General features: G+C 56.4%; 49 protein-coding genes (1 of these 49 running past the window's edge). 15 read left to right on the top strand and 34 right to left on the bottom strand.

All coding sequences use genetic code 11. The annotated features are described in order from the left end of the window. Nucleotides 1–965 carry the 5' portion of a xylose isomerase gene (gene xylA, locus VGH19_05715; GenBank protein ID HEY1170850.1) on the bottom strand. It extends 346 nt beyond the left edge of the window, so only the first 965 of its 1,311 coding nucleotides appear in the window; it begins with the start codon at nt 963–965; its stop codon lies off the left edge, out of view. Between the two features lie 192 nt (nt 966–1,157). Between xylA and VGH19_05710 the strand changes: the two genes are divergently transcribed. Further along, on the top strand, nt 1,158–1,601 hold the full coding sequence (locus VGH19_05710; GenBank protein ID HEY1170849.1) for a hypothetical protein: 444 nt from the start codon (nt 1,158–1,160) through the stop codon (nt 1,599–1,601). Between the two features lie 8 nt (nt 1,602–1,609). Here the strand turns inward: VGH19_05710 and VGH19_05705 are convergent, their stop codons facing one another. The 4 genes from VGH19_05705 to VGH19_05690 all read right to left on the bottom strand — a co-directional run bounded on the left by VGH19_05705 (nt 1,610) and on the right by VGH19_05690 (nt 6,352). Further along, on the bottom strand, nt 1,610–2,587 hold the full coding sequence (locus VGH19_05705; GenBank protein ID HEY1170848.1) for an ATP-binding cassette domain-containing protein: 978 nt from the start codon (nt 2,585–2,587) through the stop codon (nt 1,610–1,612). 96 nt (nt 2,588–2,683) lie between these two features. After that, on the bottom strand, nt 2,684–4,066 hold the full coding sequence (dnaA, locus tag VGH19_05700; GenBank protein HEY1170847.1) for a chromosomal replication initiator protein DnaA: 1,383 nt from the start codon (nt 4,064–4,066) through the stop codon (nt 2,684–2,686). A 444-nt stretch (nt 4,067–4,510) separates the two neighbouring features. Beyond that, complete coding sequence (glnA, locus tag VGH19_05695) at nt 4,511–5,923, bottom strand: type I glutamate--ammonia ligase (protein ID HEY1170846.1); 1,413 nt, start codon at nt 5,921–5,923, stop codon at nt 4,511–4,513. A gap of 90 nt (nt 5,924–6,013) precedes the next feature. Then, entirely contained in the window at nt 6,014–6,352 is a 339-nt protein-coding gene (locus VGH19_05690) for a P-II family nitrogen regulator (protein ID HEY1170845.1), read from the bottom strand. Between the two features lie 173 nt (nt 6,353–6,525). On the opposite strand from VGH19_05690, the gene VGH19_05685 reads away from it, so the two are divergent. Continuing rightward, nucleotides 6,526–7,641, top strand: coding sequence for a quinone-dependent dihydroorotate dehydrogenase (locus VGH19_05685; GenBank protein HEY1170844.1), 1,116 nt, complete (start codon nt 6,526–6,528; stop codon nt 7,639–7,641). Between the two features lie 57 nt (nt 7,642–7,698). On the opposite strand, the gene VGH19_05680 is transcribed toward VGH19_05685, so the two are convergent. Next, nucleotides 7,699–8,712, bottom strand: coding sequence for a hypothetical protein (locus VGH19_05680; protein ID HEY1170843.1), 1,014 nt, complete (start codon nt 8,710–8,712; stop codon nt 7,699–7,701). An 18-nt stretch (nt 8,713–8,730) separates the two neighbouring features. Beyond that, entirely contained in the window at nt 8,731–12,120 is a 3,390-nt protein-coding gene (locus VGH19_05675; protein HEY1170842.1) for an Ig-like domain-containing protein, read from the bottom strand. 415 nt (nt 12,121–12,535) lie between these two features. Between VGH19_05675 and VGH19_05670 the strand changes: the two genes are divergently transcribed. Next, the gene (locus VGH19_05670; GenBank protein HEY1170841.1) at nt 12,536–13,840 is read left to right on the top strand and encodes a sulfatase-like hydrolase/transferase; all 1,305 of its coding nucleotides are present in this window, start codon (nt 12,536–12,538) and stop codon (nt 13,838–13,840) included. A gap of 4 nt (nt 13,841–13,844) precedes the next feature. Here the strand turns inward: VGH19_05670 and lepB are convergent, their stop codons facing one another. After that, entirely contained in the window at nt 13,845–14,369 is a 525-nt protein-coding gene (gene lepB, locus VGH19_05665; protein HEY1170840.1) for a signal peptidase I, read from the bottom strand. Nucleotides 14,370–14,664: 295 nt separating this feature from the next. On the opposite strand from lepB, the gene VGH19_05660 reads away from it, so the two are divergent. After that, nucleotides 14,665–16,203, top strand: a complete 1,539-nt coding sequence (locus VGH19_05660; protein ID HEY1170839.1) for an MFS transporter — start codon at nt 14,665–14,667, stop codon at nt 16,201–16,203. Nucleotides 16,204–16,296: 93 nt separating this feature from the next. On the opposite strand, the gene VGH19_05655 is transcribed toward VGH19_05660, so the two are convergent. The 3 genes from VGH19_05655 to prmC form a co-directional block, all read right to left on the bottom strand. Then, the gene (locus VGH19_05655) at nt 16,297–16,791 is read right to left on the bottom strand and encodes a hypothetical protein (protein ID HEY1170838.1); all 495 of its coding nucleotides are present in this window, start codon (nt 16,789–16,791) and stop codon (nt 16,297–16,299) included. A gap of 247 nt (nt 16,792–17,038) precedes the next feature. Continuing rightward, on the bottom strand, nt 17,039–18,298 hold the full coding sequence (gene murA, locus VGH19_05650) for a UDP-N-acetylglucosamine 1-carboxyvinyltransferase (GenBank protein ID HEY1170837.1): 1,260 nt from the start codon (nt 18,296–18,298) through the stop codon (nt 17,039–17,041). Between the two features lie 58 nt (nt 18,299–18,356). After that, the gene (gene prmC / locus VGH19_05645; protein ID HEY1170836.1) at nt 18,357–19,217 is read right to left on the bottom strand and encodes a peptide chain release factor N(5)-glutamine methyltransferase; all 861 of its coding nucleotides are present in this window, start codon (nt 19,215–19,217) and stop codon (nt 18,357–18,359) included. 156 nt (nt 19,218–19,373) lie between these two features. Between prmC and VGH19_05640 the strand changes: the two genes are divergently transcribed. After that, nucleotides 19,374–20,687 carry a hemolysin family protein gene (locus tag VGH19_05640; GenBank protein HEY1170835.1) on the top strand — a complete coding sequence of 438 codons (1,314 nt, stop codon included), beginning with the start codon at nt 19,374–19,376 and terminating at the stop codon, nt 20,685–20,687. A 300-nt stretch (nt 20,688–20,987) separates the two neighbouring features. On the opposite strand, the gene rsmB is transcribed toward VGH19_05640, so the two are convergent. Next, complete coding sequence (gene rsmB, locus VGH19_05635) at nt 20,988–22,277, bottom strand: 16S rRNA (cytosine(967)-C(5))-methyltransferase RsmB (GenBank protein ID HEY1170834.1); 1,290 nt, start codon at nt 22,275–22,277, stop codon at nt 20,988–20,990. Nucleotides 22,278–22,321: 44 nt separating this feature from the next. On the opposite strand from rsmB, the gene VGH19_05630 reads away from it, so the two are divergent. Then, on the top strand, nt 22,322–24,154 hold the full coding sequence (locus VGH19_05630; protein HEY1170833.1) for a GreA/GreB family elongation factor: 1,833 nt from the start codon (nt 22,322–22,324) through the stop codon (nt 24,152–24,154). 94 nt (nt 24,155–24,248) lie between these two features. On the opposite strand, the gene VGH19_05625 is transcribed toward VGH19_05630, so the two are convergent. Together VGH19_05625 and VGH19_05620 are read right to left on the bottom strand one after the other, a co-directional pair. Then, nucleotides 24,249–24,635 carry a hypothetical protein gene (locus VGH19_05625; protein ID HEY1170832.1) on the bottom strand — a complete coding sequence of 129 codons (387 nt, stop codon included), beginning with the start codon at nt 24,633–24,635 and terminating at the stop codon, nt 24,249–24,251. A gap of 8 nt (nt 24,636–24,643) precedes the next feature. Next, nucleotides 24,644–25,570: a type II secretion system protein gene (locus tag VGH19_05620; protein HEY1170831.1), complete on the bottom strand. Its 927-nt coding sequence runs from the start codon at nt 25,568–25,570 to the stop codon at nt 24,644–24,646. 262 nt (nt 25,571–25,832) lie between these two features. Between VGH19_05620 and VGH19_05615 the strand changes: the two genes are divergently transcribed. The 7 genes from VGH19_05615 to VGH19_05585 all read left to right on the top strand — a co-directional run bounded on the left by VGH19_05615 (nt 25,833) and on the right by VGH19_05585 (nt 35,719). Beyond that, nucleotides 25,833–26,402: a sigma-70 family RNA polymerase sigma factor gene (locus VGH19_05615; GenBank protein ID HEY1170830.1), complete on the top strand. Its 570-nt coding sequence runs from the start codon at nt 25,833–25,835 to the stop codon at nt 26,400–26,402. Next, nucleotides 26,399–27,841: a FecR domain-containing protein gene (locus VGH19_05610; GenBank protein ID HEY1170829.1), complete on the top strand. Its 1,443-nt coding sequence runs from the start codon at nt 26,399–26,401 to the stop codon at nt 27,839–27,841. The genes VGH19_05615 and VGH19_05610 overlap by 4 nt, the downstream gene beginning before the upstream one ends. A gap of 120 nt (nt 27,842–27,961) precedes the next feature. Continuing rightward, on the top strand, nt 27,962–31,234 hold the full coding sequence (locus VGH19_05605; GenBank protein HEY1170828.1) for a DUF1553 domain-containing protein: 3,273 nt from the start codon (nt 27,962–27,964) through the stop codon (nt 31,232–31,234). Nucleotides 31,235–31,236: 2 nt separating this feature from the next. Next, nucleotides 31,237–32,682: a DUF1501 domain-containing protein gene (locus VGH19_05600; protein HEY1170827.1), complete on the top strand. Its 1,446-nt coding sequence runs from the start codon at nt 31,237–31,239 to the stop codon at nt 32,680–32,682. A gap of 179 nt (nt 32,683–32,861) precedes the next feature. Continuing rightward, nucleotides 32,862–33,200 (top strand): four-helix bundle copper-binding protein, encoded by a 339-nt coding sequence (locus VGH19_05595; GenBank protein ID HEY1170826.1) that lies wholly within the window; start codon nt 32,862–32,864, stop codon nt 33,198–33,200. Between the two features lie 84 nt (nt 33,201–33,284). Then, complete coding sequence (locus VGH19_05590) at nt 33,285–34,280, top strand: alpha/beta fold hydrolase (GenBank protein HEY1170825.1); 996 nt, start codon at nt 33,285–33,287, stop codon at nt 34,278–34,280. A gap of 71 nt (nt 34,281–34,351) precedes the next feature. After that, nucleotides 34,352–35,719 carry a universal stress protein gene (locus tag VGH19_05585; GenBank protein ID HEY1170824.1) on the top strand — a complete coding sequence of 456 codons (1,368 nt, stop codon included), beginning with the start codon at nt 34,352–34,354 and terminating at the stop codon, nt 35,717–35,719. Nucleotides 35,720–36,068: 349 nt separating this feature from the next. Here VGH19_05585 and phoU read toward each other — a convergent pair whose 3' ends face one another. The 16 genes from phoU to VGH19_05505 form a co-directional block, all read right to left on the bottom strand. Beyond that, entirely contained in the window at nt 36,069–36,767 is a 699-nt protein-coding gene (gene phoU / locus VGH19_05580) for a phosphate signaling complex protein PhoU (protein ID HEY1170823.1), read from the bottom strand. Between the two features lie 44 nt (nt 36,768–36,811). Further along, nucleotides 36,812–37,642: a phosphate ABC transporter ATP-binding protein PstB gene (gene pstB, locus VGH19_05575; protein ID HEY1170822.1), complete on the bottom strand. Its 831-nt coding sequence runs from the start codon at nt 37,640–37,642 to the stop codon at nt 36,812–36,814. Nucleotides 37,643–37,652: 10 nt separating this feature from the next. Continuing rightward, nucleotides 37,653–38,636: a phosphate ABC transporter permease PstA gene (gene pstA / locus VGH19_05570; GenBank protein HEY1170821.1), complete on the bottom strand. Its 984-nt coding sequence runs from the start codon at nt 38,634–38,636 to the stop codon at nt 37,653–37,655. 3 nt (nt 38,637–38,639) lie between these two features. After that, nucleotides 38,640–39,818, bottom strand: coding sequence for a phosphate ABC transporter permease subunit PstC (gene pstC / locus VGH19_05565; protein HEY1170820.1), 1,179 nt, complete (start codon nt 39,816–39,818; stop codon nt 38,640–38,642). 105 nt (nt 39,819–39,923) lie between these two features. Beyond that, on the bottom strand, nt 39,924–40,766 hold the full coding sequence (locus VGH19_05560; GenBank protein HEY1170819.1) for a phosphate ABC transporter substrate-binding protein: 843 nt from the start codon (nt 40,764–40,766) through the stop codon (nt 39,924–39,926). Nucleotides 40,767–40,803: 37 nt separating this feature from the next. Beyond that, on the bottom strand, nt 40,804–42,123 hold the full coding sequence (locus tag VGH19_05555) for a putative porin (GenBank protein ID HEY1170818.1): 1,320 nt from the start codon (nt 42,121–42,123) through the stop codon (nt 40,804–40,806). 75 nt (nt 42,124–42,198) lie between these two features. Beyond that, nucleotides 42,199–42,444, bottom strand: coding sequence for a hypothetical protein (locus tag VGH19_05550; protein ID HEY1170817.1), 246 nt, complete (start codon nt 42,442–42,444; stop codon nt 42,199–42,201). Between the two features lie 192 nt (nt 42,445–42,636). Beyond that, on the bottom strand, nt 42,637–44,067 hold the full coding sequence (locus VGH19_05545; protein ID HEY1170816.1) for a TolC family protein: 1,431 nt from the start codon (nt 44,065–44,067) through the stop codon (nt 42,637–42,639). After that, nucleotides 44,064–45,242, bottom strand: coding sequence for an efflux RND transporter periplasmic adaptor subunit (locus VGH19_05540; protein ID HEY1170815.1), 1,179 nt, complete (start codon nt 45,240–45,242; stop codon nt 44,064–44,066). Before VGH19_05540 ends, VGH19_05545 begins: the two co-directional genes overlap by 4 nt. 46 nt (nt 45,243–45,288) lie before the next feature. After that, on the bottom strand, nt 45,289–48,459 hold the full coding sequence (locus VGH19_05535) for an efflux RND transporter permease subunit (protein ID HEY1170814.1): 3,171 nt from the start codon (nt 48,457–48,459) through the stop codon (nt 45,289–45,291). 107 nt (nt 48,460–48,566) lie between these two features. Beyond that, a complete protein-coding gene (locus tag VGH19_05530) occupies nt 48,567–49,973 on the bottom strand; it encodes a heavy metal sensor histidine kinase (GenBank protein HEY1170813.1) in 1,407 nt (468 codons plus the stop codon). Next, on the bottom strand, nt 49,970–50,656 hold the full coding sequence (locus VGH19_05525; protein ID HEY1170812.1) for a response regulator transcription factor: 687 nt from the start codon (nt 50,654–50,656) through the stop codon (nt 49,970–49,972). The genes VGH19_05530 and VGH19_05525 overlap by 4 nt, the downstream gene beginning before the upstream one ends. 120 nt (nt 50,657–50,776) lie before the next feature. Beyond that, on the bottom strand, nt 50,777–51,199 hold the full coding sequence (locus tag VGH19_05520; GenBank protein HEY1170811.1) for an ATP-binding protein: 423 nt from the start codon (nt 51,197–51,199) through the stop codon (nt 50,777–50,779). Nucleotides 51,200–51,219: 20 nt separating this feature from the next. Then, nucleotides 51,220–51,564 (bottom strand): STAS domain-containing protein, encoded by a 345-nt coding sequence (locus VGH19_05515; GenBank protein ID HEY1170810.1) that lies wholly within the window; start codon nt 51,562–51,564, stop codon nt 51,220–51,222. Between the two features lie 130 nt (nt 51,565–51,694). Continuing rightward, nucleotides 51,695–52,912: a SpoIIE family protein phosphatase gene (locus VGH19_05510; protein HEY1170809.1), complete on the bottom strand. Its 1,218-nt coding sequence runs from the start codon at nt 52,910–52,912 to the stop codon at nt 51,695–51,697. A 203-nt stretch (nt 52,913–53,115) separates the two neighbouring features. Beyond that, nucleotides 53,116–53,958, bottom strand: a complete 843-nt coding sequence (locus VGH19_05505) for a mechanosensitive ion channel domain-containing protein (protein ID HEY1170808.1) — start codon at nt 53,956–53,958, stop codon at nt 53,116–53,118. 153 nt (nt 53,959–54,111) lie between these two features. Here VGH19_05505 and VGH19_05500 point away from each other — a divergent pair, with 153 nt between their 5' ends. Continuing rightward, nucleotides 54,112–54,360, top strand: coding sequence for a hypothetical protein (locus VGH19_05500; protein HEY1170807.1), 249 nt, complete (start codon nt 54,112–54,114; stop codon nt 54,358–54,360). Further along, entirely contained in the window at nt 54,344–54,724 is a 381-nt protein-coding gene (locus VGH19_05495) for a type II toxin-antitoxin system VapC family toxin (GenBank protein ID HEY1170806.1), read from the top strand. Before VGH19_05500 ends, VGH19_05495 begins: the two co-directional genes overlap by 17 nt. A gap of 169 nt (nt 54,725–54,893) precedes the next feature. On the opposite strand, the gene VGH19_05490 is transcribed toward VGH19_05495, so the two are convergent. From VGH19_05490 to VGH19_05475, 4 genes are all read right to left on the bottom strand, one after another. After that, on the bottom strand, nt 54,894–55,169 hold the full coding sequence (locus VGH19_05490) for a hypothetical protein (GenBank protein ID HEY1170805.1): 276 nt from the start codon (nt 55,167–55,169) through the stop codon (nt 54,894–54,896). Nucleotides 55,170–55,494: 325 nt separating this feature from the next. Then, nucleotides 55,495–55,890, bottom strand: a complete 396-nt coding sequence (locus VGH19_05485; GenBank protein ID HEY1170804.1) for a hypothetical protein — start codon at nt 55,888–55,890, stop codon at nt 55,495–55,497. Nucleotides 55,891–56,180: 290 nt separating this feature from the next. Next, nucleotides 56,181–56,522 carry a hypothetical protein gene (locus VGH19_05480; protein ID HEY1170803.1) on the bottom strand — a complete coding sequence of 114 codons (342 nt, stop codon included), beginning with the start codon at nt 56,520–56,522 and terminating at the stop codon, nt 56,181–56,183. A 279-nt stretch (nt 56,523–56,801) separates the two neighbouring features. Further along, nucleotides 56,802–57,239 (bottom strand): hypothetical protein, encoded by a 438-nt coding sequence (locus VGH19_05475; GenBank protein HEY1170802.1) that lies wholly within the window; start codon nt 57,237–57,239, stop codon nt 56,802–56,804. Between the last annotated feature and the right edge of the window lie 432 nt (nt 57,240–57,671).

Raw genomic sequence — 57,671 nt, 5'->3', positions numbered from 1 at the left:
AGCATGCACTGCGTGGTGAGATAGATATCCGTCGGGAACTGGTCCGTGTCCCACCCGAGGAGCAGATCGCCCGTATTCGCGTCGATGCTGCCCAGCGCGTTCGCGGCACCAGCCGTCTCGATCTCATGCTGCATCGTGTGGCCAGCCAGTGTGGCGTGATTCGTTTCCAGGTTCAACTTGAAGTGCGGGAGCAGATCGAACTCGCGCAGGAAGTTCAAGCACGCAGCAGCATCGGAATCATACTGATGCTTGGTCGGTTCTTTCGGCTTCGGCTCGATGTAGAACTGGCCTTTGAAACCGATCTTCTTCGCATAATCCACCGCCATGTGCAGGAATTTCGCGAGGTGCTCCAGTTCACGCTTCATATCCGTATTCCACAACGTGGAGTAACCTTCGCGACCGCCCCAGAACGTGTAACCTTCACCGCCAAGTTCATGCGTCACTTCCAGCGCCTTCTTCACTTGTGCGGCGGAGAAAGCGAACACATCGGCATTGCAGCTCGTGGCCGCACCGTGCATGAAGCGTGGATGCACGAAGAGCTGGGCAGTGCCCCACAGGAGCTTGATGCCAGTACGCTTCTGCTGCTCTTTCAGGAGCCCGACGATGGTGTCGAGATACTTGTTCGATTCGCGGAGAGATTTGCCGTGCGGCGCGAGATCGCGGTCATGGAAAGCGTAGTAAGGCGCACCCAAGCGATCCACGATGTCGAAGAACACCGGCACGCGGGCCTTCGCGGTGTCGATCACATCTTTGCCATTGTCCCAAGGGCGGATGGCCGTCGGCGAACCGAACATGTCCGCGCCCTGACCGCGCATCGTGTGCCAATACACCACGGAGAAGCGCAGGTGCTCCGACATGGTCTTGCCTTCGATCTTCTGCGTAGGGTTGTAATGCTTGAAGGCGAGCGGGTTCGTGGACTTCGGCCCCTCGAACTTGATCTTCGGGATGTCTTTGAAATAGGACATAGTTCTCTTTCAGTACAAAAACGTTTTCGTATGCTTTTAGGTAAAACGAATGGAATGACTGTAAACACAGGCGAAGACGTGGCAAGCGGGGAAAAACACTCAGGGATATGTAAAATCCACCCAATTTCAGAACAAAAATAGAAAGGGAATCGACAAGTATATTTTGATCCTTAGGCTCCTCACTCAACAGCCATGGTTCACGACTTGAAACCGGCAGAAGCTTCACAAAAACGGCGATCTTCGACTGTCGCGAGTATCATCGCTTTTATTGTCACCCTTTTGCTCAGCACCAACTTTACAGTCGGTTTATTGGCGATCCCTTTTGCAGTTGTCATCTTATTAGCATGTGGCCGAGTAAATGTGATCCGCTATGATGACATACTAAAACAGCTTGAAATCATCGAATACTGCCCTTGGCTGCCCGGAAAATATCGAAAGACAATCCCGCGAACCAGCCTCAAACACCTAGTCTGCACAATCTATTTCGATGATGACGGACAGGAGCTTTCTGAAGTTATCATCGCCAACACTGCCAACGAATTTATTCTCCTGCGTGAACAAATGCGGCCTGATGACGAAAATCTGGAACGTTTCTCAGCGCTACTGAAGTTGGAGATAATCCGCAAGCCAGCTTGACCGGTAAATCACCGCGCAAACAGGTTCCGAATAATATCCTCAATCGGCACTTCCTCGATATCGATATCCTTCACTGGCAGCGCATCTAGCAAGCCTTTGCACGCGGCGATGACGCGATCGCGCTTAACCTTAAGCTTCACGCTCGTCGCCGTCTTTTCCACGATTTCGCCGAACTCTTTCAGGCAGCCTTCATTGCACGCGAGTTCACCCTCTGTCTGGATGGTGATGAGTTTGAAATCCGCGAAGCGATCAAGGATTTCGCTCAACTTGCCATCGAAGAAGATGGTGCCTTTATCAATGATGATCACGCGCTGGCACAACTCCTGGATGTCCGCCATGTAATGGCTCGTGAGCAGCACTGTGGTCTTGTTGCGTTTATTGTGATCGCGGAGAAATTCACGCACCGCCTTTTGCGAAACAACATCCAAACCAATGGTCGGCTCATCAAGGAACAACACCTTGGGCTGATGCAGTAGCGCGGCCACGAGCTCCAGCTTCATGCGTTCGCCCAGGGACAGTTCCCGCACCATCACATTGAGTTTCTCACCCACGCCAAGCAACTGCGTCATCTCATCAACGCGCTTTTTGAAATCCTCGGGTGCGATGCCGTAGATGCGTGCATTCAGTTCCAACGATTCACGTGCGGGCAAATCCCACCAGAGCTGATTCTTTTGCCCAAGCAACAAAGCGAACTGTCGGCGATAACCATCCGCACGTTCCCATGGCGTGTAGCCCAAAACCGAAGCAGTGCCGCTCGTGGGATAGAGCAGGCCAGAGAGCATCTTCAGCGTGGTCGTCTTTCCTGCGCCATTAGGCCCGAGGAAACCGACGAGTTCCCCTTCTTCCACTTGGAAGTTCACATCCTTCACCGCATGCGTGGTCTCGTATTCGCGCTTGAAAAGACCGCGCACCGCTCCAGAGAAGCCGGGTTGCTTCTTATAGATGCGGTAGGCTTTATTCAGCCCTTGAACTTCGATTGCGGCCATGTCCCGAAAGTTTCTGGTTTCCAGTTTCTAGTTACGAGTCAAAAAGCAAAGCAGCCTTAAACTCGAAACTCAAAACAAGTAACCCGAAACTCGTGCTTAACGGAGCAACTGCTTCTCCAAGTAACTCACGACCTGGCGCACGTTGGAATCAATCTCCATACGGTCCTTCACCAGACGGCAGGCGTGCAATACGGTACCGTGATCGCGACCGCCAAAGGCTTCACCGATGGTATTCAGTGAGCTTTCCGTGAGTTGACGAGAAAGGAACATGGCGATCTGGCGCGGGAACGCGATGTTCTCCGGACGGCGCTTGCTGCTCATATCCGCGATGCGGAGATCGAAATGCTCAGCCACGCGCTTCTGGATGAGGTCGATGGAGACGATCGTCTTACCCTCTTCCTGCAACACTTCGCGCAACAGGTTTTCCACCATGTCCAGCGAGAGCTTCTTGCCCGTGAGCGAGGAATAGGAGATCACGCGGATGAGCGCGCCTTCCAGACGGCGGATGTTCGTGCGGATGCGGTTCGCGAGGAACTCCAGCAGATCATCCGGCACCGTGGTGTTCATCGAGTTCGCCTTCTTTTTGAGAATGGCGAGGCGCGTTTCCACATCCGGCGGCTGCATGTCCGTGACCAGACCCCATTCGAAACGGGAGACGAGGCGGTGTTCCAAGCCTTGGATTTCGCTCGCGGGACGGTCGCAAGTCAGCACGATCTGCTTGTGGCCCTCATGCAGCGCATTGAACGTATGGAAGAATTCTTCCTGGATACGCTCCTTGCCTGCGAGGAACTGGATGTCATCCATTAGCAGCACATCCGTCTGGCGATACTTTTTGCGGAAGCGCACCAGTTGGTTGTTCTGAATGGCGTCGATGAACTCGTTCGTGAACTTCTCGGAAGAGACGTAGGCGACCTTCGCACCCTTCTTGTGCGCCGCCACATACTGACCGATGGCGTGCAGGAGATGCGTCTTGCCCAATCCCACACCGCCGTAAAGGAACAGCGGGTTGTAAGATTTGCCCGGAGAATGCGCCACGGCCATCGCCGCCGCATGGGCGAAATTATTATTCGTTCCCACCACGAACGTATCGAACGTGTTCTTGGGGTTGAACGAAGGATCACCTTCAGCACCTTGGTGGCTCTTCTCCGAGCCTTCCACGTGCTTCGTCTTGGCCGGAGCCGGAGCTGTAACAGCGGCTGCTTTGGCAGGAGCCGGTGCGGGTGCGGAGCCGGTGGTGACCACGAAGCGGACTTTCAAGGGACGACCCGCGGCACCCAACAGCACATCTTGCAAAAGGCCGATGTAGTTGTCCGTGAGCCAGACTTCACAGAAGTCATTGGCCACTTCCAGCGTGATGGCATCCTGCGTCATCTCGGTGGCCCGAAGCGGCGCGAACCACAGATTGAAGATGTCCGAGTTCAGCATGGTCTTCAGCAGCGTTTGAGCTGCGGACCAGACTTTTTCTACAGAGTCATGCATGGCGCGGTTGATCCCCTGATTTTCCTGCATTTTTGCCCAATTATTCACTGTTTCCTGTAACTTATCCGTAACCGACATTTGGCCTGCTCATCCCAGCCTTCCGGCTTCAGTGCCCGCGTCCTGCTTTTTCATGCAAACTTCAAGGCCACCCTTGGAGTCACTTCATTTTCCCGATTATCCCGTTGAATATCAACGAGATATAAAATCATTCAAAAAGCAATTTTTCGTTCACTTTTAAGGGTTTATCCGGCCAACCCGGTCCATCGGAATCGAATGCGTTTGTTCTAGGAAATGAACCCGCTTCCGACGAGCATTAGATATTAACTCTTTTTCACAAGTTATTCACAGGCTACTTTTTCTTCTTTTTTCTGCTTGCCAGAGCTGCCTCAAAACACTTTCCCGCGTAAAATATGGGGTGAATGCCCCATCTGCGTTTCCGGTGTATTAACAGTCGTAGTAAAGAGAAAATTCGTATGGATGCGGACGCAGGCGCAGGGCATCGTGTTCCTTGCGTTTTTGCGTCACCCACATCTCCAAAAAGTCCGTGGTGAAGACATCGCCCTTCAGCAGGAATTGATGGTCTTTCTCCAGGCAATCCAGCGCCTCACCGAGGGAACCAGGCACGTTCGGCACCTTCTTCAGTTCTTCGGGCGGGAGCTCGTAAATATTTTTATCCAAGGGTTCGCCGGGATCGATCTTGTTGATCACACCGTCCAGACCGGCCATGAGCAACGCGGTGTAGCACAGATAGGGATTCGCCGCCGGATCGGGCGGACGATACTCGATGCGCTTGGCTTTCGGGCTTTCCGAGAAGGTCGGAATGCGGATCGCCGCTGAACGGTTGCGTGCAGAATAAGCGAGATTCACCGGAGCCTCATAGCCCGGAACCAGGCGCTTGTAAGAATTCGTGGTCGGGTTGCAGATCGCGCACAGCGCCTTCGCGTGCTTCAAAATGCCGCCGATGTAATAGAGAGCCATCTGGCTCAGACCGGCATATTCATTGCCGGCGAAAAGCGGTTTGCCCTTTTTCCACAACGACTGGTGCGTATGCATGCCAGAGCCATTGTCTCCGTAGAGCGGCTTGGGCATGAAGCTCGCGGTCTTGCCGTGTTTGCGGGCCACGTTCTTCACGATGTACTTGTAGAGCATCATCGTGTCCGCCGTTTTCACGAGCGTGTCGAAACGAAAATCGATCTCGGCCTGACCTGCCGTCGCGACTTCATGATGCTGCCGCTCGACTTTGATGCCGAGTGCTTCCATCACGAGGCACATCTCTGTGCGGATGTCTTGCTGAGTGTCAGCAGGACCAACCGGGAAATAGCCTTCCTTGTGCCGGATCTTGTAACCGAGGTTCGGCATCTCATCGCGACCGGTGTTCCACGCAGCTTCTTCGGAATCGACAGAATAGAACGTGCCGTTGGCTTTGTTGTCATACTGCACGTTGTCGAAGATGAAGAACTCGGCTTCAGGTCCGAACACGGCTGTGTCAGCCACGCCGGTGCTTTGCAGATATTTCTCACCGCGTTGCGCGATACCGCGCGGATCGCGGTTGTAAGCTTCCTTCGTACCCGTCTCGGCGATCGTGCACGTCAGCGAAAGCGTCGGCACAGCACAGAACGGATCGATGAACGCGGTAGCCGGATCAGGCATCGCGAGCATGTCGGAGGCTTCAATGCTCTTCCATCCGCGGATGGAGGAACCATCGAAACCGAAACCCTCATCAAAAACTTCCTCAGTGAGTTCGCCCGTGGGAACGCTGAAGTGCTGCCAGGTGCCGAAGGTGTCTACAAACTTGATGTCCACCATCTTCGCCCCGGCCTTTTTGGCCAGCTCAAGAACTTCCTTGGGAGTGCTCATGAACGTCGCTTGTTATCAGGTGCAGTTTGTATTTAGAGACAAGAAACCCTGCCGTGTGTTCACAAGGCAGGGAACGTTTTGGAAATAGATTTATACGGCCTGGTCGCCAGTCTCTTCCGTGCGGATGCGGATGGCGTTCTCGATCGGCAGGACGAATACTTTGCCGTCACCGATCTTGCCGGTCTTGGCCGCGCCGATGATCGTCTTCACTGCTTGTTCCACTTCGGAATCCGGCAATACGATCTCGATCTTTAGTTTCGGCAGAAAATCCACTGTGTATTCGCTGCCGCGATAGATTTCCGTATGTCCCTTTTGGCGTCCAAAACCTTTGACTTCAGTAACGGTAAGACCTTCCACACCGATACCCGTCAGGGCCTCTTTGACATCCTCCAGTTTGAACGGCTTGATGATGGCTTCGATCTTTTTCATGAGCGTTCTGTTTTTGTGTCGGAGGAAAATAGTAACAACGAAGCCCCCTCTGTAAACAGGAAAGAGCCGATGAAAAATTTTCACAGTTGGAGAGTTGACTTTTCGACTGTGATGAGGCGAAGCACTGACTTCTTGCCTTGCCTCTGCGGGACAGATGCCCATTCTCTGCGCCGATGAGTTGGTGGTACAAACAATTGGTCCGTCCGGCATTGTTCGAGATGGATTCCGAAGCAGCGCATAACTTCGCGCTGGAAAATCTCGCGCGCACCAGTCGCGTGCCCGTGCTGTGCGAAGCGATGGCCGCTATGTTCAGCGCGCCCGCCTTGCCCACGAAATGTTTCGGCCTCGATTTCCCGAATCCCGTCGGCCTCGCCGCTGGCATGGATAAGCGCGGCGTGGCCATGCCCGCATGGTCCGCCTTGGGCTTTGGTTTCTCCGAAGCCGGTGGTGTGACGTGGCATGAACAGCCCGGCAATCCCACACCGCGCATGTTCCGCGGCATCCCGGATGAGTCACTCGTGAACCGCATGGGCTTCAATAATGGTGGTGCCCCTGCCCTTGCCGCGCGCCTGAGCGAATGGCGTGAGAGCGGTCGCTGGCCGAACCATCCCGTCGGCATCAATCTTGGTAAATCCAAGATCACGCCGAATGAGCAAGCAGCAGATGATTATGCGAATTCCTTCCGCACCCTCTGGCGTTTGGCAGATTTCTTCGTGGTGAACGTCAGCTCCCCGAATACGCCGAACTTGCGCCAGTTGCAGGATAAGAGCGCGCTCGATCAAATCCTCGCCGCCTTGCAGCAGATCAACGACGAACTCGCACAGCAAACGGGCTTCGCTAAGAAACCGATTCTCGTGAAGGTGGCTCCTGACCTCACGTTCGATGCCTTGGACGAGATGCTAAGCCTCGTCGGCCCACGTCAGCTTGCGGGTATCGTGGCTACGAACACGACCATCTCACGTCCTGAGACGAAGGATCCGAAACTGAAGGCCGTGTATGCGGAAACAGGCGGCTTGAGCGGACGTCCCCTACGCCAACGCAGCACAGAAGTCATCCGTCATCTTTATCAACAGACGCAGGGCAAGCTGCCGCTCATCGGTGTCGGCGGTATTTTCACCGCGGAAGATGCTTGGGAGAAGATATGCGCAGGCGCCAGCCTCGTGCAGATCTACTCCGGCATGGTCTATGAAGGACCAGGCATCGCGAAGGCTGTGGTCAAAGGCTTGAAGGAAAAAGTCGAAGCCCATGGCATGAAGAGCATTTCTGAAGCGGTCGGGTCAGAAGAATAAACGGGACCGGCCAATACTGCCCGGTCCCGTTTATTTGCAACCCAGACCGAAATCGGATCAGAACGAGAAGCCTAAGCCCACGTTCAAGGAAATCGTCTTACCCAGATCCAGCGTCGCCTTGCGGCCACTCGCCGTCTGACTAAACGAACCCACGTTCTGATAGGTGATGCCCGTGAACACATTCATGTTATCCGTGAACCAGTAGGCCACGCGCGCACTGAGATAACCTCCCACCAGCAAATCAGAAGAACGGTCATTACCTGTGGTCGTAGAAGGTGTGCCAATGATCGGCGTCTTCAACTCATTGAAGGTGAACTCGCTATCCACCACCGCGAGGGACAAGCCACCGCTCAAGGTCAGACTCACACGCTCGCTGAGATTGTAATCCAAGTAAGGACCGAAGCGGAATGCGAAGACGGACGCGTCAATGTCGCGATTGCCGGTGATGATGGCGCCTCCAGGAATTATTACCGTTCCTGTGGTCGTGTCCAACAATGGTCCCGGTCCTGCCACAGTTCCTGTAAAGGGAGCCACTGGCGGCACGAAACCCAACGGAATATTCGCGACAACCAAATTACCAGCCACCGCCTGGCTATCTGTGATGCCTACAGGCATCCAACCAAATGCACCTTCCAAGCCCCAACCGCCCTTCTCCCAGCTCTTCAACTGATAACTGTAGGTCAGATCCACACCATGCTGCAAATCACTATCACTACGCTGCGTGCTCAAGCCCGCCGCCAGTGCCGTGCTGCTTAGCTGCAGATTACCGCCCACAATCTGGCTCGCATTGTTATATCCCCAAAAGGTCGTAAGCCCGCCCGCATTCCCGGAGGCATCCATACCGATGAATCCGTCATCGAATTGCTGAATATCACCAGGATTCACCAAAGGCACCAATCCAGGGTTCAACCCCGGCCCAGCCCCGCCGATGCCCGAAAACTCCGCCGCGACGTTGAAGTTCAGATTGTAGCTGATGCCGAAGCGCCCGAAACTGCCTTTATCCTGGGCCTGAGCACTCCCTGCCATCAACACGCCCGCCAACCCCAAACTCATCAAATGGATGCGTTTCATGATTCGTTTCTCCTTGGATTACGGGACTTCAACGATGCGATAGAACCGGGACACGACGGTAGACGGATGTGCATCCGTTTTGGGTGGTCCACTATCGATCCATTGCCGGTTCGAGCCCGTGCCCGTCTGCGCCGGGAAAACCGTAGTCCACGTGGTCGCGTCCGGGCTGTATTGGATATAATAGGTGCGATTTAGCACCGTCGCATAATCGATCAGCACATGCCCATCCGTAAGCACTTCCGGCGGATTGCGCAGAATTGCCTGCACGGCACCAACCGGAACAACCGGTCCCGCCACCGTTTCCAAAGTCGCGACGAAAGTCGGCGCAGGAATCGTAGTCCGGTTCGCCACGTAATATTCGATGAAGAACGTCACAGAACCGCCCGCAGGAACAGGCGTGTTCTGCTGCATATAAGGTTCATTCGCCACGTTCGTGCCGCTCGCATTGTAGACCACTATGCCAGGAGCCAGACCTTGGATGGTCAAACGCACCGCCGATACCGGAACCGGAGAGGTATTGTTCACCGTGACAGACTGGCTCATCAAACCGGATTGGAGGAAGTAGAAGCCGCTCGCATCGATCGCGCTGACCGTTCCCAGAGGCAGATTCGCCAGCACCGTGATGTTCACTGCGGCAGAGGTCGTCGTCGCGTTGTCATCATCCGTCGCGATGGCCACAAACGAGTAGTTGCCCGGTGCAAGATTCGAAAGATTCACCGAGAAGCCATCTCCGGGCGTCGTATCCGTTCCCAGGGAGATATTCTGGATCGTCTCACGGAACTCGATTTGCGTCACAGTGCCATCCACATCAGATGCGGTGGCCGTCATGGTAAAGCTGGCCGGGCTGAAGAACGACGAGTTATTCGGCGGGAAGGTGATGGAAACGGTCGGAGGCGAGTTGACGCCCGTTACCGTCACGGTCACTTTGGCCGAGGAGAATCCACCGAATCCATCCGTCACCGTATAAGTGAACTCGTCATCCATCGTCACCCCCAGCGCCAGTGTGGAAAGTGTCACGGAGGTCGTGGGATCATAACTGAAACTGCCGTCCGCATTCACCACCACTGTCGCGCCTAAAACACTGGTGGCGCTGTAAGCGGGTGCTGTCTCCACCAACTGATGCAAGACACCGAGATAGACCGGATCAGGATCAAACGTCCCGGCACCATACGCACCGAAACTCGCCAGCGGACCCGGGGCAGGCAGAATGGCGCTCGTGGCCCCCTCATCCTCCGGGATCACGACGTTTGTTCCTGCCACCATGCGGTCTGACGCTCTCAAATTAGCGATGCGGAACGCATCGATCCGGTCATTCGCCGAGATGCCGAAATAATCCAGATTGAAGACCGTGGCAAAAAGGAACTCGCCCGCGATGCCATAGGCAGCACTTTCCGATGCCGGCACATACACCCATGAGCTCCAGACACCGGAATCCGTCCCTCGCACCTGCACCATGAACGCTTCTGGCGCATTCTCGCTGCCGGATTCATAAACCACAAAGTCATTCCCGGCCAGGTTCGTCAGGCTCAAACCGTTCACCCAGGTGATCTCCACGCCACTGCGGAAGCTCGTGCCCACATCGCCCAGCGGCAGGTTCACACCGCTCACCGTCGTGCCCGAGGAGGACGAATTGAACAGATGCCCCAAGGAATAGGCTCCCCGGAAATTGGTCGTATCATTCGGGAAACCATCCCGCGGTGTGGTCGTGTCCTCAGGCTCCGCATCGATCGTTGCACCATTGTAAGCGCCCGGTGCCAGTCGCGTAAGGATTGTGGGCGTGCCCGCCTGATCGAAGACTACGTTCGCAAAGGTGTAGAGCTGCTGTCCCGGCCCTTCCACCCGCAAGGTGTTGCCGTCCGCATCCGTATCATTAGCCAGCACACCGGGAGCGGTGACATTCAGAGGCGCGTTGGAGAAAGTGGCATAGCCGGTATCATTCATCGCCAAGGGGGCATCATTCCGGCCCGAAACTGTGATCGTGACCGTGGCCGTATCCGTTCCACCTTCACCATCGGACACCGTGTAAGTAAACGTATCCGTCAAGGATTGGCCGACGGTCAGCGCCCGCAAGCTCGCCGACGCATTCGGGTTGTAGGTAAAGCTGCCATCGGCACTCACGGCCACCGTCGCGCCCTGCACGCTGGACGCATCAAAGGCAGACACCGTCAGTGTCGTCCCGGCATCAATGTCCGTATCGTTGTCCAGCACACCATCAGCGGCACCGACGGTAAGGACTGTGTCCTCATTCGCAACATAAGTATCATTCACGCCTGCCGGCGTTTCATTCACACCTGTCACCGTGATGGTCACCGTCCCGCGCGCGGAATTGTTTTCCACAGAGTCATCCTGAACATTGTAGGTGAATGTGTCGTTCACGGACTGTCCTGCAGCCAGTTGCTGGAATGCCAGCACACTGCGCGGGTCATAGGTATAAGTGCCATCCGGATTCACATTCACCGCAGCCCCGGCGACGCTGTTCACATCAAAGGCCGTCGTGCCCGGATTCATCGGCCGCAAGATGCCGATATAGAGCGGATCAGGATCCAATGTACCAGCTCCATAATTTGAGAAATCGACCGCCAAGGTGCCCACATCTGGCAGATTTGCACTAGTAGCTCCATTATCTTCCGGGATCACTTCGCCTGCACCTGAGGCACTCGCCATACGGTCTTCATTCGTCATATTGACGATGCGAATGCCGTCGATTCGCGCATTCGCAGCGATCCCGAATGCATCCAAGTCAAACGGGGTGGCGAAGAGACCTGCTCCATCGACACTGGCAAACGCCGTGGCTGGATTATAAACCCAAATGCTCCAAGTAGCGGTGGCCGCATTGCGAACTTGGACCATGAAGGCTTCTGGCGTTCCTGCCGAACCAGACTCGAACACCACAAAATCGTTACCCGCCAGATTGGTAACGGTCAGACCATTGTTCCACGACAACTCCATCCCACTGCGCTGGGTGCTCCCATTATTCCCGCGAGGCAGGTTCACCGCGCGTACACCGGTGGGATCACCGAAAGCCAATCGCCCCAACGTAATCGCGCTGTTAAAACCCGCTGAGCTATCCGGAAAACCTCCAATATCACCTGTGCGCTCGTTCGGCGTGATGGTGACAATTGCGTTAGAGTATGTTCCCGCACCTAAAAGCGTCCCGACATTGGGAGTGCTTAACTGATCAAAAGTAAAACCCGCAAAAGTATAGTTTTGCTGCGGAGCGTTACCGTTAACGACAAGCGTTCCAGTGCCCGTATCATTGCTCAACACGCCATTCGGATTGTTCACCGTCAAAAGCTGGTTCGCGTTGATAGAACCCGTGTCTGGATTGGCAGTGGGCACGGCTTCCGCCGTGAACACACCGATTGCCAGAGACAGGGCGACACTGGTTAGCAAGGTAGGTGTTCTCATTCCTAGTAAATCCGCATTTCAGCACATTTTAGGCCAATTATTGTCCGATTTGTCCTTTCTCAGGACAAATCATCAACGCAATCATACTTATCCCCTCACACCACATAACCATCTCGACTCCAAACATATACGATACACCAGTTAAAATTATCCTCCCCTTAGAAGACAATCTACCCCAATTAACCCTATTTTGCCAATGCGTTTTGCAAAATATTTCATTCATGGAAATGCAAATCGCATCTTATTCCACTCTGCCTACCCTACTCCTCGTAAGGGATTCACCCCAGACGAAGTTTGACTTTGGCTTCACATACTCACCGAACCATGCTTGCATGTTCCCATGATCAGATTTCGACTGATTTGCGGATTGCTTGCCTGCCTTATTCCCTGCTTTATCGGCCAAGCGTCCGAACGATTGCCAAATATAGTTCTCATCATCTCGGACGACCAAGGTTATCCCGATCTCGGCTGCATAGGCAGCAAGCCCATCCTAACTCCCAACCTCGACCGGCTCGCCCGTGAAGGCGTTCGCGCCACCAGCTTTTATGTCACTTGGCCGGCTTGCACTCCTTCACGCGGCAGCGTTCTGACCGGGCGTTATCCCCAGCGCAACGGCCTATATGACATGGTGCGGAACGATCTCGTCAACTACGGCCATAAATACACTTGGGATGAATACCTAACCTCTCCCGAGATGACCTTGGGGCTGGATCCGAAAGAAATCACCCTCGGCGATGTGCTCAAAAAAGCCGGTTACCGGACGGGCATGGTGGGCAAATGGGACATGGGCCAGGCCAAGCGCTACCTGCCTCTGCAGCGCGGCTTCGATTTCTTCTACGGCATCGGCAACAACGGGATTGATTACTACACACACGAGCGTTACGGCGTCCCCTCCATGTTCCGCGACAACAACCGCACGGAAGCGGACAAAGGCACTTACGCCACGGATGTATTCAAGCGGGAGTCCCTCCGCTTCATCAACGAGAACCATACACAGCCGTTCTTCCTCTATCTTGCCTTCAATGCCCCTCATGGCGCGTCCAATCTGGACAAACCGGGCGTGCAAGCCCCCGCTGCGTTCATCCGCCAGTATCCACAGATGAACCCAACAAACAAACTCACCTCCTACTATGCTGCCGTCACCTGTATGGACGCTGCCATCGGAGAGCTGCTTGATGCCTTGAAAAAGCACGGTCTCGAACAAAACACGCTCGTGGTCTTCATGTCTGATAATGGCGGCAGCGGCAATGGCGGCAACGCCCCCTTGAAAGGCGCGAAATCCACCATGTGGGAAGGCGGCCTGCGCGTCCCCTTCATCGCCCGCTGGCCCACTCAACTCCCCGCCGGCAAAGTGACGGATGAATTCCTCACCGCACTCGAGTTGTTCCCCACATTCACATCAGCCGCCGGTGCCAAGCCGCCAAAAGATGTCATCCTCGATGGGTTCAACCTCCTGCCTGTTCTGCAAGGGAAGGAGAAATCACCCCGCACCGAGATGTATTGGGAGCGGCGTAGTGATCGCGCTGCCCGGTTCGGCAACTGGAAGTGGGTGGAATCCGCCAAAGGCAACGGACTTTTCGATCTGGCGGCGGACATCGGGGAAAAGACGGACCTGAGCAGTCAAAAACAGGAAATCGCCGCTTTGATGAAGGCCAAGTTCTCGAATTGGAAGAAAGAGATGGATGCCGCCGAACCGAGGGGGCCTTTCAAAGATTACTGAACCCTCAGTAAAGCACCTTGCCCATGATCCGGTCGCGCCCATACACGCCGTGCGTGTGATGGGCCTCCAGCATCGCCCGGTTGTCCCCGATCACAAGATATTCACCCTCCTTCAGCGTCCACGCTTTTTTCCAAGGAAAACGCGCCCTCACATAGTCTTCATCTAACGGCTCGCCATCGATGAAGACAACGCCATCCAAGATCTCGACCGACTCGCCCGGCAGGCCGATGATGCGTTTCAGCAAAACCGCGTTCGGCTCCAGACCACGCGCATCCACAGCCACGACATCGAAACGTTGCGGTTTGGAAAACCAATAGGAAACACGGTTGATGAAATTGAATTGCCCCTGCTTGTAGGTCGGAAACATGCTCACCCCCACCACCCTTATGGGCCTCGCCAGAAAACCGAACACCACCACACAGACGATAACCAGCACTACGATCCGGGAAATGGTTTTTTTGGGATGCCTGCCCGCGATCAATCGGGCCCACCCATGCACCGCCTCATCCGGTTTGCCTTCAGTCTGCATCAATAGCCTGCCACCAGATCACCCTTGCAAGACAACCAAGTCCCGCCCGGCGTTGAAAAAAACTTCATACCAGTTCCAGCCCACAGGCTTGCCTGTGCCAGATGCAGACAGTCTCTGCTGCTTTTTCAGTTTCTGCAATATCCAGAACACACCTTCAACGAAGGTAAATATGCTCCCGGAACCATGCCGCAGGTGTCCGGCCCGGATCAGCCTAGGGGGCATGAACCCTTCGTGGACAGCTTGACAAAGCCCGGCTCCTTACCGACTGTTCCGCGCCCGCCCTCCCGGCGGCTTTGTGAACGGCATACGTAAACGTGATTTTCTCCTGTCGCTGAAATATGCGACCATCGAGGCGTGTTTCAGCGTCCCGATGCTGAACCTTACCCGCTCGAACCTGCCTTTTGTGATCGGGTTCGTGACGGCTGTGCTCAAATGGGAGCCCGCTCTCGTCGGCTGGCTGGCTTCTGTGCCGCTAATCTGTCATGTGATCCAGCCAGTGGTGACCCATTGGTTGCAGCGTTTCTTTTCTTTGCGCGAGATCGTCCTGATCAACTTTGCCTTTAATGCACTGCCCTGGGCATTCATCTCGCTGTTTCCTTTTTTAGGAAGCGAAATCGTACCGCTGCTCTTTGTCATCGTATTTATATCCAGCTTGGCGGATAGCGTGGCGGCAGTGGCGTGGTCCGCCTCCATGTCGGATTTGGTCCCCCTCTCCATTCGAGGGCGTTACTTCGGCGATCGTAACATCATCTTCGCCTTCTGGAACCTGGTTGTGCTGCTAGCGTCCGGCCAATTCGTAGATCACTTCAATAATACCATCCATGCTTTTGGCGCCATCTTTGCCACCGCAGCCGGCGCGCGCATGATCGGCATGTATTATTTCGCCATCATGAAGTTCCCCGCCTCGGTCACCAAGCGGCAGGAAAAAAAGACGAAGCTGGCGGAATACCTCTCCGTGATCCGTGACCTGAACTACTTGAAGTTGCTTCTCTTCATCGGCCTCTGGGGGTTCTGCCTGAACTTGGCTCAACCGTTTTATAGCGTCTATGTGCTGCAACATCTTCCTTATACCGTCGGTGACCTGACGGTGTTGGCCACCATTGCCAGCTTGGGCGGCCTGCTTTCGCTGCGGACATGGGGACCATTGAGCGATCGCTTCGGCAACAAACCAGTGATGGTCGCCTGCTCATTGCTTTGGGCCGCCAGTGCAGCATTGTCCTGGCTGCTGGCCGGACCAGAGCGTCATGGGCATCTGTATCTGAACTACTTCATCACCGGTTTCATGACTTCCGGTTTTCAGCTCTGCCAATTCAACCTGATGATCAATCTGGTGCCTGCTGAAAAGAAAGCCGCTTACATCTCTGTATTCTTTGCGTTCTCAAATCTTATCATCGCCTTTGGCCCCATCGTGGGTGGCAAGATGCTTTCCGTGATCCCCGAACAAGTCGGCACTTTGCTGGGTGAGCCACTGACCTCTTATCATGTGCTGTTCGTGATCTCGATGGTCCTCTGCCTGTTCTCCGTGCATATGCTTCAAGCCCTGCGAGAACCGGCAGAGCGTCCTCTCAAAGAACTGGTCCGCGTGATGCGCGGCATGCACGAGTTCAATCCCGTCGTCGGTTTTGCCACCTTGGCAGAATATATGTTCACCCCGCGCGGTGTTCTGCGCTTGGTGCAAAGCAGTGTGCGCACCCTCAAACGACAGACTAACGTGGTGGCGGATGTCGGTGAAGATCTGGTGGAAGGCAGCATCCGCGCCGTGAAACGCCGTGCCAGTCGAGACTCGTTGAAAGGCTTAAAGCCCACATCCAAAGATCCAAACTCTAAAGAATGACCAAAAAAGCTCCAAACCCGGCCGAGCGGATTTGGAGCTTTGGTTATTTGAAATTTTCGCTGGTGTTTGGAGCTTGGGATTTGGGATTTTCTCTTACTGTTTTTTGTAAATGATCATCACTCCGTAGTCCGTCAAAATCTTGCCCCCGCTTTCATGCGAGTAGGAGATGGGCGTGATGGAGTGAAGATCATCCTCACCCACACCGCTCAACACCTCAGCCACCATATCATCGAAACGATCTTTCCCGGAAACAATGCACTCGGCCCGGCGGATCGTCCGAACCACGAAAGAGATGCCCAGCTTGGCGGATACTTCCAGAGGCTTGTTCGCCTTCTCGATCAAGGCACCGGCATTCTTGCCCGCTGAAGGAAGGGTCAGATTCACGCGCTGACGAGGTTTGACCTCGGGTGTCGAAGTCGCCGCCAGAATCTCCTCCGCCGGATCAATGGCTGGTGCAGGCGGCACAGGGGTGCCTTCGGGCACATTGAATGTCAGGTTGCATTGTGGACACTGGATCTCATCTCCGACCATGGAGCTGTCAGCGGTCAGCAACACATTACAGTTCGGGCAGGCAAAATTAATATCCATATTGACCTCGGCTTATTCTTGGAAACCGGGGCAATCTAATGCCGGATGCCCTATAGAGCCAGCAGAAATAAATGACCAATGACGAAATCCGAATGACGAAGGAATGAGCAATGATCAAATGAAAAGCTCCGGTCCTTAAAAAGAAACCGGAGCTTTAAGATTTTTAGCCTTAGGAATTGGTGCTTAACTCATTCCTTCGTCATGCACCCCGTCCTGCAAAGTCGGGGCCGAGCTTAGGCATTGGTCATTATTCTTTAACCCGCGACACCCGTGCTCCCAGCTTCTTCAGCTTCTCATCGATCTTCTCGTAGCCACGGTCCAGATGGTAGATGCGGTTCACTTGGGTGGAACCTTTCGCCGCCATGCCGCCGATGACCAAGGCTGCCGAGGCGCGCAAATCGCTCGCCATGACTTCCGCACCGCTGAGGGGCTTGCCACCCTTCACGATGGCGCTCGGTCCTTCGATGGCGATATCCGCACCGAGACGGAGCAATTCGCTGACGTGCATGAAGCGCGCCTCGAAAATGCGTTCCGTGATGATGCTGATACCTGGCGTCAGCGCCATGAGCACCATCATCTGCGCCTGCGCATCCGTGGGGAAACCGGCATAAGGCTGCGTGACGACATCCACGGGCTTGAGCTTACCACCGCGCTTGATGGTGATGCGTGGGCCACTGCGTTCCACCTTCACACCGGCTTCGCGAAGTTTGTCCAAGATGGCGTGCATGTGATCCGCTCGGGCACCATGCAGCGTCACTTCACCATTCGTTGCCGCAGCGGCGATGGCGTAAGTGGCCGCTTCGATACGGTCCGGAATGACCTCGTGCTCCGCACCATGCAATTCTTTGACACCCGTGATGGTGATGGTGGGACTGCCCGCACCCGTGATCTTCGCGCCCATGGCGTTCAGGAAGTTCGCCAGATCGACGACTTCCGGCTCGCACGCCGCGCTATCAATAATGGTGACGCCTTCCGCCAACGTTGCGGCCATCATGATGTTCGCCGTGCCGAGCACCGTTGGGCCTGAACGACCACCCAAGAACATCTCGCGACCGATCAACTTCGGCGCCTTCGCAATCACATAGCCATGCTCCACCGTGATCTTCGCGCTCAAGGCTTCCAAGCCCTTCAAGTGCAAGTCCACAGGACGCGCACCGATGACGCAACCGCCGGGCAGCGACACCGTAGCCTTCTTCAACCGCGCCAAGAGTGGCCCCAAAATGCAGATGGAACCGCGCATCTTACGGATCAGATCGTAATCACCCGTCCCTTTGATCTTGTGCGCGTGAATCTTCACCACATCGCCCTCGATCTCCACCTTCGCGCCGAGCGAGGTGAGGATCTGCCCCATGAACTTCACGTCGCTCAAGTCCGGCACGCGCGTGATGACGCAAGGTTCAGAGGTGAGGAGCGTCGCGGCCATGAGGGGAAGCACCGCGTTCTTGGCTCCGCTGATCTGCACATCGCCGTGCAGCGGAATGCCGCCTTTGATCAAAAGACTGTCCATAGATTCGAAATCCTGCTGAAAAATTTATCGCGTGAAAAATCTGCGACGCGCGACTTTTTCACGCGCCTCGCACGCTGGCAATCACGAAGCGTTCACGACCGCTTAAATCTTTTTCCAAACCGTGAACCGCCCAACCATGATCCTCAAAAATCTTTTGAATGGCCGGTCCCTGCCCTTCGCCAAACTCCGCCATCAACCTTCCACCCGCCACCAGCCACACTGAACCTTCTTTCGCCAACCGATGATAAAATTCCAAGCCATCTGCCCCGCCATCCAAGGCGACACGCGGATCAAAATCCTTCACCTCCGGCTCCAGCGTCTCAATCTCCGCTGCTTCGATGTAGGGCGGATTACTGATGATGAGGTGATATCTCTGCCCTTGGCTCAAGGGCGCGAATAAGTCGCCTTCCAAGAACTTCACCCGCCCGTTCAACTGATGTTTCTCCGCGTTCTTCCGCGCAAGCGCAGAAGCGGCGGCGGAAATATCCACCGTATCAAACGCAACACGCGGTGATTTCAGGGCGATGGTGATAGGCAAACAGCCTGAACCTGTGCCGAGGTCCAAGGCCCGCAGATCTCCTTCCGGCAAACCATTGATATACGTCCACGCCAACTCCGCCAGCGTTTCCGTCTCCGGTCGTGGAATGAGCACATCCCGGCTCACCGCCAGCTCATAACCGCAAAAATTCACGCTCCCCACCAGATGCTGCAACGGCTCCCGCTTGCCCCGACGCTGAACCAGTTCGCGCATGGCCGCTTCTTCCTCTGGCTTCAAAGCACGCTCGAAGTTCAGGTAGAGCTTGAGCCGCGCCATCTTCAACACATGCGCCAGCAGGAGTTCCGCCTGCAAGCGCGGCGATTCCACCTGCTTGCGCTGCAAAAACTCGGCACTGCGTTGTATCACTTCCAGAACGGTCACGGCGAAAACCTAAGACGTAGCTACCGAGGTGACGAGGCTGAACTTGCTGGCTGGCATGATCCGCCTCCTCACGTCGGCGGCTACGAAACTAGGTCTATTCCAATAAAAACGAAATTTTCCAAGGCGAAATCGTCTGCCCTCTGCTAATCTAGGCGCGTGACTCAAGTGGCCTTTGAAATCTTAATCGTGTTCCTGCTGCTGGCGGCGAACGGTATTTTCGCCATGGCGGAGATCGCCGTCGTGTCTTCGCGGAAAGGCAAGTTGCGCCAGCTCGCGGATGCAGGAAGCAACCGCGCCAAAGCCGCGCTGGCCTTGGCCGAATCGCCGAACCGCTTCCTCTCCACAGTACAGATCGGCATCACCTTGGTAGGTATCATCGCCGGCGCGTTCGGCGGTGCCAAGCTGTCTGCTAAGTTAACTCCTTTGCTGGAACCAATGCTGGGAACTTATGCCCAGACAGCCGCCTTCGGCATCGTCGTCACCGCCATCACTTATTTCTCGCTGGTCTTGGGTGAATTGCTGCCGAAACGCATTGGGTTGGGCAATCCGGAAGGCATCGCCATGACGATGGCGGGCTTCATGAACTTTCTCTCCAAATGCACCAGCCCGATTGTCAATTTTCTCACTTTCTCGACGGATTCTTTACTACGTCTGGCAGGCGTAAAAACCAAAGATGAGAACGCCGTTTCCGAGGAAGAGGTCAAAATCCTCATGCAGGAAGGCATGCGGGCCGGTGCCTTTCATCATGTGGAGAGCCAGATGGTGAGCAGCGTGCTGGAGCTTGACCTGCTTAAAGTCCGCGATCTGATGACACCGCGGCCCAAGATCATCTGGCTCAGCGCGGATGAACCGCATGAGACGGCCTGGCACAAGATCGTGGTCAGCGGCCACACGTACTTCCCCGTTTACCGGGGTAATCGTGACAATGTAGTGGGTATCGTCTCCATCAAGGCCATCTACGCCAACCTCGCCGCCGGTGTGGGCGTAAAGATCAAAGACGTGATGGTGAAGCCCTTGGTGGTGCCCGAGACGCAGATCAGCCTGCAATTGTTGGAGACGTTCAAATCCAGCGGTAAACACATCGCGATCGTGACGAATGAATTCGGCTCCATCACGGGTATTGTGTCACTAAACGACATCATGGAAGCCATCGTGGGTGAGGTGGCCACGCAGGAGGAACGCTCCAAGCCCGAAGTGCGCCAGCGCGATGACGGCACATGGCTGATTGATGCCATGGTGGACCTTGAAAAGGTGGAACGCGCCCTGCCCGGCTTCCGTTTCGATAAGGAAAACAACCGGGACTACCAGACGCTAGCCGGATTCGTGATGCAACGCTTCAATCGGGTGCCGAAAGAAGGCGAGATTTTTGAAGCGCAGGGCTATGTTTTTGAGGTGTTGGACATGGACCGGCACCGGGTGGACAAGATCATGGTGATGAAGGCGAAGGGGGATGGAGCGCTAAAGGGGTGATTCGTGATCGGTTAAAACGTGGGAAAAAGCCGTCGTTTTGTTCGCGTAGCGAACGAAGATTCATAGCAGCGGTTTTTAAGCCGCTGTAAATGCAATCAGAATCACGGTCACGTAGTGACTGAAGAATACTTCTTGCGTCGCTAACGCGACGCGGCTCTCAAACAAAAAACGGCGGCTTAAAAGCCGCCGCTATGAATCTTTCGTGCCTCACAGCACGGGGCATTGCGCAATAGATCGCAAACTCTTTGTGCTTTTTGCGCCTTTTTGTGGCCACCCATTTCCGCCTCCTGACCTCGACGGCTACGTTCTCACCAACTTCGCTACATACGCGCCATCCACGCCATCCTTGAATGGAATCAGTTCGCGATCCACTTCCAGTTTGTAGCCCTTTTCCAATTCGAGGAAGGTGTTCACCACGTCGCGGTTTTCCTCCGGCTCCAAGCTGCACGTGCTGTAGATCAGCGTGCCTTTCGGCGCGAGTTGCGCGGCGGCTTTGCGCAGGAGTTCCAGTTGCTGCACACGCAGGCGGTCGATCTCTTCTGCACGGATGCGCCAGCGCAGGTCCACACGACGGCGCAAGACACCAGTATTCGAGCAAGGGGCATCGACAAGGATACGGTCGAAACGGAATTTGAGCTTCGGTTCATCAGCCAAATCTGTCTCCACCGTTGTGAAACCAAGGCGCTTGCAGTTCTCTTTGACGAGCTTCAGGCGCGCCTCAGACACATCACGCGCCACGACCAAACCGCTCGAACCAATCTTTTGCGCGATATAAGTCGCCTTGCCACCCGGAGCGGCACAGGCATCGAGGATGCGTTCGCCGGGTTTCGGGTCCAGCATCCTCACCGCCAGCAAGGTGCTGGGGTCTTGGACGTAAAAGAGGCCCTGCCGGAAACTTGGCAGCGTTTCCAAAGCCGGATGGCTCTTGAAACGGAACATCAGGTGTTCATCCAGCCAATCCCGCGTAAAGAAATCATACTCCACCATTTCCGCGCGCCAGAGGGGGATAATCTGCTCCGCATTCGTGCGCGTGGTGTTCAGACGGGCGAAGGTGGCAGGCGCAGTATTATTCCAAGCTAAGAGCTTTTGGGTGTCTTCTTGCCCGAAGCGATTGAGCCATTTCTCCACCAGCCAAGCGGGTTGGGACCATCCTAAGGCCGGGTCTTTCAGCTTCAATTCCGCCAAAAGCTGCTGTGTGGCCTCTTTTTCCCGGCCATAGCCGCGCAAGGTGGCATTAATAAAGCCGGATTGCGGACCGTAACCGAATTCACGGGCCAATTCCACCGTTTCATGCACGGCAGCGTGGTCCGGAATGCGGTCCAGCCAGAAAAGTTGATACAATCCCAGCCGCAAAAGCAGGCGGAGATCGGATTTTTGCGGACGACCATCGGTTTTACGGTCTATAAGCCAGTCCAGCGTGCCGCGGGCACGCACGATTCCGTAAACCAGCTCCTGCACCAGCCCGCGATCGGGGCCGGAAAGGCGCTGGCGGGATAGCTCCATATCCAGCAGGTTTTCCGTGTATTCATCGGACTGTTCACAGCGTCTCAGGACGCGTAAGGCAATTTCTCTTGGTTTTTGACCCGTCACGCCCTAAATATGACGGACACTGTATTGCAGGCGAGTTATTTGATATGAGAGACGAATTTGAGAAACTGGCGCTGGCGGGCAAGATCAACATCAAACACGTAGACGTGCTGGTGCAGCTCGCCCAAGGCGGTTACTGCATGCATCGCAGTTGGGGCTTTGGCCGCATCACCACGGTTGACACTGTGTTTGCCCGGTTCACCATCGATTTCCAAGGCAAGGCCGGTCATTCCATGGATTTGTCCTTCGCTGCGGATTCCCTGAAGCCCATCGCCAAGGATCACATCCTCGCGCGTAAAGCCTCGGATATCAACAGCCTGCGCCAGATGGCCGCGCTGCATCATCTGGACCTCATCAAGCTCGTGCTCTCCAGCTACGGCGGGCAGGCTTCCGTGGACCAGATCCAGACCGCGCTGGTGCCGGACGTCATCGCCAGCGACTGGAAGAAGTGGTGGGAAGTGGCCAAGCGTGAGATGAAAAAGGATGGCCACTACATCGTTCCGTTGAAAAAGAACGAACCCGTAGTGATGCGCGAGCAGACGGTGTCCTTGCAGGACCGTCTCTTGAAAGAGTTCCGCGCCGCCAAAGGCCTGAAGGCGAAGCTCGTCGTGGCCAATGAGATCCAAAAGAGCCTGGATGATTTGCAAGACAAGAACGGCGCCGTGACAGAAGTGGTCACGCAATTGAACGCAGACATCCAGTCCCATCAACGCACGATGCCGGCGCTCGCCTTGGAAGCCATCTTCCTCCGCGATGACCTGCGTCAGGCAGCCGCCCTCGCTCCGCAAGCGGGTGAAGTGAATGGTAAGGATGTCTGGTCTGGAGAGACATCATTCCAGTCCATCATGGAGTCCATGTCCGCCGCGAAGTATCGCCGCGCACTCCAATCCTATCAGGAAGCTTATCCGGCCTCATGGCATGAATCCCTGCTTTCTTTGCTGAATTTCTCCTCGGCCAAGCTCTGCAGCGAATGCGCGGCGGTGCTGTTGCAATCTGGCAAGCTCCAAGAGCTGAAAGCGCATTTGGCCCGCACCGTCAGTCAGCACACGGCCAGCAGCGAATTGCTCCTTTGGCTCGCCAAGGAGCGTTCGGATACGTTCGCGGACATTCTTGGGCCGGAAGTGTTCCGCGCCATGCTTACGGCGATGGAACGCGACCAGTTCAACGAGATCCGCTCGAACCGTTTGCGTGATTTCATCCTAGATGACCAGACCTTGCTCGTGGAACTCATCGGTTCCGCTGACTTGGAAGTCATCAAAGATTTGACCCGTGCGTTGCAACTCTCGCCGAGCTTCGATGACATGGACAAGCGCTCGCTGCTCGCGCGCATCGTGAAAAATTATCCGTCCATCCAGTCGCTCATAACGGGTGAAACCTCCAAGCAGGACAGCGGCTTGGTCGTCTCCTGGGAGAGCTTGGAACGTCGCAAGGCGGAATACGAAGAACTCGTCCAGAAGAAGATTCCCGCCAACCGCAACGACATCGCCATCGCCCGCAGCTACGGCGATTTGCGCGAGAACCACGAATACAAGTCCGCGAAGGAAGCCCAGAAGATCCTCATGCGCCGCAAGGGCGAGCTGGAAGTGCAGCTCGTGCGTGCCCGTGGCACGGACTTCTCCACGGCCAAGGCGGATGAATCCGGCATCGGCACCATCGTGAAGGTGACGGAGATCGCCTCTGGCAACAGCGAAACCTACACGCTCTTGGGCGCTTGGGATTCGGAGCCGGAAAAGGGCATCATCAGCTATCTCTCCCCCGTCGGACAGGCATTGTTGAATCACAAGGTGGGCGACGAAGTGGAGATCGAACTCGAAGGCAACAAGCGCAAGTTCCGCGTGGACTCCATCGCGCTGTGGAAGACGCCGCCCACTGCGGCCTAAACCGCAATCGATCCAATTACGTAAGCCGGACTGGGAAACTGGTCCGGCTTTTTGTTTTAACAGCTTTCTCTAGAACAAGGACGTTCACGAGTGATCACGGTCCACTGCTGATCATCACCCGGCCAGTGTCATGGTCGATGAAATAGATCTTATCGACTGGCAACGGAGGCAGGGACGGGATGATCTTCTTTTCCACCATCTCCTCGACGTTATTGGGCAAACGATTGTGCTGAGCTTTGAACGCTTCCAGCCCTTGCTGCACAGGAGCCAGTTCCGGCGGCAATATCGATGCGCCGCCGGCAGGAACCGTTGACGCTGGCGCAGCCTCGGCAGGTTTGGCGGCTATGGTTGATTGGGCCACCATATCCACACCCGCAGATGGCGGAGGTGGTGGTTGTACCGCCAGATCGCCGGAGTCGCCCCCGTCACATCCGACCAGCAGACACGAGACTGACAAAGTAGCAAATAAAACAGGGTTCATAAAAGGGGTCAGTCCTTGGGATTGATGGTCCACATGCCTTGCGGGGCGGCCAGAGTGCCGGATTGGCCCACGGTCTTGGCCGGATTCATCACTTCCGCGTGGGCATCCATGAACAGATAATTGTGCATGCTGTTATGGTAGGCCGTGGTGGGGATGCCATCTTCACCACGAGAACCGTTGGTCTGGCGGGAGGTTTGCAGATGCTGGTCGGCACGATGGATCGCAGCGTAGATGCGGCTCCCAGCCAGGTTCTCAAAGCGTGCCTGCTCTGCGATCAGGAGCGTCTCGGAAGGATCACGGACAATCGATGTGCGCACCGCCGGGAGACGTTTGGCATGGTAACGGCCAGTCGATGAAAGAGTGCTGAAAGACGGGATCACATTGCCCCAAGAACTGGCGGTCGGCCAGTTCGGATAGAAATTGCTGTCGTCATAATAAAGCCCTACTCCCGTATCACTTACTGGCGTCGGCGGCCAGTTCGTCGCCTGCATATTGTGCAATATCATGGAGTAGCTGCGGCGAAACTCCTGGACAGTGGCTGTTCGCCACTGCGTGGAAAGCGGTATCTTGTCCGAAACGCAGCGGAGGAATTTATAGACCTGCACGTCACGCGTACTGACCTGTCCAGCTCCGGTGGCGAACGGAGAAAAGGCGTTCGTACGTGTACCGCCGAGATAGGGGTCCAAAAGAGAATCCCAAGATGCCTGATCCGGTGTCAATTTGACGGTGGCATAAGGGATTTTCTCCGAATTGTCCGTGGTGTACATGTTGTTCGCCACACCGATCTGTTTGAGATTGCTCAAACATTTGGTGGTGTTGGCGCGGACCTTGGCCTGTGCCAGCGCGGGCAAAAGCATCCCTGCAAGGATCGCGATGATGGCGATCACGACGAGCAGTTCGATCAATGTAAAAGCGGACTTCCGGTGCTGTTTCATAAGATTGCAAGCGCCCCAGGCTGGCGCCAAAACTTCGGTTCGGTTTTTCATTTCCAAGAGCCCGCACCAAGCGAGACCAAACTACGACAACAGTCACATCCAGGCGCAACAGGGGCTTCAGGAACATGGATGTCACGAGGCAGATGATTTTGGACAAACAATTTCGTGATAATAATCCAGTTCATTCACCGGCAAAAATGCATGAAGAAAGTGCGTCCAAACTTTTCCCGTCATGACATCATAGAAGAACAAGCCGCAAGCTATGGACCCGATGTCTGCCAATAATCCCGGTGAGGCCGCGAGTGCTGAACAACAACGCACGGAGGCATACTTGCGCCTGCTCACGCAGAATGACCGTTGGCTGGCGACTTACGTATACAGCCTAGTTCATGCCCAAGCGGATGCCGAAGACATCTTGCAGGATTGCAAGGTGGTGATGTGGAAGCAGTTCCACAATTTCACACCCGGCACCAATTTCCGGGCTTGGGCGCGCAAGATCGCCACTTTTCACATCCTGAATTACCGCCGCTCCAAGACGCGCCACCCCACTTCGGTCATTGATGACGAGTTCATCGAGGCGGTGGCGGCAGAGATCGACCGTAACGCCGAGCAGCTCGAGTCCAAGGCGGAGGCATTGCAGGATTGCCTGCGCAAGCTGCCTGAGGTACACCGTAAGGCCATCATCCTGCGATATTACGAGGATCGTGATATCGATGAGATCGCTTCGACCACTGGCCAGTCCTCCGGGGCCGTTTACCGTTTGTTGAGCCGGATCCGCAAGGCTTTGAATGATTGCGTAGAAAGACGACTAAATCTGCCGCGTGCCTTATGAGTTTGAATTCGCCATCCGATGACCGCATTGACCGCGCGATAGAGCAGATGCTCACCCCGGCTGAATGGGAAGCATTCAAGGCGGACGCCATCAAAGACCCAGAACTGCGCGCCAAGTATGTGGACCAACTCTGGCTGCATTCCACACTGCAAGCAGAAAGGGATTCGTTGGGAAAAATGATCGGGGCAACCGAAGCCCCTCTGCCACTGTTGAAAAAGTCTACTGCCGCCATCTGGACGTCCGCAGCGGCAGCAGCATGCATCACCCTGGCGCTCAGCCTGCTCTTGCTGCCCGGACGCAACAAAACACAGGCCATGACCCGGGCAGAAAAACCGCTGGCAACTCTCATACAAGCGGAGAATTGCAAGTGGGGCCCCTCGGAACTGCCCACTGTGCAGAATGCCAAACTCCAAGCCGGCACCCTCTCACTGCTCGAAGGCATGGCAACTTTGAGGTTCGAAAACGGCACCACGCTGTTCCTTGAAGCACCCACCACGATCAAGCTGGTGGATGCGATGCGTTGCCAGGTCCAGGAAGGTTCCCTGGTAGCAGATGTGCCCCCGACAGCGCGCGGCTTCACAGTTTATACGCCGGAGCTCAAGGCCGTGGACAAAGGCAGCCGCTTCGGTGTGACGGTCGGTTCACTTCGCACCACTCACGTCTATGTATTTGATGGCGCAGTAGTGGTGAACAAATTGAACGACACCAAGGAACATCTCTTGGACAAGGGCAAGGCCTTCATCGTGGGTATGGATAACGTGGCTCAAGCCGCAGTGACGCCCGAGCCTGTCCGCATGGAACATATCTACGACCCCGAACGATGGCTTTCCATCCCCACCTCGTTCCGTCGCGGCAAGGATGCCTACGTGCAACGTGGAAAGCGCGAAGCCACCGGGCTCCACTCCTTGCTGATGGTCAAGCACACGGAATTTGAGATCGCCAAAAGCAACGAGCGGCGTATCTACCTGACGTTTGACATTTCCCAGCTCAGTTATGTGGATATCGCTGAAGAGTTCCACATCAGTCCAGTGAACATTTCCGAGGCGCAACTGCTCCTCCAACCGGAGCCGAGCGGATTTGGTTTCGCCTCGCTGGTTCCGGACTGCACATTTGCCATCTACGGCATCACTGATCAAAGCCTCGATTATTGGAAGGAAGGCGGCATCTCGTGGCTCAATGCTCCTGCTGCCAATGATGCAGGATTGCTTCCGAACAAGGTGAAGAAGCTCGCAGAATTCACCCTCCCGCGTGGCAGCTCCACGGAAGTCATCACCATCGAGTCCAAGGAGTTGGCCGACTTCATCCGGCAGGATACCAATGGCTTGGTCAGTTTCATTCTCGTGCGTGAAACAGCCGAAACAGAGCATCAAGGCATGGCGCATGCCTTTGCATCCAAGGAGCATCCGCATGCCAAACCACCGACCCTTAGGATCCGGTAGATGCCATTTTCAACCAGTCAATCATCGGTGAACACAGAGCAAAACTTGTCGATTAAAGGTGCTGACGAACGGCGTCAAATGACCTATATTGTGCCACCTAGTCCCAGTAACAGAACGCCTATGAGCGGAGAGAATGTGAAGCAACAGTTGAACAGTCGTCCTAACGCATGGACGGCCGCTATCCGCCTTTGTCTGGGCGCGGGCCTGATTTCGTTGTTTAGCATCGCCTCCGCACAGGCCGCTACGTTGTCCGCTGCGCAAAAAGCATTGTTTGAAGATAAGGTATTACCGGTGCTGCAAGGGCAGTGCTTTGAGTGCCATTCTCACGCCGGTAACAAGATGAAGGGCGGCTTGGTGCTGGATACACTCGGCGGTTTCATCACCGGTGGTGATAGCGGCCCGGCCATCGTCGTCGGTAAGCCCGAGGAAAGTCTGCTCATCAAGGCCATCAAACACACCGATGACCACCTCAAGATGCCGGCCAAAAAGCCGAAGCTGAGCGAAGAAGAAATCCAGTATCTCAGCGATTGGATCAAGCTGGGTGCGCCTTGGCCCGGTTCCGATCTCTCCAAGATCAAACCGCGTGGCAAGATCACGGATGAAGACCGCCAATGGTGGTCCTTCCAACCGATCAAACAACCTGCCCTGCCCAATGTGAAGGACACAGCTTGGTCCAAGAACGAATTGGATCGCTTCATACTCGCGCGGTTGGAAAAAGAAAATCTCAAACCCGCGAGCGAAGCCGAACGCGGTGCGCTCATCCGTCGCGTGACGTTTGATCTGACCGGCCTGCCGCCGACGCCGGGTGAGGTGGATAATTTCATTCACGACACCTCTCCGAAGGCTTACGAAAATCTTATCGACCGTCTGCTGGCCAGTCCGCGCTACGGCGAACGCTGGGCGCGGCATTGGCTGGACCTCGTCCGTTATGCGGATTCGGATGGTTACCGCATCGACGATTATCGCCCGCTCTCCTGGCAGTATCGCGATTACGTCATCAAATCTTTCAACGCGGACAAGCCTTACAACCTCTTCGTGAAAGAGCAGCTCGCCGGTGATGAGCTGTATCCTAACAATCCGGATGCGATCATCGCCACAGGCTTCCTGCGTCACTGGATCTACGAATACAACAACCGCGATGTGCGCGGCCAGTGGACGACCATCCTGAACGACATCACGGATACCACGGGTGACGTCTTCTTCGGCATGAGCCTGCAATGCGCCCGTTGCCACGATCACAAGTACGACCCGCTCTTGCAGAAAGATTACTTCCGCCTGCAAGCGTTCTTCGCCCCCATCTTGCCGCGCGAAGACATCGTCGCCGCCACGGAAAAGGACAAAAAGGAACACGCCGCCAAGATGGTAGCGTGGGAAACCAAGACGGCGGAAATCCGCAAGGAGATCGAAGAGATCGAAGCGAAGTATCGTCCAGCGGCGGCGAAGAAGGCGATCATCATGTTCCCGGACGAAATCCAAGCCATGATCGCCAAGCCGGTGGCGGAACGCGAACCGCTGGAGCATCAGCTCGCGGAACTGGCCTACCGCCAAGTCTATTACGAGTACGACCGCATGGAGCGAACGATCAAAGGTGAGGACAAAGATCGCTACCTCGCCTTGAAGAAGCAGTTGGCGCAATTCGACAAAGAGAAGCCGGCACCATTACCGGTCGCTTACGCAGCAACCGATATGGGCCCGAAAGCGCCTCCGGTATTCATCCCCAAGAAGGGCAAGGAACCGGTGGAGCCCGGCTTCCTCAGTGTGCTGGATGAGAAACCCGCCACGATCAAACCGCTCGCATCCACCCCGAACTCTACTGGCCGCCGCGCCACGCTGGCCGAATGGCTAACACAACCGGAGAACCCGCTCACGGCACGCGTGATCGTAAACCGCATCTGGCAATATCACTTTGGCAAAGGTCTCGCCTCCAGCGCGAGCGACCTCGGCAAACTAGGCGAAGAACCTTCACACCCGGAATTGCTGGACTGGATGGCCTCGCAGTTCGTGAAAGACGGCTGGAGCCTGAAGAAGCTGCACAAGAGCATCCTGATGTCGGCGACGTATCGCCAGTCCGTCACGCATCCGCAGATGGAAGTGGGCAAGCTCAAGGACCCGGAGAACAAGCTCTACTGGCGCGCGAATGTGCGTCGTCTGGACGCGGAACAGATCCGGGATGCCATTTTCTCAGTGACGGGTGAATTGGAAGACAAGGCCGGTGGCCCTGGCGTGATCGCCAGCGAGCCGCGCCGCTCCATTTACACGCGCATCATGCGCAACACGCGCGATCCGTTGATCGATGTGTTCGATGCTCCGCTGTGGTTCAACAGCGTGTCCGCCCGCGATACGACGACGACGCCGGTGCAATCGCTCTTGCTCATCAACAGCCAGCTCATGTTGCAACGCGCGAAGGCGTTCGCGGAACGTTTGGAGAAAGAAGGTTCGGCAGATGAAGCGCGCCTTGTCGATTACGCATTCCAGCTCGCTTACGGCCGTAGCCCTTCGCCTAAGGAAACGACGGCGGCAGTGCAGTTCATCAAGGAACAGGAAGAGCGCATCGATCCCGTGCGTGCTGGTTCTGCGAAAGCAGCGTTTCTCTACGACAAGCTCCCCTACCGCGATGGTCAGGCGGCCTTGATGTCACCAGAAGGGCCACAGAGCCGCTTCGAGGTTCCGGCGACGGGCATCATGCCGACGAACGAATTCACGATCGAATCCTTCGTGCTGGTGCGTTCGGTTTATGAGAATGGTTCCGTGCGCACGATCGCCGCGAACTGGATGGGCAGTGAAACGCAGCCCGGCTGGTCCTTCGGCATCACGGGCAAGGCTTCACGACGCAAGCCGCAGACGCTCGTGCTGCAACTCACCGGTAACAAGCTGGATGGAAAGTTCGGCAATGAAGCGATTTTCTCGGATCAGCACATCCAGTTCGACAAGCCTTACTACGTCGCGGCGTCTGTGAAGCTCGCCAAGGATGGCAAGCCGGGACAGGTTTCTTTCTACGTGAAAGATCTTTCAAATGACGATGAGCCGTTGCTCATCGCGAAGATCAATCACACGATCACGGGCGGTTACGCGAGCAAGCAGCCATTCACCATCGGTGGGCGCACCGGCCAAGGCCAGTCGTTCTTCGATGGCTTGATCGATGATGTGCGGCTCTCGAACAAGGCACTGGATGTGAACCAGATCCTGTTCACGTCCGAGACGCTGAACAAACACGTGGTGGGCTACTGGCAGTTTGAGGCGAAGCCGGATGTGTTCCGCGATGCGACGGGCAATGGCTTGGACATTCGTCCCTCCGCCGTGTTCGCCAAAACGAAAGTGAATGTGCGCAAGACCGCCTTGATCGATTTCTGCCACATTTTGCTCAATTCGAATGAGTTCCTTTACGTCGAATAGTTATGAAGAAGTCGTTTGATCCACGGTGTCACCGTTACGAGCCGATCTTTTCGCGGCGCGATTTTCTATCGAAGGGCGCGCTGGGATTCGGCTCGTTGGCGTTGAGCTATTTGATGGGGCAATCGTCGGGTCTGGCGAACACACTGAAGTCGCCGCTTATCGGCAAGCCGGCGCAACTGCCCGCGAAGGCCAAGAGCGTGATCTTCCTCTTCATGGAAGGTGGCCCGAGCCATATCGATCTTTTTGATCCGAAGCCTGAACTCAATCGTCTGGCAGGCAAGCCGTTACCGGACAGCTTCGGCAAAGTCATTCTCGCTATGGGTGAGGCGAATGCTCCCCTGCTCGCTTCGCAGCGTAAATGGAAGCAGCACGGGCAAAGCGGCATCTGGGTTTCTGATTGGTTGCCGCATACCGCGACGTGCGTGGATGACATCGCGGTGGTGCGTTCGTGCTACGCGGATGGCATCAATCATTCCTCAGGCGTTTGCCAGATGAACACAGGCTCCATCCTCGGCGGACGTCCTTCGATGGGGGCTTGGGTGAGCTACGGCCTCGGCACGGAGAACACTGATCTTCCCGCTTACGTGGTCATGCAGGATAATCAATCCAGTGTGGTGAATGGGCCGCGTAATTGGAGCTCGGGTTTCATGCCCGCGCTGTATCAGGGCATCCGCTTGCAGAGCGGCACGGAACCGATCCCGAACTTGAACACGCCGGAGGGTATCACGGAGATGCAACAGCGCGGCAAATTGGATTTCCTGAACCAGGTGAATCGTGGTTACGCGAACGAACACCCTGAGCAGACGGAGCTGGATGCGCGCATCATGAGCTATGAACTGGCATTCCGTATGCAGGCAGCAGCGCCGGAAGTAGTGGACTTGAGCAAGGAGACGGAAGCTACAAAGGAGCTTTACGGCATGAACCAGAAGGAGACGGCCACGTATGGCCGCATGTGCCTGCTGGCTCGCCGCATGGTGGAGCGCGGTGTGCGGTTCGTGCAACTTTATCACGGGTCCGGCAGCAAGTGGGATTCGCACAGCAAGATGGAGCAGAACCATTCGTCGCTATGCCTGTCTTCTGACAAGCCGATCGCGGGCTTGTTGAAAGATTTGAAGGCGCGCGGTTTGCTGGAAGATACGCTCGTCGTGTGGGGTGGGGAGTTTGGGCGCACGCCGATGTCTGAGAAAGGTGATGGACGCGATCATAATCCGACGGGTTTTACGATGTGGTTCGCGGGTGGCGGTGTGAAGGGTGGACAGACGATCGGCAGCACGGATGATCTGGGCTTGCACGCGGTGGATCAACGTCTGCACGTGCATGATCTGCATGCGACGATGCTGTGGCTCATGGGCTTGGATAACATGGGGCTGGTTTACAAGTATCGTGGGCGTCCGGAACGGCCGACGCTGAATGAGGGTGAGCCCTATAAGAAGATCGCGACGGGTTAAGTTGTTTTCCATCCGAAGCAAAGCCGGCTCCCGGACGGTTTCGCTTTCTTTCCGTCAGACAGTCTTTTCTCCGTCCAGTTTGGGGCGATAGCCCCATGGCATCTTTCCATCCGGGGGGCGAGGTTGCGTTTCTTATTGAAATCAACCTGCGGAATGTTTCATTCCGCCAGAAAGGAACCATGCCACAAGAAAAGTATCTGGATTGTATCGAAGCCTGTAATCATTGCGCCAACGAATGCACCTATTGTGCTAACGCCTGTCTGCACGAGGAGGACGTCAAGATGATGGCCAAATGCATCGCACTCGATCAAGACTGTTCGATTCTATGCCGGACAGCCTCCCTGCTAATGAGTGCTGATTCCCCATTCGCCGCTGATATTTGCGGCGTCTGCGCTGAAGCCTGTCGCGCCTGTGCGGAGGAATGCCGCAGCCATGATATGGATCATTGCCAGAAATGCGCCGACATGTGCGAGCGGTGCGCGGAGCAATGTGAGAAGATGGCTGCAGAAATGGCCTAGTATTCACCGTAGGGTTGCGGATATTCCGATCCGTAACCCTATTTTTCTATTTCCTGCCCACGTCCATTATGCAAGTTTGCATCCATGCGGAGGCGGCGGCGCAAAATACTCTTCATCAGTGGATTGCTGCTTCTGCTTGGTTTCGTAGCCCTCAATGTGGTGGCGTATCAGCATGCTTGGGCGATGACGCATTTTGTGCGGGATGATAACCGGCGCACGGCACCTCCAGAACAGCTTACCACTGGGAGCAAGATCAAGGTGCTATTCACGGGAGTTTCCATTCCTCGGCCGGAAAACAAACGCACACCGCAAGATGTCGGATTGGAGTTTGTATCGTATCGGTTCATGGGAGCGAAGGGGTTGGAACTGGAGGCGTGGCGGATTCCTCATCCAGCAGCGAAAACGGTCGTGATATTGTTTCATGGATACGCTTCGGCGAAGGATTCACAACTGGATACAGTAAAGGCTTTGAACGAGATGGGTGCAGAATGTTGGTTGGTGGATTTTCACGGAAGCGGAGGTTCAGGAGGCGACACGACGAGCATCGGGTGGGATGAGGCGAAGGATGTGGCGGCGAGTTTTCGATTTGTGAAGGTGCGGTCAGAAGGGAAGAAGATCGTGCTCTTGGGGTCATCGCTCGGCGCGGCATCGATCCTGCGAGCGGTGGCGGCTGAGGGAGTGGAACCAGACGGTGTGATCTTGGAATGTCCGTTCAACAATCTGTTGGAGACCACGCAGAACCGGTTTCGCGTGATGAAGCTGCCGTCGTTTCCATTGGCGCAATTGCTGGTGTTCTGGGGCGGGAAACAGCTCGGGTTTGACGGGTTTGTGCATAATCCGGCGGAGTATGCGAAGGCGGTGAAGTGCCCTGCTCTGCTGATGAATGGGGATACGGATGCGCGAGTAACGCTGGAGAATATTGAAGAGGTGCGGAGGAACTTGCCGGGAGCCGCAACGTTTCATGTTTTTAAGGAGACGGGGCATGAATCATATCTCCGGAAACAGCCAGCAGAATGGAAGCGCCTCGTAAGACCATACATTTTGACTCAAAATAACAACGCAAGTCTTGTTTGCCATTAAGCAAGATTGGTTTAGCGGAGCAAGCATCAGGAGGGGGAAGTTAAAGCAGAACCAAAAGAGAAAGACTTCTTATGAGAATCCTGGTTGGAACAGACTTCTCGGAGCAGGCGGTGAGAGCTGCGGATGCCGCCGCCGCACTGGCCAATGGATGGGGAGAAAGCATCGTTCTCGCCCATGCTCACAATCCCGCCTCGCTTGGTGAAATCTCGCCTGAAGCATTGGGTGAGATCGCTGAAGCTGCGGAGTCGAGCCTCAAAACCGAAGCGAATCGCTTACGCGCCACAGGTGTCACCGTCTTGACGGACCTGATGACGGGCGCACCCTATGCATGTCTCATCGAAAAGGCGAAGCCGGAGTTCATCGAAATGATCGTGGTTTCATCCTATGGACGGAGCACGGCGGGACGCTGGCTGTTGGGCAGCGTCTCCGAGCGCACTGCTGAAGGCGCGCATGTGCCTACCTTGGTGGTGAAAAATTCCAAGCCCATTGAGGAATGGACCGCAGGCGAGCGGCCTTTGCGAGTGGTGATCGCGTGCGATCTCACTTCTGCTTCTGATGCGGCGCTGAGATTTGTGAAGCGGCTGCAAAAGATTGGTCCGTGCGAACTGACTGCGGCCTATGTGGATTCACCACTAGAAGAGCGAGCACGACTGGGGCTGAGAGGGGACGCCTACCTGACCAAGAACGATCCAGAGGTGCAACGCGTGAATGAGCGCGATCTGCGCAGGAAAGTGGAATCGATTCTCGGTGATGCCAAATGCGAGATCATCGTGGAGCCGAATTTGGGACGCCCCGATTTCGCGGTAGCACATCTGGCGAATCTGCGCCAAGCAGACCTGGTCATCACCGGAACGCATCAACGGCATGGCCTGAACCGTCTGCGGCACGCCTCGTTCTCACGTGGGCTGTTGCATACCTGCCGCACGAATGTGCTGTGCGTGCCAATCGCTACGAGCGATAGCGAGAAGGCCGTGACGCCGGTCAGTCGCATCCTGGTATCGACTGACTTCTCGAAGCTCGGAAACAGTGCGGTCAGCAAGGCGTTCGGGCTTTCACGCGCAGGCGGGACTGTGCATCTCATCCATGTGCTTCCGCCCGCTGAATCGCCGGAGCAATTGATCGGTGGACAAATCAGACGCCGGCTGCCGACCAAGAAGGAGTTGCTGAAACTCAAACGGCAAGTGGAAGCGAAGCTAGCGGAACTGGTGCCTGCGGATGCCGTGGCATTGGGAATCGAAAGCGAGATAGAAATCGTGGAAGACAATGATCCTGCGAAGGCGATCGTGCAGGCGGCGGAGCGGTTCGGGGCAGATGCGATCTGTCTCGCGACTCACGGGCATACGGGATTGAAGGGAACGGTTATGGGCTCCGTGGCGCAAGCGGTGGTGAAGGACAGCAAGAGGCCGGTTTGTCTGGTGAAGGTGGATGAGGAAAGTTGAACTGGATTTTAGAGCGGTTTTAGAAATTATGTAGCGATGTGGTGGCGAGAAAAAGGAAAGCGGTCTTTTTGAGTTCTGGCTTCGTTTCGGCTCAGTCACAGGGTCTTGGGAACCTGCTCCTTCGCCAAAGCCTCGCCAGAACCCAAAAATCCTCGCTCCTCACCGCTACATAATTTCTAAAAACGCTCTAATCCGATCGCTGGTCAGGGACAGGCTGAAAAAGTCGTAAGGCCTGCCAACTGCCAGTCGGCGACATCACCGCAATCGCGGGACAGGCAGCAGACCAGCGGTCTGCGCTACAAGAAGAACGCCGAGCTGGAGCTCGGCGTTTCTTTGAAAACGCAGCAAATCAATTCGCGGGAGGCTGTGTTTCAGTCGGAGCAGTCCCCTGCCCTTTGCCGGTGTGGCGGATGTCCTTGGCTTCGAAGAGATAGACGACTTCTTCCGCGATGTTCGTGGCGTGGTCGGCGATGCGTTCGAGGCTCTTGGAGATGACCATCAGATTCAGGCAGCGTGTGATCGTGGTGGGCTTCTCGATCATATAGCTGGCCAGTTCACGATGGAGCTGCTTGTTCAGGGCATCCACTTCCTTATCACGCGGGATGACGGCACGGGCGCGTTCCGGGCTGCGGTTCACGAAGGCGGCGAGCGCCTCATTCATCATGTCGAGCGCCATGGTAGCCATGCGGGGAAGGTCCACATAGGGCTTTAGCTGGGGTTCCTGACTGAGCTCGATGCTGCGGCGGGCGATGGTGGTAGACTCATCCGCTACACGTTCCAAGTGGTGGCTGCACTTCATGGCCACAGTGATAAGGCGGAGATCGGATGCGAGCGGGGCCTTGCTCAAAAGATGAATGGCCATCTCATCGATCTCGACTTCGATGGCATCCAGCACGCGGTCTGATTCGATGACCTCGCGGGCGAGATCGTCGTTGCGTTCCACAAGGGCTTTCACAGCGTTCGCCACGGATGATGTCGCATGGCTGGACATGGTGAGCAACCGCTCCTTGAGCTGGCCCAGTTCTCGTTCGAAGTGCGTCTGCTGCATAATCGTATCAAAAATTTAAACGGAGATAGCCACGATGTCATCAATCAACCGAAACGGCCGGTGACGTAGTCTTCCGTCTGTTTCTTGCCGGGGTTGGTAAAGATCTTGGAGGTGACATCGTATTCGATCAGCTCGCCGATGTAGAAGAACGCGGTGTAATCCGAGATGCGCGCGGCCTGCTGCATGTTATGGGTGACGATGACGATGGTGAATTCGCGTTTCAGGTCGAGGATGAGGTCCTCGATTTTCGCGGTGGCGATCGGGTCAAGCGCCGAGGCCGGCTCGTCCATCAGGATGATCTCGGGCTTGATGGCGATGGCGCGGGCGATGCACAGGCGCTGCTGCTGGCCACCGGAGAGTCCCAAAGCGCTGGAGTGCAGACGATCCTTGACCTCGTCCCAAAGTGCCGCACCGCGCAGACTTTTCTCCACCACGTCGTCCAACTCGCTCTTGGCCTTGGTGCCATGCAGGCGCAAGCCGTAGGCGATATTCTCGTAGATGGACTTGGGGAAGGGATTGGACTTTTGGAACACCATGCCCACGCGCTTGCGCAGCTCGATGACGTCCACATCCGGCCCGTAGATGTCGTGCCCCGCGATCTTCACCTGGCCGGTGATCTTCACATGATCGATGAGGTCGTTCATGCGGTTGAAGCAGCGCAGGAAGGTGGACTTGCCGCAGCCGGAAGGTCCGATGAAGGCTGTGACCTGCTTCTCCTTGATGGTCAGCGAAAGCTCCTTGAGCGCCTTCGACTGGCCATAATAAAGGGAGAGATCCTTCGTCTCAATGATGGGTTCGGACCTGGCACCAGACGAAGAGCCCCGGGCATTTGCGCCCACTTCGACTTTCAGATTGGGGATGTTAGTTTCAGCCATAAACGGCAGATCAATGACCTAAGAGGCGCATCTTCCGGCGCATCTGCGCACGGACCAAGATCGCCACGATATTCAAAGCAAAAGTTAATATCAGCAACGCCAGTACGGTCGCATACAGGATGGGCCGGGTCTGCTCAATGTTCGGCGACTGCGTGGAGAGGATGAACACGTGATAGCCCAAGTCCATGAACTGGTCCGTCAATGCTTTGGGATAGCTCGCCATGTAATAGGCGGCGCCGGTGAAAAGGATGGGCGCGACTTCACCCGCCGCCCGGCTCACCGAAAGGATGCCGCCGGTCAGGATGCCCGGCAATGCCTGCGGCAACACGATCTTGATGATGGTTTCCAGCTTGGTGGCACCCAGTGCCAGACTCGCCTCGCGCAATCCTTGCGGGATGGCTTTCAAGGATTCCTCCGTGGCCACAATCACCACGGGCAGCGTCATGACGGCCAACGTCATCGAAGCCCAGAGAATCGCCGGCTTGCCCCAGACCGGCTCGGCGGTCCGCAGCACATTGTCGTCAATGCTGCCACCAATATAGCTGATGAAAAAACCGAGTCCGAAAAGACCGAACACGATGGAAGGCACACCGGCGAGGTTGTTCACCGCGCCCCGGATGATGCGGGTCCAGATGGAGGTCGTGTGCGCGTACTCCGTGAGGTAAACAGCCGTGATGACGCCGACCGGAATCACAAAAATGGTCATGAGGATGACGCGGATGGTGGTGCCGACGATCATCGGCAGCACCCCGGCCTTGTTCACATCGAACATGTCCTGGTCTGCACTGGAAGAGAGGAACCGCCAGGACATCCCGGACCAGCCATTGATCAGGACGTTGAAAAGGATGACGGCCAGCATCGCCAGGATGATCAGGGTGGCAAAGCCCGTCAGCCCGCTGAAAAAGAAAGACCAGACATCGAACTTCTGAGCTTTGAAATTCCTGCCTGCCGGGCCAGACCGGTCAAAAGACAGCATGGGAGTTTGCGTATCCATGGCCTAGTGCTTTCCCTCCAGCTTGTTTTTTAATTTATGGATGATGACGTCCCCCAAGAGGTTCGAGAGGAACGTGACCACGAACAGCAGCGCACCCAACATGAACAGCATGCGGTAATGATGGCCGCCGAAGACCGCTTCCGCCAGTTCGGCGGCGATGGTCGCCGTCATCGTACGGGCAGAATCAAAGATGCTGCCCGAGACGATCACCGCGTTGCCACTGGCCATCAGCACGATCATCGTCTCACCGATGGCGCGACCGAAGCCCAGCACCACGGCGGCAAAGACACCGGGAAGTGCGGCCGGCAATACGATCTGCCACGCCGCCTGCCAGCGGGAGGAACCCAGGGCCAGTGCCGCCTGGGTATAAGCCCGCGGCACACTGGTGAGCGCATCTTCGGCAATGGAGAATACCACCGGGATGATGGCCAGCCCAAGGGCGATGCCGGCCACAAAGGCATTCAAGCGCGACTCATAACCGAAAACGTTGTGCAGGACGGTGGCCATCACGATCAGGGCAAAAAAGCCCATCACCACCGAAGGGATGCCCGCCAGCAATTCGATCGTGGGTTTCAGCCATTCCTTGATCCGGGGGCTCGCCAACTGCGAGACATAGATGGCGGCACCGAGCGAAAGCGGCACAGAAACCAGCAGCGCCACCAAGGTCGTCTTCAAGCTGCCGATGAGCAGGGGGATGATGTTGTATTTATGGATCTGCGAGACGGGCTGCCACATGTAAACTGGTTTGTCATAGTCGCTCCACTGATACGGCAGGAGCAAATATCGCCAGTTCGTGGTGTTCACGGCCACGTCCTTGTCTTTCGGTGCAGCGGCGATCTCCTCGATCTTCACTTCCATCAGGAGTTTGATCGTGTCTTGGTCCAGCTCGGCATACTCCTTGGCGCTGACGCCGAGCAGTTTCTGCAATTCGGAGGGCGGCAGCTTCTGCATCTGCTCGATGCTGATCTGCTCTGTGCGCGAGGAACTGTCCATCGTCCCCATGAAAATGGGGAAGGCCTCGCGTGCCACGAACAGGAAAATGAGGAAGACCATGACGATGGTCATCGAGGCCACGAGGAAAATCCCCTTCTCCACCAGCCACTCAAGAGGCCGGGCTTTGTGACCGCGGTGCAAGCCCATCCACCCATGGGAACGGGAGCCTTTATTTGGGGTCATCAGCATCGTCTCGGTTTAAAATGATCGGGGCGAAACAGGTCGCTGGGTTTCCAGTGGCAGCCCGTTCCGCCCCGCGTTTATCGCCGGAGGAACTTCCGGATGCGAATCTTTTTAGTTGGTGCGGAACTGTTTCGGGAGGGGGTAATAGCCCACGTCCTTGACCACCTTCTGGCCCTCATCGCTGCAGATCCATTTCAGATAGGCGGCGATCTCGCCCTTGTCCAAAGCTGGGTTCAGGTAGATGTAGAGGTAGCGCCAAATGGGGTAAGTGCCATTGACCACGTTCTCTTCCGTCGGTTCCACGGCCGGGCTGTTTGCGTCCTTCTTGACCATTAGGTGCTTGGCTCCGGCACCGTAGGCGGCCCCGCCGTAACCGATGCTCTTTTCATCCTTGGCCACGGCCTGTAAAACGGCGGCCGTGCCGGGCATCGTCTGGGCGCGCGCGGTGAAGTCCTTGCCCTGGAGCACATGATCCTTAAAGAATTCGTAGGTGCCGGAACTGTTCTCGCGGCTGTAAACCACGATGTTCATATCCGCCCCGCCGACGTCCTTCCAGTTGGTGATTTTGCCGGTGAAGATGCCCTCCAGTTGCTCCAAGCTGAGTTCTTTCACCGGGTTCTTCTCATGCACATAGACCGAGAGCCCGTCCAGACAGACCTTGTATTCCTTGGGCCGGGCCTTGAAGGCCACCACACAGGCGGTCGATTCTTTCGGCTTGATCGGGCGCGAAGCGTTAGCCAAGTCGGTCGTCTTGTTCTGCAGCGCGGCAAAGCCGGTGCCGGAACCGCCACCGGTGACCTGGATCTTGGTATCCGGGTTCTTGGCCATATAGACCTCGGCCCACTTTTGACCGAGAATGACCAAAGTGTCGGAGCCTTTGACTGTGATGTTACCAGCGAGCGCGCCTTGGGCGGCGAGCAGCAGACCCGTGAGGCCTGCGACTAATGTTTTCATTTTCATAAAAGTTGCGAATTGAGTTTTGAGTTTGGCTTTAGAACTTCCAGATGGCGTCCACCTGCAAGCGCTGGGCGTTGCTGTCTGAACCGGCGGGGCTTTCGTGGATGTTCTCCGTCATCCAGAGGGTGACAAAGATCGCGAACGAGTCATACGGCGAGTAGCCGGCCTTGATGATGTGACCGCGCACGTTGGTGCCGTTCACATAACCGGTGCGGTTGCCGAACGGGCCTGCCGCCTGGGTGTAGGCGTTGAAGTCCGATTCCGGCAATTCCTCATAGATGGCGTCCGCCTGCAGTTCGCGAAGTTCATAGCTGAGTTCCCAAGTCTTGCGCTTGCTGGCCTTGCCCAAGGTGAGCTTGACCGAGTAGCCCTCGTTGCTGTCGGGGGCCGAAGGGTTGTTCAGATAGGAACCAGCCAGACGCACCGGGAACGCACCATTGTAGAACGGGGCCTTGTCGAAAGTATAGGTCACCGAGGCATCGGCGATGATGGGGTCGAAGTTATACAATGGGGGGCCGCCGGCCGGGACCCGGGTATTGCCCTCACCGATGTCCAACAGGCCGGAACCGGCCTCTCCCAGCACCGTGCGACCCGGGATGGTCAGAGCCATGATGCCTGCACTGGATTGCAGCTTCTGCGACCAGCGGGCGTCCCACTTCAATTGTGCGCCCAGCATGTAAGCATCCGCCGACGTGCCGCTCTCATCCAGCACGAACTGACCGGCATTGAACTGCAGATCGTGGTTCTCATGCACGCGATAGGTGATCTGCTGGCCGAAGCCTTCCGGGGTGTAATCCTGATCCACGAAGGTCGGGTTGATCTCCAAGGGGTTCTCCATCTTGCCGACCGTGAACTTCGTGACCCAGGTGCCGTTGTCAATGGGCGTCCACTTGCCATAAGCCATGTCGATGGCGATGCCCTTCTTGGATGCGTTATTGTCGAAAGTGTTGTTGGAGGAGATTTGGTTGCCGGCGGTATCCCCGATGCTGGCGAGGCGGAAACCCACTTCCATGTTCTCCAATACATTGGCGGTGACGCCGTAGCGGAGGCGATATTGAAACCGGTTGCGATCGGCGGAGGTGGCGTTACCGGAGTAGAAGCCTTCGTAGCGTGCGCGGAAATCGCCACCCAGCTTGTAGGCCGTCACCCACTCCGGCATGCCCATGCGGGTCTGCAAGGCCTGCGAGAAACCTTGGTCGGTCTCTTCCCGCAGTTCGCCTGCTTCCTTCACGGTCAAAATGCCTTTTTCCACCAGTTTATCCAGCAGGGCATCCGAAGATTGCGCCTGGGTTTGTGCGGTAAGGGCCAGCAACCCGGCCATTCCTGCCGCCATCATGTAAGGACGTTTGTGCATATATATCTTCAATAAGTGCATCCGCATGACAAGCGGAGCGGGTTACGGGTCCGTGACGCAATTGTTACATTTGTGTTACGAAGCTCGGACGGTCATTTTTTTGCGCAACTCCTGGCTTCGCCGATGTTCCCGCAAGCGCAGCAGATACAACAATCCCAGCCGTTGAGCAGAACGCTCACGCCAGGCAACATAACCGGCAGAAGCTCTTGATTCACAAGATATTGCCGGATGCCCAGCTGAAGCGATGCTGACCGTTTCTGTTAACATGGTGCAACCTGTGACAGTCAGTTCAAAGGTAAAGGCAGGTTCCGGTTTTTGCACACTCGTCCTAAGTTATTTCCGGAACCTGCCTGTCCCCGCCCAATGAGGACCTCGCCGACTCAAACAGGAGCCAGCGATTAACCCAAACCATCGGAAAAAGGTCCGACAGCAGAACAAGAATAAAAAAGGCAAATGTCACCCGCATGGCGTGCAGGTGACATTTACGCAACGGAGAAAGTGGATTGGAGCGAGCTAAGGCGTGGGGCGGCCGATGGCACGGGCCAGACCGTATTGGGCCTTGTTGTGCTCGGCGACGGCTTCGAAGTAATCGTTACGAACGCGATTGAGTTCCTGCTCGGCCTGGATGTTTTCCAGCACGACACCGATACCAAAGCTCTTGCGTTCACGAGTGAGCTGCACGGTCTTCTCAGCAAGATCAAGGGCTTGTTGAGCGAGCTTCATCTGGTCGGCGAGCGAGTTCACGCGCGTGTGTTGTTCCACGACCTGACGGACAATCTCGTCCCCGGCTTTTTCTGACAGGATCTTCGCCTGTTCCAGACGGGCTTCGCTGGCCTTGATGCGGCCTTTGTCAAAAAGACCGCCGGGACCGATCTTCCAGCCGAAAAGGAGCTGGTAATCCTGCGTGTCTTTGAAGTTGCCCCAGCTATCATTCACACCGCCACCCAAGCCACCGAGATACATCTGCGCACCCACGGTGGGAATCAGCGGGCCATATTTGGTCCCCTGCTTTTCATCTTTGGCCGCTTCGAGCAGAGAGTTCTGGCGCTTCATCTCTGGACGGTTGTTCATGGCTTGGACGACCAGTGAGGCCAAGGCGCTGTTCGCAGGCAAAAGATTCAAAGGCGCGAGTTCGTTGTCAGCGGCGGCGAGTTCAATCGTGGGGTCGAGATTCAGCGTCTGCGCCAGCCGGGCGGACGCGAGCCGACGACGCTCCTGTGATTGTCGAAAGGAGAGTTGATAACGCTCCGCCTGCACCTGCACGCGCAATTGATCGCCTTTGAAGGCGAGTCCGGCTTTTACCGCGCCATCAAGTTGCTTGGCGTAGTCATTTGCCACGCGGATGGATTCCTGTGCGACCCCCATCTGGGCACCGGCCTTCACTAATTCAAAATAATCCTGGGCGGCCTGATAGACATTGGCCTGTGTGGCTGTTTCGAACTGGTGATCTGCCGCCTTGGCCCGTTGCTTCTCGGCGAGCTGGCCATAGATAGCATCGCCCAGCTCCCACTGAGCCGAGATATTCGCACCAGCGTTATAAGACTGTTTGCTCGCCGTGAACATATTGCCGCTGACATCCTGGATCTGGCCGTCATGGCGACGGTAGGCAAGGCCGGGCATGATCCACGGGAAGAAGCGTTGCCGGGCGATCTCATGCTTCGCCTTGGCCTCGCTCAACTGGGCTTGGGCCAGTTGCACATCCAGATTCTGCGCTCCCGCGAGCCGCAAAACGGTGGGCAGATCGATGACGCGCACATTGCTGGCTTGCTGTACAGCAGCCTTCCCTTTCTTGGGCGCACTCTTGGCTTTCTTCTTCTTCGCTTGGGCGAGCTGGATTTCCGCGCTGGCGGCTTCTTGGGCGCTCAGAGCGGAGGGACTGAAGGCGAAGGCGATGGCCAGCAAAGCTACGCCGAGTAATCTAACCTTTATGAAAGCGCGCTTCATTTGGCCTCCGTTGCGTTGACCGGCTGGCCATCGGCTGGCGCAGTCTTACCGAAGATCAGCACGCGTTCACCACCGCTCAAACCGCTGGCGATCTCCACATTCGTGCCGTCATTGAAACCAATCTTCACAGGCGTCTTTTTCGCTTTGCCGTCGATGAACTGGAAGACCGAGGCGTTAGCCTTCTCCATCAAGAGCGCGCCTGCGGGGATCAACAGTGCATTCGTGTGCTTCTCCACGCCCACACGGATGGTGGCATACATGCCGGGGCGCAGTTCCTTGCTGGCGTTGGGCAAATCGGTCTCCAGATGCAGCAGGCGGGTGGCGTCATCCAAGGCAAAAGAATGGCGTGTGATGACGCCGGAGAAGACGCGGTTCGCCACGCCTTGCACAGTGACTTTCACCGGCTGGCCGTTCTGAACCAACGAGGCTTCCAATTCCGGCACGCCCACACTGGCGCGTACGGTGTCGAAATCCATGAGCGTGAGGATGGCGGCATTGCGCGCGGCCGAACCGGAAGTCGCCGCCGGGATGAAGGCGCCAGCATCCACGAAACGTTCGGTGATGGTGCCCGCGAACGGGGCCTGCACTTGCGCGAAGGCCAGCAAGGCCTCGATGCGTTTCAACTCCGCTTGCGCTTCACCAGAACGGGCAGCGGCGAGGTTCTCACCTGCCTGCGCTTCGCCCAGTGAGGCTTTCGCCGACTCAAAGCGCGCTTTGGCATCATCCAGGGCTTGTGGCGTGATGAGGTCGGGCGAGGATTTGCGCGCTTTGCTGACGCGGTCATAATCCGCCTGGCTCGCGTTCAATTCCACGCGTGCTTTCGTGACACTGGTGGCAGCTTTGGCCTTCTCCGCTTCGGCGCGGGCCACGGCGGCTTTGGCGCGGACGAGGTCGGCACTCAGCTCGGGCACTTCGATCTCGGCGAGCAACTGCCCCGCTTTCACCGTGTCGCCGATGTCCACCTTGATGGACTTCAGGTAACCAGGAACTTTCGCGTAGAGCGTGGCCTGCTGGTTGGCCTTGATGCTGCCCGGCAGCGTGACGAAGCGGTTGATGTCACCGCGCTGGGGCGTGATGAATTTCAACTCCGGCGGCGTAGCAGCGTGCAAGGAGGTGCAGAGCAGCAGCGCAGTGGTGAGCACTCCGCAGGCGATGGTTTGAGAGGTTCGTAGCATGGTCCTAAAAAGTTGATTGGTTCGTGGCATCATCAACGACGGCGGCTCAGTCGTGTCCTACCGGTGAAACAAAATGACCGCTCAACGGATCATCCGGATCCAGTGAGCTGGAATGCGTGCTGGCCTGGTTGCGGAACAACACGAAGAAGGCGGGCAACACAAACAAGGTCGCCAGCGTGGCCATGGCCAAGCCGCCCACCACCGCACGGCCCAAGGGTGCAGTCTGATCGCCGCCTTCGCCCAAGCCCAGGGCGAGCGGGATCATGCCCGCGATCATCGCGCAACTCGTCATGAGAATCGGGCGCAAGCGGCTGCGCGCACCTTCCATGGCGGCAGCCAGCGCATCCCCACCCGTGATGCGCGCACGCTCGGCAAAGGTGACGAGGAGAATCGCATTCGCCACCGCCACGCCCACCGACATGATGGCGCCCATGGCGGACTGGATGTTCAAGGTGGTGCCCGTGAGCCACAGCGTCAGCGCCACACCCGCGAGCACGGCCGGAACCGTGGAGACGACCACGCAGGCGAGACGGAATGATTCAAAGTTCGCCGCGAGCATCAGGAAGATGACCACCACCGCGATCACCAGGCCCGTGCCGAAGCCGGCTTGCAACTGCTCCAACGGCACGACTTGACCGCGCACATCCACCTTGGTCTTGCCATCGGATGGAAAATTCAGTTCCGCCAGCGTCTTACGGATCTCCCGGGTCGCCGTGCCGAGATCCGTCCCGTGAATGTTAGCCGTGACACTGACGATGCGCGCCATGTTGTAGCGCTCATACGTGCCCACCGAGGTGCCGGGGGTGATGCTGGCCAGATTGCGCAGCAAGACCGTGCCGCCGTTGTCGGAGGTGACGGGGATGTTATTCAGGTCTTCGATGGATTGCGTGCGTTCCTCGGGAATCTGGACCTGCAAGTTGAAGCTGATGCCGCTGTTCGGGTCCGCCCAGAAGTTCGCCACGGTGAACCGGCTGGACGTCGTGGCGGCGACGAGCGAACGGGTGACATCCTCGACTTTGACCCCGAGAAGACCGGCGCGTTCGCGGTCGATGTTCACGTTCACCGACGGAAAATCGAGCGTCTGCGCGATCTGCACATCACGGAGGAACGGCAGCTTGCCGAGGCTCTCCGTCAGCTTGTCCGCATAGCCCTTGCCCACCGGCAATGAAGGTGCGCTGATGGCGATCTCAATAGGCGTGGGCGAACCAAAGCTCATCACGCGCGTGACGATGTCCTGCGGCTCGAAGGAGAGACGCACATCCGGCAACTCCTTAGCGAAGACGCCGCGCAGGTGTTCCTTGAACTCCTCCACGCGCTTGCCTGAATCGCGCTTGAGCTGGATGGCCAGCCAGCCTTCTTCCGGACCACCATTCCAGAGATGAACAAGGTTCACCGGGAAGCTGGAATTATGCACACCGACCATGCCGATGCTGATCTCCACCTTGTCCTCACCACCGGCCTCACGGGCGATGGTGTCGAGGATCTTCTTGGCGGTTTGCTCGGTGATGCCCACTTGCGTGCCGCTGGGATTGCGGAAACGCAAGGCGAACTGGCCGGTGTCCGTCTTGGGGAAAATCTCCGTGCCGAGGCGTCCACCGATAAACCAAACCGCCAGGCCGGCAATCACGAGATAGACCACAACGAGCGGCCAGCGCAGCGCGACGACACTGCGCAGGAGGCCCGTGTAATTCTTCTGCATCTTCCCGATGAACGAAGCGTCATGCACTTCACTGGCATGCCCTTTCAACAACCAGACACTCAGGATAGGCACCAGCGTGCTGGAGAGGATGAAGGAGGCGATCATGGAGAAACCGACCGCCAAGGCCATGGGAACAAACAACGCCTTGGCCGCACCGACCATGAAGAAGGCCGGAATGAAGACAGCCAAGATGCACAACATGGCCAGCAAGCGAGGCAACGCCGTCTCACGGGTGCCTTCATATGCTGCACGCGCCAGCGGACTGCCGCGCGCGATATGGGCATGGATGTTCTCGATGGCCACCGTGGCTTCATCCACGAGGATGCCGACGGCCAAGGCCATGCCACCCAGCGTCATGAGGTGGATGTTCTCACCGCTCAACCAGAGGGCGAAAGCTGCCGCCAGCAGAGAAAGCGGGATATTGACCACGACGATGAAGGCGCTGCGCCAGTCGCGCAAAAAGAACAGCACCATGAGGCCCGTGAGGATGGCGCCCAACCCACCCTCCTTCATGAGGTCTTTGATGGAGCGGTTGACCACGGGTGACTGATCGAAGGAATAGCTGACCTTGATGCCATCCGGCAGGAGCTTCTGAAACTCCGGGATGTTCTTTTTGACGAGGTCCACCACGTCCACCGTGGAGGCATCGGCACGTTTGGTGACGGGGAGATAGACGGAGCGTTTGCCATCCGCGAGCGCATAGGCGGTGGTGACATCCGCCGCATCCGTCACCGTGGCGACATCCCGCACAAAGACGGAGCCGGTGGCCGTGCGCTTGAGGGGCACGCCTTCGAGATCCTTGACGTTCGAGACGATGGCGTTGGCCGCCACGATAGGGTATTTGCCGTCCAGATTGATATTGCCCGAGGGGCTGATGGTATTGCCCTGCGAGAGCGCCTTCACGATGTCATCGGGCGACAGGCCATAGGCGCGCATGCGGTCTGGGTTCACGTTCACCGTGATGGCGCGGGAACTGCCACCGAAAGGAGGTGGTGCGGAGACACCGGGCAAAGTGGCGAAGGCAGGGCGGACGCGGTTGAGCGCCTGATCCTGCATCTGGTTGAGCGTGATGTTCGGGTCTTCCGTGGAGAACACGAGGTAACCGACCGCCACACTGCCAGCATCGAAACGCATGATGAACGGGGCGACCGTGCCCGGCGGCATGAAGGCGCGGGAGCGGTTCACCTGGGCAACGGTCTCGGACATGGCCTGGCTCATGTCCGTGCCCGGATGGAACTGGAGCTTCATGATGGAAGCGCCCTGAATGGACTTGGACTCCACATGTTCGATGCCCGCGATGTAGAGGAAGTGATACTCGTAACGGTAGGTCAGGTAGCCCTCCATTTGGGCCGGGTCCATGCCGCCATAAGGCTGGGCTACGTAGATGGTCGGGATGCCGAGCGGCGGAAAGATGTCCCGGTCCATCCTTTGGAGGGCCAAAAAGCCGCCCAAGGAAATGGCGATGACGAGCACAAGCATGCTCAAAGGACGGCGCAGGGCAAGTTGGACCACGTTCATTGGCTACAAAGACGGTTGAACTGCAAACTTCGGTTACAATGATCGCAGGGATGGTCCGTACGGAGGATTGTCCGCACGATGAAGAAATCCTGAAGATTTCTTAAGAATCAGTCTGGTCGCCGAAGCGGAAGGAAGATCTGAAAGCGGCTGCCCTGCCCCACTTCAGTCAGCAACTCGATCCGGCCACCGAGTTGCCCGACGGAGAGCTTGGCGATGGCGAGCCCCAAACCGGCACCGCCATCGGCCCGGGAGCGGGCCTTGTCGATGCGGTAGAACCGTTCGAAAATTTTCTCGCGATGCTCCGGGGCGATGCCCGGACCTTCATCCGCCACCTCCACCACGGCATGGTCCCCCTCCGTGAACCAGCGCATCAAGATGCGCGTGCCAGGCGGGCTGTAGCGGATGGCGTTGTGGAGGACATTCAACACAGCAGGACGTAACAGCAATTGGGCGGTGGAGACGGTCAAACCGGATTCACCGGAAAGCTCGATGCGCTGTTTCTTCTCGGTGGCAAGCACTTCCACGCTGTCGCTGATTTCCTGGAGAAAACTCGCCAGATTCACCGGCGCGAACGGCACGGTGACCCGGCCACTCTCGGCGCGGGCGAGCAGCAGCATGGTGTCGATGAGGTCATTCAGACGCTGGGCCTCCTCCAACATGCTGCCGATGGTATCGCGCAGGGCCTTCGTATCCCCTTTTTCACGCAAGGCGACCTCGCCTACAGTGCGCAGGGCAGTGAGCGGGGTGCGCAGTTCGTGGGAAGCATCCGCCGTGAAGCGTTTGAGGGACTCGAAGGAGGCTTCAAGCCGTTGAAAGGTTTCGTTGAAAACGTTGGCCATCTGCCCGAGTTCATCGTGTGGATTCGGATTGGGCAGACGGCGGCTTAATGATTCTGAGGTGATCTGGCGGGCTTGCTCGGCCATGGCACTGATGGGTTTCAAAGTGCGGCCGGCCATCCAGTATCCGCCCACAGCGGCAAGCGCGGCAGCCAAAGGGATGCCCAGGAACAAGCCGGCAAGGATCTCCCGCAAGGCACGGCGCAGACCTGATTCATCCCGGAAAACGCGCACGGTGACCTCGCGCCCGTCGAGATGGGTAGCACGTTGATAGGCCCGAGCGGGTATACGCCGGTCCACCGTCAGGTTAAGGAAAAGCGGCGATCCGGCGGCAGAAGCAACCGGTGGTTGCGTGACCCGGACCCCATTCACCGGCCAATGACTGAGCAAATCCTTCCCATGCGCCCAGACATCAAACCATGTCTCCGCGTAACCCGGACTGTTGGGGGTGGAGGGACTGCTTTTCTTCCACTGGATGCGCCCGTCGGCGCTCTGTTCCAAATGGGCGGCGATCAGGTTCCAATCTACCTGCAACTGACGGTCGAGTTCGGCATGGAGGCGGCGTTCGATCAGGATGTAAACGGCGGGTGTCAGGGCCAGCATGATGAGGCTGGCGACCGCCGTGAACCAGACGGCCAGACGGAGCTTCAAGGATTGGCGTTGCCACCTGCCGTTCACGCCGTTCGCTCCTCCCGCAAAATGAAGCCCACGCCGCGCACGGTCTGGACCAGCTTGTGGCGGCGGCCTTCATCCAGCTTTTTGCGCAGGTGGGCGAGGTGGACATCGATGACATTATCCAGCGTGGTGGCGCGGTTCGGTTCGCGCCAGACCTCCTGCGCGAGCATCTGGCGGGTCACTACCTGGCCCTCGTAGCGCATAAGGTATACCAGGAGATCGAACTCACGCGGCGTGAGATCTATCTCCTGGCCGGTGCGCCAGGCACGGCGCGACTGGAGATCGAGCACGAGGTCGCCGACCTGCCGGCGCAACAGCTCATCCGGCACTGTGCGACGCAGCAAGACGCGCATCCGGGCGAGCAACTCGGCGAAGGCAAAGGGTTTGACGAGGTAGTCATCCGCGCCGCTGTCGAGGCCGAGCACACGGTCCTCCACGGCATCGCGCGCGGTGAGGAGCAGGACGGGAGGTTTAGCACCACGGGTACGCAGGGCTTTGAGAATCTCAATCCCGTCGCGACCGGGCAGCATCCAGTCGAGCACCACCAGATCGAAGGTGGCGGACTTCAAGTGAGACCAGCCTTCGTCGCCAGTGCGGGCGACAAAGGTGTCGTAGCCCTCGGCGTCCAGTCCGCGGCGGATGGCTTGCGCGGTTTTCGCGTCATCCTCAACGACCAAGATGTTCACGCGGCCAAGCATCGTCCTTTCTGGCGGACGCGCCAAGCGTGCAATTCTGAAGAAAGATTAACTGGGAAACGCCCGGTTAACGGTTTCGGGAAGGTGTGTAAAAAAAGACCGGCCGCTGGATCAGCCCTGACCGCGTTTGATCTTAACGAAGAGGACGTTTTTCTCGTCCATGCGTTCGTAGAACATCTCGCTGCTTTGCTGACGCACGAGATGGATGCCCAGACCGCCCACAGGACGGTCTTGCAAAGGTTTGGAGATATCGTGTGTCTGATACTTGGTGGGATCAAAAGGCACGCCACCATCCTGGAACTCGAGCTTGATGGCGACATCATCGACGGTGAGGCGGACATCGAAAGTGTGATCGCCACCGTTCGGCCAGGCGTAGTTGATGATGTTGGTGCAGAGCTCTTCCAGGCAGAGGAAGACGGCGTATTCCTCCTGCACGGTGAAATTATTATCCGCACCGAATTGCGCGACCAATTCGTTCAGACGCTGTAGTTCGTCGGGATTGTTCTGAAGGGTGATTTGGACAGAGGCGCTCATAGGTGGGTGGTCCGTGGTGTTTAGGCTCCCTTCAAGATGTTGACCGCTTCCACTTCGTCTGCGGCGATCTCGGCCACGGCATCCAGGCCCGACAACCGGAGCACGTCCTCAACGAGCTTTTGCGGACGGCAGAAGATGATCTTGGCACCAGCAGGATTGAGCTGCTTGATGTTCGCGAGGAGGAGGCGAATGCCGATGGAGGCAATGAAATTGACGGCCGCCATGTCCACGATGACGGATTGTTTGAGCGCACCGGTCTCGGCATTGAAGCGGGCTTCAATGGATTGAGTGCCCTTGAGGTCCATGCGCCCGGAAAGACGGATGCAACGGACGCCACCCTCTAATGTATCTACAGTCAGCTCCATAACCACCAAAACCTTTCTTCAGCAAAAATTGGGATTGCGGTATCTGCGCTTGAACTGGCTTCAGTCTAGCCGCAGTGGCTGCTGAATCAAGCTGCGAATCGCAAGCCGGGTTCACGTTGTTAGAAAAAGATCACAGGACGATCCGCACGAGCGAATAGTCATCTTCAAAATTGCCTGAGCCGTGGAACGCCTTGGCGGACGCGACGATGTGACCCATGCGCGTCTGGCCTTCCGGCACCGGTTCCGTAAGCGTGTTCAGGAACAACTGGTAATCCCACATCTCACCGGTGGGATTGGTGAGCTCATACACGCCATCGCTGAACAGGTATATCTCGGCAGACTTGCCGACGGGCTGGCGCTTGCTGCGATAGATGACGCCGGGCATGGTGCCGACGACGAGGCCGGGAGATTTGAGCTCGATGCGTTCCGAGGTCTCTGCCGTCTGGCCGGTCACGAGCACGGCGGGCGGATGGCCGCCGCGTGCGTAGGATATCTCGCGCTTCTTTTTATCGAAGACGCCGTACCAGATGGTGAAGTACATGTTGTTCTGCCGGTCCATCTGGAAGGTCTCATTCAGGCGCATCAGGACTTGGGCAGGGTCGCGAAAATCGGTGTTCGCCAGGGATTGTGCGCGAAGCACGTTCATGGCGGAGATGGAGAGCAAGGCGGCACCGACGCCATGGCCGCAGACATCGAGCAGGTAAATGGCGAGGTTGTCTTCATCCAGCCAATGGTAGCCGAAGGAATCGCCACCCAACTGCGTAGACGGGATGAAGCACCATTCGGTGGTGACTTCACCCGTGAGCGGCGGTGGTAAAAGGGAGATGACGTAATCGGCGGCTTCGTTCAGTTCGGCGGCGAGGTGTTTCTGGCTCTCGACGAGGGCGCGATACATGGCCTGCTCTTGTTCGCGCAGTTGCTTTTTCTCCAAGCAGGCGTTGATGCGGGCTTGAAGCAGAACTGGTTTGTAGGGCTTGGGCAGGTAATCATCTGCGCCGATCTCAATGCAGCGAGCGACGCTGTTCAGGTCATCGAGGCCGGAGATCATGATGACGGGAATGTCGTGCAGCTTGGAATCGGCCTTCAGCTTTTTGAGGACGTCGTAGCCGTCCATGTCCGGCATGACGATGTCGAGCAGGACGAGATCGTAGGTTCCGCTGGCGAGCTTTTCCAAGGCGGAGCGGCCGTCGTTGGCGACTTCGACTACGTAACCTTCCGTGTGCAGGCGTTCGCTGAGGAGCGCGCTGTTCATACAGTCATCGTCCACCACGAGCAAACGGGCACCATCGCCCGCCAATCGGCTGGGCGTGGCTTCGGCAGCAGGCAGTGTTGAGACGGCTTCTGGCATGCTTGGCGGAACCACTGTGCAAGATTTGCAAAGGGGAAACCAGCAAAAACCGCCGGGCCGGTTGCACCGGCGAGCCATTGATAAGGAAACATCGAACATCCAACGCCCAACTTCGAACCTCGAAAGTCCCGGCACCCCTCATCCTCAATCCTTCTCCCCTCCAAGGGGAGAAGGAGGAAGCTCACGGCTACGCTCAACGTCTTCTATCGCCCGTGGGAGGAGGTGGCCAGTTCTACGGGGGCTTCGGGGTCTTTGAGGATGCGGATTTCGCGTTGGGGGAACGGGATGGAAATGTTGCTGCGGCGGAATTCTTCGACGATGGCGAGATTGAGCTCGGCACCGGCGGCGACGTAGTTGGCGACGGAGACCCATGGTTTCACGACGATATTGATGGCGGAATCCCCGAGTGAACTGACGCCGACCACGGGAGCGGGGTCTTTCAACACGCGCGGATTGGCTTCCAGGACGCGGCGCACGGCGGCGATGGCGGCGTTGAGGTCGGTGGCATAAGCCACGCCCACGGAGAGGTCGAGCTGCCGGATCGCGCCGTGGTTGTGGAGTATCTCGCCGACGATCTTGCGGTTCGGGATGATGACGCGGGAGCGGTCGGGATGCGTCAGGGTGGTGGTGAAGAGTTCGATGGAGGCCACCTCGCCGTGCTCACCGAGCATCTCCACCCACTCGCCGATGCGGAAGGGTTTGGTGAAGATGATGGTGAGGCCGGCGACGATGTTGCCGAGCACACCTTGCATAGCAAGGCCGATGCCCACACCGGCGACACCGATACCGGCGACCATGGGGGCGATGGGGACACCGAACTTCTCCAGCGCCAGGACGGCGGTGAAGGCGAAGATGAGGATTTTGACGCCTTTGATGATGAGGGAGCGCAGGGGCGGCTCCATGCCCTTCTTGGTGAGGGCTTCTTCCAGGATGCGACCCAGGTATTTGGCCAGCAAGACACCGAGGCCCATGATAAGGAGGGCGCCGATGATCTGGAACCCGTAGGAGATGAAGAAATCGATGACGAGTTTTTTTGCGTCTTCCATAGATGGGATTGGAGGATTGGTTGAATCCGTTACCGCCGCCAAGAGAAGCAGGCGGGGGGATTTTGTAAATGGGAAAGGAGTGAAGCAAGCCTTTCACCAAAGCTCGAAACAGGCGATTGCCAAAAATGTGTAAAATATGTATTTTATACAGAGATGAATGCCACGCTGACAGAATTGCGGAATCCCAAGAAGCTGCTTGAAGCCGCTGACGCGGGGGAGACGGTGATCATCACCGAGCATGGAAAACCGGCTTACGAACTCAAGCGTGTCCCACATGGCGAAGTGGATTGGGATGAATTGGAAAAGCACAAGGAAGACTGGTTGACGGAAGAAGAAGCACAGGCAATCGAAAAAGGGATTGAAGCTTCCAACAAAGTGTTCACGCATGATCGCTTTCCTTGATACGAGCGTCCTCATCCGCTTTGAGAAAAACTTTCATCGCTTGCGCACTTTGGGAAAAGTGCGAGTTCCAGCCATCGCTTTGGCGGAATATGTCCGGGGTATTGAGGGAGCTACTCATTTACGGGCCAAGAATCGCGCGAAACGGTTCATGGCCCGTCAAATCTTGCCGTTGGGAATCGTGGATTTTAACACTGAGGCAGCCTTGGCTTGGGCCTCATTGGCCGAGGCCATGACCAAAGCCGGATTGACGATGAAGTTCGGAGATTCGCTCATCGCGGCGCAATGCCTGGCCGCTAACGCATCCATTGTGACCGCCGATAATGATTTCGAACGGGTACCAGGCTTGAAGGTGATACGGATTTGAAAAGAAGCGAGCTTATGGCCAAACCAGCCATGAGCAAACAGTTTCTCAACATATAAGGAGTTCAGAAGCCGGACGAAGTCTTAACTTTTAGTCTGAATCCTCCAGCCCAACTTTTTAGCCATTTGCCGCACATAACGTTTTTGGGCGGCGATATCCTTCTTAAAATCTTTTACTTTGCGAACGCGAGGCGATCAATCTTGCCCTTGTCACTTATGCGGATGCGGATCTCGTCACCTACTTTGAGATCACGTTCCACCCAGCGGACTGATTTGTCATCCGGGGTTATCAAGCCGCCCACAGTGATATCCAGTTCTTCAATACCTTCACCTTTCGCAGCCAAAGCGGCGCGGCGCACCCAGGTGACGTTAGCAATCAAAGCACCGGAAGAACCTACGCCCGCAGTAGTGAGTTTCTTGCCGCTCAGGTAAACGTGGAATATGGGCATGGGATGGTGCGGTTTAATGCTTCCTAGACAGAAGGCCGGACGGTTAACAATCTTTCAGCTTCTTCAATTCAGGATAATGGGGCTTAAGTTCAGCCAGCGAGGCACAACAAACCCTTCGCTCAATTTCATAAAGTTCAAAAAACGCTCCACACTTCAAACAGCGATATAAAGTCGCGAACCGTGAAACATTGGTTTCTATCTCTTGAAAGTTAGATGTCCGAACCGGAAAATTTTGGCAAATCTCACAAGGCATAAAAACCCTCTTTAAGCATTCTGAGGTATAGTCTTCATGGCAAATGATGAATACAGAGATTCAAGTTGGCGATTATTCAGCGTCAGGTTTTGGCTGGCTTTCAAAAGGTGGCAGCACCGTAAGCTGGGCGCTTTTCGGCACGTCGATCTCCAAGGTCTCGGAATGGGAATTGACGGTGCCCCAGCTTCTCCGAATGGGCCACTCGGGCATGGGCCCATCTTCTGCCACCGGGGAGATGGCGAAGGACCAGTTGCCGTCGTAGATGGGGTGGATATTAAGGCCGGGGTTGTCCGGTGATGAAATTTGCAATACGCCGAAGTAACCGTGCTCTTGCAAAATGGGATTAGTCAGGGAGTTCAATTCATCCCCGGCATCGGATGGGATGCCGCCTTCGATGATGACGAGGTGATCTTTAGCACCAAATATTTTTACGGTGCGGGTGTTTCCGAAAAGGTTTTTCAGGCTCATAGTGACATGTCTCCACTCTAGAATCTGTCATGAACTAATTTGGAGCAAAGCCGTAGAAACTGCTGATGGGCAGGAGGGGTTGGCCGCTTACATCCTTCTCCCCTCGGAGGGGAGAAGGAATGAGGATGAGGGGTGCCCCTATGCAGGATCAGGCTGTGTTTATTGATGAAAACGCTGGCACCCCTCACCCCGGCCCTCTCCCCTCCGAGGGGCGAGGGTGCTATATCCTCGAACTTTTTCACACGCTTTTCTCCTCTAAAGTTCATGACAGGCTCTAACCAATCTGCCGATCAAGCCCAGAGCAGAACACCTATGTAGAGCCCCAGACATCCCAGTTTCATCAGCAGCCATCTTCTTTCTTTAACAGCAACAATCATGGTCTGCGCGATGAAGGCGGTGAGGCCAAAATAAAAGACGAGCACCATGATGAGGTTGTAGGTGTGGGCCGCAATCTCGCCCGGCGGGGTCGCGACCATGAGGGCATCGGAGTAGCCCAACAGGCGGTGGATGAGCAGCATGACGGGGAATGGGATGAGGAAGAGGAACCCCAGCCAGTGAGATCGCAGGATGGCCTTCACGCGCGTGGTAACATCACCGGGTAAAGGCGGTGGTGATTGGGTCAAAGAATTCATGACGATCTCACGTGTCTCGTTGATAAATGGTATTAAGCCATAGAGAAAATGAGACGCAACCACGTTGTGGTTGAGAAATTTTTCGACTGTTTACCCAACGTAGTTCCGCTGGGTGCGGAACAACATTGGGCTTTGGGACGGTGCCCCGATTGGGGCACGGGGCAAACCGCAATAAATTCAATGAGGCGTTTCGTATGACCTAGCCTGCCGACTGCGAGTCGGCGACATCACCGCAATCGCGGGACACAGCAGGCTGCCAGCCTGCGCTACGAGAAAGGGTCAATCTCTTGAATATATGATCTCGGCAACTTTGCCGTTTTCCAGCGTCACGAATATGCCTTCGCAGTTCGGTTCCCGGGAGGTCTCGGGGTTCATGAAGAAGCCCAGCCTTGTTGACGTGTCATCCATGATCTTGGGACGTTGGCGCGGGCCATTGGCGGGATAACGTTGTTCCATCACAGCAATCACTTGTTCGCGAGTCATGCCTACTTGGATATCGCTGTGAAATCTCTTGTAGGTGCGAAAGCGGGCATCCACAAGTTCAGGATGGAAGGCCAGGAAGACAAACACGGAAGGCGTGATAAACACCATTGCGAGCACGATCAACATGGCGGTACCCAGCCTGTTCTTCACTTTGCAGGCGAACACGAGAGCGATCAGTGCAGCCAAGGCACCAATGACCGAGATCAAAATGACGGGATGGACTCCGGAACTCATGATGGTGATGTAAGCTAATGAATAAGATGCGGGTGAAAGAGTTTCAAGTGTTCAGTTTTCAGAGGGAAAATAGCCACAAGAAAGCACAAACGACACATAAGGGATACGAGGGAAACGGTTTTAGAAATGCGAGTTACGTAAGTTGTGATTTTTGGATGTTCTTGGTGTCGAAAAGGTTGGGTTTTCATCACAAATTTTAGTGAAAAGAGGTGGTTTTCTTGAGGGAAATATGAGATGAGTTTAGGTGCTGGCAGCTCGCTGCTGGTAAAGGAGAGGCCGGAGGCCGGTTTCTGGTTCCTAGTTTGAAGTTTCGAGTTAGGGAACAGGCGGTCGAAAATCCTCAAGCCAATGGTTCGATGGAATCGTTTTGGCAATTCCTTATGAGGCCATCAGGAGATGTGCGAAGTAAGATTTTTGCTTCGGAGTCTCTGT

It is taken from the genome of Verrucomicrobiia bacterium (assembly GCA_036405135.1).
GTDB lineage: Bacteria > Verrucomicrobiota > Verrucomicrobiia > Limisphaerales > JAEYXS01 > JAEYXS01.
The sequence above is the reverse complement of the archived record's forward strand: the minus strand, read 5'-3'. Positions and strand labels throughout refer to the sequence as shown.

Coding starts and splice junctions, on each gene's coding strand:
- glnA (HEY1170846.1), bottom strand. CDS start 5,923: ATGAGCACTCCCAAGGAAGTTCTTGAGCTGGCCAAAAAGGCCGGGGCG.
- pstC (HEY1170820.1), bottom strand. CDS start 39,818: ATGCTGATGACCCCAAATAAAGGCTCCCGTTCCCATGGGTGGATGGGC.
- VGH19_05630 (HEY1170833.1), top strand. CDS start 22,322: ATGAGAGACGAATTTGAGAAACTGGCGCTGGCGGGCAAGATCAACATC.
- VGH19_05620 (HEY1170831.1), bottom strand. CDS start 25,570: ATGAAACAGCACCGGAAGTCCGCTTTTACATTGATCGAACTGCTCGTC.
- VGH19_05560 (HEY1170819.1), bottom strand. CDS start 40,766: ATGAAAACATTAGTCGCAGGCCTCACGGGTCTGCTGCTCGCCGCCCAA.
- VGH19_05590 (HEY1170825.1), top strand. CDS start 33,285: ATGCGGAGGCGGCGGCGCAAAATACTCTTCATCAGTGGATTGCTGCTT.
- VGH19_05555 (HEY1170818.1), bottom strand. CDS start 42,123: ATGCACAAACGTCCTTACATGATGGCGGCAGGAATGGCCGGGTTGCTG.
- VGH19_05510 (HEY1170809.1), bottom strand. CDS start 52,912: ATGCCAGAAGCCGTCTCAACACTGCCTGCTGCCGAAGCCACGCCCAGC.
- VGH19_05690 (HEY1170845.1), bottom strand. CDS start 6,352: ATGAAAAAGATCGAAGCCATCATCAAGCCGTTCAAACTGGAGGATGTC.
- VGH19_05540 (HEY1170815.1), bottom strand. CDS start 45,242: ATGCTACGAACCTCTCAAACCATCGCCTGCGGAGTGCTCACCACTGCG.
- VGH19_05485 (HEY1170804.1), bottom strand. CDS start 55,890: ATGAGCCTGAAAAACCTTTTCGGAAACACCCGCACCGTAAAAATATTT.
- VGH19_05490 (HEY1170805.1), bottom strand. CDS start 55,169: ATGCCCATATTCCACGTTTACCTGAGCGGCAAGAAACTCACTACTGCG.
- VGH19_05655 (HEY1170838.1), bottom strand. CDS start 16,791: ATGGATATTAATTTTGCCTGCCCGAACTGTAATGTGTTGCTGACCGCT.
- VGH19_05520 (HEY1170811.1), bottom strand. CDS start 51,199: ATGAGCGCCTCTGTCCAAATCACCCTTCAGAACAATCCCGACGAACTA.
- VGH19_05535 (HEY1170814.1), bottom strand. CDS start 48,459: ATGAACGTGGTCCAACTTGCCCTGCGCCGTCCTTTGAGCATGCTTGTG.
- phoU (HEY1170823.1), bottom strand. CDS start 36,767: ATGCAGCAGACGCACTTCGAACGAGAACTGGGCCAGCTCAAGGAGCGG.
- VGH19_05710 (HEY1170849.1), top strand. CDS start 1,158: ATGGTTCACGACTTGAAACCGGCAGAAGCTTCACAAAAACGGCGATCT.
- VGH19_05610 (HEY1170829.1), top strand. CDS start 26,399: ATGAGTTTGAATTCGCCATCCGATGACCGCATTGACCGCGCGATAGAG.
- murA (HEY1170837.1), bottom strand. CDS start 18,298: ATGGACAGTCTTTTGATCAAAGGCGGCATTCCGCTGCACGGCGATGTG.
- VGH19_05515 (HEY1170810.1), bottom strand. CDS start 51,564: ATGGAGCTGACTGTAGATACATTAGAGGGTGGCGTCCGTTGCATCCGT.
- VGH19_05625 (HEY1170832.1), bottom strand. CDS start 24,635: ATGAACCCTGTTTTATTTGCTACTTTGTCAGTCTCGTGTCTGCTGGTC.
- VGH19_05680 (HEY1170843.1), bottom strand. CDS start 8,712: ATGAAACGCATCCATTTGATGAGTTTGGGGTTGGCGGGCGTGTTGATG.
- VGH19_05600 (HEY1170827.1), top strand. CDS start 31,237: ATGAAGAAGTCGTTTGATCCACGGTGTCACCGTTACGAGCCGATCTTT.
- pstA (HEY1170821.1), bottom strand. CDS start 38,636: ATGGATACGCAAACTCCCATGCTGTCTTTTGACCGGTCTGGCCCGGCA.
- VGH19_05480 (HEY1170803.1), bottom strand. CDS start 56,522: ATGAATTCTTTGACCCAATCACCACCGCCTTTACCCGGTGATGTTACC.
- dnaA (HEY1170847.1), bottom strand. CDS start 4,066: ATGCATGACTCTGTAGAAAAAGTCTGGTCCGCAGCTCAAACGCTGCTG.
- lepB (HEY1170840.1), bottom strand. CDS start 14,369: ATGCAGACTGAAGGCAAACCGGATGAGGCGGTGCATGGGTGGGCCCGA.
- VGH19_05500 (HEY1170807.1), top strand. CDS start 54,112: ATGAATGCCACGCTGACAGAATTGCGGAATCCCAAGAAGCTGCTTGAA.
- VGH19_05545 (HEY1170816.1), bottom strand. CDS start 44,067: ATGAAGCGCGCTTTCATAAAGGTTAGATTACTCGGCGTAGCTTTGCTG.
- VGH19_05615 (HEY1170830.1), top strand. CDS start 25,833: ATGGACCCGATGTCTGCCAATAATCCCGGTGAGGCCGCGAGTGCTGAA.
- VGH19_05495 (HEY1170806.1), top strand. CDS start 54,344: ATGATCGCTTTCCTTGATACGAGCGTCCTCATCCGCTTTGAGAAAAAC.
- VGH19_05505 (HEY1170808.1), bottom strand. CDS start 53,958: ATGGAAGACGCAAAAAAACTCGTCATCGATTTCTTCATCTCCTACGGG.
- VGH19_05705 (HEY1170848.1), bottom strand. CDS start 2,587: ATGGCCGCAATCGAAGTTCAAGGGCTGAATAAAGCCTACCGCATCTAT.
- VGH19_05595 (HEY1170826.1), top strand. CDS start 32,862: ATGCCACAAGAAAAGTATCTGGATTGTATCGAAGCCTGTAATCATTGC.
- VGH19_05475 (HEY1170802.1), bottom strand. CDS start 57,239: ATGAGTTCCGGAGTCCATCCCGTCATTTTGATCTCGGTCATTGGTGCC.
- pstB (HEY1170822.1), bottom strand. CDS start 37,642: ATGGCTGAAACTAACATCCCCAATCTGAAAGTCGAAGTGGGCGCAAAT.
- VGH19_05685 (HEY1170844.1), top strand. CDS start 6,526: ATGAGTTGGTGGTACAAACAATTGGTCCGTCCGGCATTGTTCGAGATG.
- VGH19_05585 (HEY1170824.1), top strand. CDS start 34,352: ATGAGAATCCTGGTTGGAACAGACTTCTCGGAGCAGGCGGTGAGAGCT.
- VGH19_05675 (HEY1170842.1), bottom strand. CDS start 12,120: ATGAGAACACCTACCTTGCTAACCAGTGTCGCCCTGTCTCTGGCAATC.
- VGH19_05605 (HEY1170828.1), top strand. CDS start 27,962: ATGAGCGGAGAGAATGTGAAGCAACAGTTGAACAGTCGTCCTAACGCA.